The organism is Lagierella sp. (assembly GCF_029983815.1).
Lineage (GTDB): Bacteria > Bacillota > Clostridia > Tissierellales > Peptoniphilaceae > Mediannikoviicoccus.
Genome location: NZ_JASBYU010000011.1, coordinates 1 through 56,075 on the forward strand (window position 1 = coordinate 1; position 56,075 = coordinate 56,075).

Consider the following 56,075-nt stretch of genomic DNA (forward strand, 5'->3'; position numbering starts at 1 on the left):
TTAATTTGTAACCAACAACAAGTTTTTTATACTTGTTAAATCTATTATACGAGGAGGTAGGGAGATGTCACTTAAGCGATTAATCCAATCGTCCAACGACTTCGTCCTGACGACGGCTAAGGAAATATTGAAAGACAACAGTATTGACTATGTGGACGACAAAAATAATATGGAAGGATATTTAAATGTACTTGGAGCTCAAGTTGTTAATAACGACAGTATATTTGTAAAAGAGGAGGATTATGAAAAGGCTTCCCAACTTTTAAAACAGTTTATAGATTTTAAATTTGACGAAGACGAACCAGATATTATATTGGATGAGCCTTTGACTGAAGAGGAATTAATCGAGAATGAACTTTTAACCCATGGTGATGTGGAGAGGGAAAGAGCAAAGAGAAAGAAAGAAGTTGAGTAAAACATTTAAAGTATTAACAATTGTTGTGCTTTAGGTTATAATATTGATATAAACGTTGTAAGTGTTTTAAATATACAACCGTTTGCAAGATAAACTAGGAGGAAAATATGAAAAGAAAGTTTACCAAATTACTAGCCTTGATTTTAGGGGCTTCTATTTTTTTAACTGCATGTGGGAAAAAGGCAGGTAGTAACGGACAAGATGCCACAGGAGAAGTTGAATCCGAGGGCATTAAAGGGGAGATAACCGTCCAAGTGGAAAAGGATTGGAAGGAATACTATCAAAAGGCTGCAGATAAGGTTCTTGAAAAGAATCCTGATTCAAAGATAGAATTTAAAGAGATAGGATCCTTTGATCATCTGGATATCCTAAAGAGTACAGATGCTACTAATCCTGACTTTGCCGATGTGTTTGCTCTACCATTAGATAGATTTACAGACCTTGTAAGTCAAGATGTTCTAGGAGCTTTAAACGCACCAACTATGGCAAAGGAAATAGGGGGTTATGATAATTTCGATGAAAATTTAGGGGGATTTTTTAAGGATGGAGAAGATTATCTAGGATTTCCATACAATATCGAAACCCTTGTAACCTATGTTAATACTGAAAATGCCAAAGTAGAAGGGATTGACTACGAAAATCCTATAGAAATTAACGACATTAAAGATCCTGCAAATGTATTATTGCCATTCTTTGATGCTTGGTTTGGAGTTGCAGCTACGAACTCTGCAAAAGTTGAATTGTTAAAACAGGATGGAGATAAGTTTGAATCCGATATGGTAAAAGACTTTGACAAGCTTGATCCAGACCAACAAAAGATGTTCGAAGCACTTTATGAATATTGGAAGAAACACGATGAAGCCAACTCTCCAATATTTTCTGGAGAAGATGAAGGATGGGCATATATTGGTGACGAATTTACTACTGGTGGGAAAGGTGTAATAAGACTTGGTGGACCTTGGGAGATAAATGACAATGTGGAAAAAGCTGGAGAACAACTAGAAATCTATCCTATAAACCATATTACAATCAACCAAAAACCACTTACCCATTGGCAAGGTGGATGGGCTATGGCTATCAATGCAAGAATTGAAGAGGATGCAGATAAAAAGGCACTAGCGGAAAACTTTATTATGGAATTGGTAAGACCTGAGAATGCATCAGAACTATTTAAAGCAACAGGAAAGATATTGCCAAATGTTACAGCCGATGAGTATGATAAGACAGACCTTTCCGACTTGGATAAAAAGGTTATTAAAAATGTGATCGAGTCCTACGACATCTCTGAACCAAGACCTATATTTAAAGAGTATGGAGATGTTTGGGATACCTGGAAAAATGCAATTCTATCATGGAACAATGTTAAACCTGCAAGTGTTGAAGACGCTTATAAGGAACTACAAGCTTCATTTAAGTCCATGATGGAAAATATAAATAAATAACATATGATAACCGGGGGTTTCCCCGGTTAAAATATGAAATGAGGTAAAAGATTTGAGAAATCAAAAGAATCTATTAAAAGTATTGGCCGTATCGGTTTTAATAATAATAACTGCTTCCTTTGAAGCCTTTATTAAAGGAAAATCTAGGGATTTATTTATTTTATTTCAAAGGGCAACAGGAGGAAGTTTTGGAGATTATATAAATTTTACTATTTTGAATTATCTTTTGGATATTGTAGAACCGGTTATTATCAGTTTGTTTTTTGTAATTGCAATTAATAAACTTAAGATCACAAGATTGACAAAGTTTATTATGGCAGGCTTGGTTTTTATAAAGATCCTATTAAAGGTGTTTAAATTTGAGTTTACATCTCCATTTTTTTATTTATTAATACTTCTATACATTCTTCTTTTTGTTGAGATTCTAAAAATGCCTATTCATAGCGAGGTTGATTAAAGATGGAATATAAATTAAAAATTGTTGATAGTTTTGGAAATATCCACCAGAGAAAAAATCAATATATACTTGATAGAATTAAAAGTGGTGGTAAAGATATTTCAAAAAAAGATCACCCTTACAATATCAAACTTAAAGAATTTAAAAGGAAAGAAAACGAGTTTTTAAAAGGGTTAAGAACTAAACAGCCTGAATTTAAGACTAGGGATAATCATAGGATTAAAGATTTGAGAAAAAGGCTTTTAAATGCGAAGGCCAAAGAGAGTTTTTACATTGACTTTATTTCACTTACCTATGATGCCCAGCTTAAATATGAAATCTCAAAAGTTGAAATTCAGCAACTTCCTACCATTATAGAAAGCTATGAAAAGCTTGATGAAAAATTAGTAAATAGGGAGATTGAAATAAAAAGTCTTAAAGGAAAAGACAAAGAGGGCGTTGAAAATAAAATAAATGAACTTATCGACTTGGAGAAGAAAAAATATAATAAAAAGCTCCAGGAGATTAAGGACAATTACAAAAAAGGACTCATATCAAAAAAAGCAGAGAAAAATGAGATAAGAATAGCAAAGAGACGGTTAAAGGAAAATATTACACAGACAGAATTTTTAGATAGGGAAAAGTCTCTAAAGGAAGATATAAAGAACATTAAACATAGACTAAAAATCGATATTGACTCTAAATTAAATGTATTGGAGTCGGATATTTCAAATATTAGAAGATCTACTCCAATTGAAGTAGAACAAAAGAATCCAATAATAAGTTTTGCTACTTTTCTTCTTCCAGGGCTAGGACAACTAATAAATGGACAGAAGACAAAGGGAATTTTGTTTCTCTTGGGAAGTCTTTTTATCTATCTAATTGCCTTACCTTATTCCCTTGGATTCGGCAACTACCAAGGAGATGGAATAGCAGGACTTATTACCTTGGCAGAAGGTGGAAGAAGGTTGGACCGTTCAATAATGTTTATGATTGAAGGTATCATAGCGATTATCCTGGTCATATTTGCAGTTTTCATTTTCTTTATGTCCTTTAAAGATGTTTATAGGGTAGAAAAGGATAAAATAAAGGGAATTAGACCAAAAAATTGGTTTGAGTCAAAGGAAACTCTTTCCAACGAAGGATTTCCATACTTGGTGTCATCACCAGCTTACATTCTTACGATTTTTATAGTTTTAATACCTATAATAACTGCAATTTTAATCTCCTTTACAAACCTAGACCCAAATCACCAGTCTAAATTTAATTGGATTGGAATCGATAATTACAAGATATTGTTCCTAGGTAGAGGAGTAGCAGGACAGGCCTTTTGGCTAATCCTATTCTGGACTGTAATTTGGACCTTGGGAGCCACAACCTTGGCCATATTCATAGGGTTTGCCCTTGCCCTCTTGGCAAACCAAGATAGAATTAGAGGGAAGGGACTCTTTAGAACTATTTATTTACTGCCTTGGGCTGTTCCAGCTTTTATTACCATAATGTTCTTTTCACTTATGGTAGGAAGGCAAGGGCCTATAACTCAGCTTTTAAAAAATGTTTTTGGCATTTCAGTCGACATTAAGTCAAGTCCAAACTTGACGAGAACCTTCTTGATATTACTTCAAGGATGGCTGGGATCTGCATATATCTTCTTGTTATCTACAGGAGTACTTCAGGGAATTCCCAAGGATTTATATGAAAGCGCAGATATTGACGGAGCGACGAACTTCCAAAAGACCTGGAAGATTACAGTGCCCTTGGTGCTTTTTCAAACTGCTCCACTATTGATAAGTCAATACACTTTCAACTTTAACAATTTTTCTATTATATATCTGTTTAACCAAGGGGGTCCTTTTAACCCTAGCAAATACGGTAACTTAGCAGGTTCATCAGATATACTCATATCCTATATTTACAAGTTGACAATGGAATCTAACTATCAGGCTCTAGGAGCCGCCATAAGTATTTTGATTTCCCTTGTACTAATGGTATTTGCCTATATAGGATTTAGTAACACTAAGGCCTTTAAGGAGAGTTAAATGAAAAGTAAAGACAGAACAAAAAAACTTCATCTATCAGACAATCAACCCTTGGATACCATGGGTGTCATACTTTTGATATTGTCCTATCTTATTTTAATAACTTGGGCCATATTGATAATTTGGCCATTAGCAGTTATGATTATATCGAGTTTTAATGGAGGACAGGGAAAGTACATTTCCCTTGCAGGAAAATTTGAGTTTTCCTTAAAACATTTTAACTATCTATTTACAAAAACTTACTTTTTCAGATGGGTAAAAAACACAATAGTCATCGCCCTTTCAACGGCTATAATTACACTGATAATAGTTTCCTTTACAGGATATGCCTATTCGAGATATAGATTTAAAGGCAAGAAGATGAGCTTGATGGCTATTATGCTAATACAGACCATACCAGCATTTGCTGGAATTACAGCATATTATGCCATCCATTCCATAGTAAGTGGAATTGTTCCGGTGTTTTCAAGGACTATTATGTTGATACTGATTTACTCTGGTGGTGGAATTGCATCAAATACCTTTATTTTAAAGGGTTATATAGATTCCATATCAAAAGAGTTGGACGAGGCTGCAAAAATAGATGGTTGTTCCAACTTCCAAGTCTATAGACTTATAATAATGCCAATAGCAAGGCCGATGCTTGCAATAATAGCCCTATGGTCTTTTATAGGACCCTTTATGGACTATATGCTTCCTAAGATATTGTTGACAAACCCTGCGGAATACACCTTGGCAACAGGTCTTTATACTTTGATTAACGATGTAAGGACAATGAATGCATCAGCCTTTGCAGCGGGAGGATTATTGACGGCTATACCGATCATAATATTATTTATAAGTTTACAAAACCAATTGGTTTCAGGTTTGAGTAGTGGGTCAGTTAAAGGGTAGGAGGAAAGATGAGAGTTTTATTAAAGAATATTGGAAAAAAATATGAAGGTAGAGAAAAATTCACCATACGGAATATAGATCTAGAGATAAAAGACAAGGAGTTTTGTGTAATCCTTGGGCCTTCCGGATGCGGAAAATCAACTTTGCTTAGAATGATAGCAGGACTTACTTCCATAACGGAAGGGGAGTTATACTTTGACGATAAGCTTATGAATAGGGTCATGCCTAAGGACAGAGATATAGCAATGGTTTTTCAATCCTATGCCCTATATCCCCATTTGACGGTTTATGACAATATGGCCTTTTCTCTAAAGATGAAAAAGGAGAGAAAGGAAGTCATTCATGAAAGGGTTATGGAGGCTGCAAAGATTCTACAGATAGAGGAATATCTATATTCAAGGCCATCGGATATATCAGGAGGACAGAGACAAAGGGTTGCCCTAGGTAGAGCCATGGTAAGAAAACCCAATGTCTTTTTGATGGACGAACCATTGTCAAACTTGGATGCAAAATTGAGGGAACACATGAGGGTGGAACTGGTTAGACTTCACCATAACCTTGAAACCACTTCGATTTATGTAACCCATGACCAGACAGAGGCCATGACCATGGCGGATAAGATAATCCTATTAGATCAAGGTAAAATACAGCAGTTTGGTACTCCAAAGGAGTTTTATGATAAACCTAAAAATCTTTTTGTAGCAGGTTTTATTGGATCTCCTACCATGAACATCTTAAAGGGTAAAATGGTGGATGGAGAATTTATTTCCCAATCAGGTGAAATAGTCGTCAATCCCGATGAAGAGGATAGTAAGGCTTTAAAAGATTATGAAGGCAAAGAAGTGTTTTTAGGAATCAGGTCTGAGAGGTTTTTTGCTAGACAATCTGATGAAAATTCCTTTGAAGCAAAGATTGAAGTCATTGAAATGTTGGGTAAAGAAAAACTTCTTCATATATGCTTAAAAGATGGCCAGGACATGGTGGTTTCACAACCAGGGCATTTTAAATATGAAATAAATGAGCTTCATAACTTTACCTTTGATACCCAAGCATTACATTTCTTTGATTCACAGACCACTGAGAGGATTGAGTGATTAACAGCAAATTTTTTATAAGTTTACAGATACTTTTATAGTTAGGAAGGTAATATGCTAGAAGATAAATATAATTTTAAAAAGATTAACAAAAATCGAAGTTCCGGTGTGCTTCTTCACATATCTTCTCTACCAAACCGATATGGTTTTGGTAGCTTAGGAGAAGAAGCCATGGATTTTGTTAGAAAATTAAATAGAGCAGGACAGAGTTGGTGGCAGGTGCTACCGATTGGACCTACTGGATTTGGAGACTCACCTTATCAGTCCTTTTCTAGTTTTGCCGGAAATCCCTATATGATAAACCTGGATTATTTAAAGGATAAGGGACTTTTACAACAGGAGGATTTAGATTTAGTTGCCGAAAATTACGAAGAGGGCAATGTTGACTTTGGCACGCTATATCAAGAGAGGTTTTTAACTTTGAGAAAAGCCTATCAAAGCTTTGATATAGGATCTTTGGACTTTGAATCCTTTTGTAGAGAAAATAGCTTTTGGCTAAATGACTATGCTCTTTTTATGACAATAAAGGAAAAGTTTAATGGAAGGCCTTGGCAACAATGGGAGGATAAATATAAATATAGAGATGGGGAAGCCCTTGAAGAATTTGAAAAGGAAAATTTCCATGAGGTAAATTTTTATAGGTTTTTACAATATGAATTCTTTAATCAATGGGATAAAATAAGGGATTTTGCCCATGAGAATAAAATCAAGTTTATTGGAGACCTGCCTATTTATGTAGCTGAAGACAGCTGCGATTGTTGGGCAAACCCTGAACTATTTACTTTAGATGAAGATTTAAAGCCTACTTGGGTTGGAGGATGTCCTCCCGATGGATTTTCAGAAGATGGACAACTTTGGGGAAACCCTTGCTATGATTGGAAGGTCCATGAAGAATCTGAATTCAATTGGTGGATAGAGAGATTTAGATGGCTTTTCTCCATCTTCGACTGTATTAGAATTGATCACTTTAGAGGCTTTGAGTCCTATTGGAGAATACCCGCAGGAGATGAGACAGCAAGAAATGGATCGTGGGTTGACGGTCCTAAAATGAAATTATTTAATGTTTTAAAGGAACAGTTGGGAGAATTGCCGATTATTGCAGAAGATTTGGGATATATGACCAAGGAAGTCTATGAATTTAGAAAAGAAACGGGGTTTCCAGGTATGAAGATACTTCTCTTCGCATTCTCCCCTGATGCATCTTCAGATTACCTACCCCACAATATAGAAAAAGATTATGTCGTTTACGGTGGAACCCATGACTCTGATACTATAATGGGATGGATGTTGGAACATGATAAAAGAGAAGTTAACTTTGCTAAGAAATATCTAAATTTAACTGATGAAGAAGGTTTCAACTGGGGAATGATAAGAGGAGGGATGACCTCTGTAGCAGAGATGTCCATTTTTCAAATGCAGGATATCTTAGGACTTGATAATAATGCGAGAATGAATTATCCAGGGGAGGCCTCAGGAAACTGGACTTGGAGAATGAAGTTTGGTGAATTTGGAGAGGACTTGGTAGAAAGACTAAAGGAATACACAGAAATGTCTGGAAGATTTAATTAATTTCATAGGTTAATATTTTACAAAATTCAAATATAGCTAGATTAATAAGCTCAAAGACTTAGATTTTTACATGCTAAGTTTTTGAGCTCTTGTCATTTTAATATAATCTCTTTAAACATTACTAGATGAAGAGATATTTATCCTTTATGAACTAAGTCTTTTGAATCGGGAGACCTTAACAGATTTTTTTCTGTAGAATTTTTTAAACTGTGGTATATTGGATCCGATTCGAAAAATTCTGCAACTACTAAACTGCTAACAGAAACAATTACCAGGGGCAGAAGGGACATTGCTCCACCTGTCATTTCAAAGACAAGCACAACGGCTAGGATTGGTGCACGAACAACTGAAGCTAGGATTCCTGTCATTCCCAAAACGTGAAAGGCAGGTGCCAATTCTGGGAAATATGGATTTAATAGATAAGCATATATATTTCCTGTTAAGGCACCAAGTACAAGGATTGGTAAGAAAATTCCCCCTTGAGCTCCAGACCCGTAGCAAAAGCAGGTGTAGATGAGCTTTATAATCAACATAATTAACAAAATCTGCAATGAGTAGTTTTCCTTTGGTAAATTTTCAACCAAACCATGTCCCCCTCCTAATAGACTAGGCATAAGTATAAAGATTAAAGTCGCTCCTATAGCTGCAATCATGGGTTTAAATCTCTTTTTAATCTTAAGCTTGTTGAAAAAACTTAGGTTAAATAAGAGGCTCTTATTAAAAATCACTCCAATTACACCGGTTATAACTCCTAATAATAAAAATAGTAGTAAGGACTTTCCATTAAATTTAAATCTGGAGAGTTGAGAAAAAGAATTTTTATACCCAAAGACCTGTTTACTAATGAAATCTGCAGTTACACAGGCAATGATCATAATGACTAAAAGTCTTTGAGTTATCCTCTTATACATCTCCTCTATAGCGAAGAGTACACCGGAGAGGGGAGCGTTAAAGGCTGCTGCAATGCCCGCCCCAGCACCGGCTGCTACGAAAATTTTAGTCTCTGTGTCCTTCTTGGTCTTATTGGAAATCAATTTGCCACAGGAACCTCCTAGTTGAATACAAGGGCCTTCCATACCTAGGGAAAATCCTAAAAATGAACCAAGGGATCCTCCAATAAATTTAGCTACAATAACTTTAAGTGGATTCATACTAACTTTAGACTCTATTTCAAGTTGGATTTGAGGAATTCCACTTCCAGAGGATAGGGGTTCATATTCCAATAATCTACCGATAATATAACCTATCAGAAGAGCCGTTAAAAGAAAGATTAAATATGTACTCCATTTTTCTTCGTTAAAAATACTGTTTCGTAAATTTCCCAAAAAGGTTAGACAATAGCGATAGGCTACACAGACCAACCCAGCTAAAGTTCCTATCAAAAGTCCATAGAAACCTGTTATAATTGCTTTTTTCTTCATAATATCACCTAATATAATTTTAAACCAAAATCTTGAATTATTAAAGTCTCATTAAAAAATAAAGATACAATGATATATTTAAAGGGTATGTATAGTGGGAAAGGATGAATAGAACTGGATGAAATATAGAAATAGATATTGTAAGAAAGCTAAAAACACCTATCCCCTTCTAGTAAAATGTACAAATTGCAAAAATAAAATCTTTCTTTACCAGAAGGGAGGTAAAGGAAATTTAATCAAGATGAAGGTGGATAAGATAATATCATCTCAAAGTAGTATAGCAGAGCTTCCCAATAGGATAAATTGTCCCTTTTGTAATGCTCCAATTGCAAATCTTGCCCAGTACAAAGGTGAGGACTATTACTGGATAATACGGGGAAGTGTCATGGTAAGAAAAATTGATAAAAAGATTTAAACTTTTGAGGAGGGACTATGGATTATTTAGATAGATTAAAAAAAGGCGAAGAATTCTTCTGGGAAAATAAGTCAATCAAAAAGTCGGATGCTTCTACAATGAATTTAAACAAAGAAGTGGACTTCTCCTTGGTATTGGAAGCTGAAAAGAGACTTGAGAGATTTGCACCGTTTATAATGAAAGAGTTTCCAAAGACATATACAACCAATGGGATTATAGAATCCGAATTAACTAAAATCCCAGCTATGAAAAAACGATTAAGGGAAAAATATTGTAGCTCTATTTCAGGTGAATTGTATATCAAGGAGGATAATAATCTAGCTGTTGCTGGATCTATTAAAGCTAGAGGTGGAATATATGAAATTTTAAAATATACAGAGGAATTACTTATAGATAATAACCTACTTGACACTAAAATGAACTATGAAAGTATTTCATCAGACACTATAAAGAAATTCCTATCCCAATATACCATTCAAGTAGGCTCTACTGGAAATCTAGGACTTAGCATTGGAATAATATCTGCTGTTCTAGGATATAAGGTAATAGTCCATATGTCTAGGGATGCTGCGGATTGGAAGAAAAAGCTTTTAAGAAGTTATGGCATATTAGTCGTAGAATATGAAGGTGATTATGGTAAGGCGGTGGAAAAGGGTAGAAAGATGTCCCAGGAGAACCCATTTTCCTATTTTGTGGATGACGAAAATTCAAAGAATTTATTCTATGGATATGCTGTTGCAGCATTGAGACTAAAGAAACAGTTGAAGGAAAAACAAATAGAGGTAAATTCTAAAAATCCGCTATTTGTATATATCCCATGTGGAGTTGGTGGAGCTCCAGGGGGAGTGGCCTACGGATTAAAGGAGGTATTTAGGGAAAATGTTCATATCTTCTTTGTAGAACCTACTGGGGCACCTTGTATGCTACTGGGAATGGCGACGGGAAAGCATAGTGAAATCTGTGTTCAGGATATTGGATTAGATGGAATTACCCTTGCAGATGGATTGGCTGTGGGAAGACCTTCAGGTTTTGTAGGAAAGATAATGGAAGATGTACTTTCTGGTATCTTTACGATAGAAGACAAATACCTATTTGAATATATGAGAGACTTATTAGAAACTGAGAAAATCTTTATAGAGCCCTCAGCAGCATCTTGTTTTCAAGGAGTTGGAAGGCTTTACGATGTTGAAGAGTTTCAGAGATATTTGAAAAATATAGAAGGGCTTCAAGAAGAAAACATCAGTCATATTGTATGGTCCACAGGGGGATCCTTGGTTCCAGAGGCGCTTAAAAAGGAATATATAGACAAAGTTTTATAAAGTCGATTCTGTTAAGTTAAAGTAATAAATAAAAAGTTGAAAAAAGATAACAAAACACTTTACAACTACAATGCTTTGATGTATAATAAGGGTACCATCTTAAGATTTCTTCTATTCATATTTCTCTTAAATATAAGAGAGCAGAGAAGCTAGGCCTAAAACCTAGCTTTTTTGCATTTTTCCTATTTATTTTCCTGAATTTATGGTAACATTAGTTGAAGGAGAAAAAAATGAAGAGATTTTTTAAATTTACAATTCCCTCGATACTCTCCATGTGGGTATTTGCACTATATACCATGGTTGATGGTTACTTTGTTTCGAATTACGTAGGAGAAATCGAATTTTCTGCAGTAAATATTTCCATGCCAATAATCACTATTTTCTTTGCTGTAGGAATACTCTTTAGTATAGGAACACAGGCCACTGTAGGCATGAATCTTGGTAAGGGAGATATAAATAGAGCCAACTCGATTTTTTCAACTGCAATTATAAGTCTTATCTCAATAGGAATAGTGTTTTCTGGAATGCTTTTTCTTTTGTTAAATAGAGTTGTACTATTACTGGGAGTAACGGAAACTACAATTGATTTTGTAAAAGAATATTTAAGAACTATTATACCCTTCGGGGTGTTTTTTATGCTTAGTTATCAATTGGAAGTGCTTGTTAAGGTGGATGGTTCACCGCATATTTCAGCGTTGTCCGTTGGACTTGCAGCATTGACTAATATATGTCTTGACTATTTATTTATTGTAGTGTTTAAAATGGGAATATTTGGAGCGGCGTTAGCTACGGGAATCGCTCAAACTGTCAGTACTACAGCTTTTTTAATACATTTTTTTAAGAAGACAGGAAAATTAATGTTTATAAGCAAATTCGATTTTTCCATTTTAAAGACCACAATTCCCCTAGGAATAGGGGATGCTCTTTCGGAGATAGCCTTGGGATTTACAGTTTTTTTATTTAACACCAATTTACTTAAAGTATATGGCCAGGAGGCTTTAATAGCCTATACGGTCATTTCCTATATTTCTGTCTTTATTTCAGTTACCATGACTGGAGTAGCTCAAGGTTTGGCTCCGCTTTTTTCCTACGACTATGGACAGAGGGACTTCAAAAGAATTAAAGCCTTTGTAAAAAGGGGAGTGTTGGCTATTTTAGCCATAAGTGCATTTTTCATAGTAGTTGCATATCTCTTTTCAGAACCTATAGTAAATCTGTTTCTTGATGAAGGATCAAGTATCTTAAAAGATACCACAAGGGCTCTGTCAAGGTATGCATGGGCCTATCCTTTTGTAGGATTAAATGGACTTATGATAACTTTTTTTGCCAGCTTAGGAAAGGGGAGAATGGCGACGATTCTTTCGTTGTTGAGAACGCCAATTGCCATAAGCATTGCAATGTTCATTGTTAGAAAGTGGATGCCAAAATTTATGATATGGTATGTACTTGCCTTTGCAGAAGCCTTAGTTTTTCCAGTTGGACTTTATTTTTTGATTAAGTATATCGTACTTCCCCTAAGATATAGGAGGAAAAAGAGTCAAGGCCTAAAATTATAAAATTAAAATAGCCGAGCTTACATGAATTTGAAAGCTCGGTTATCTTATTCCTATTTTTCATTTTAAAAGCTTTATTTACTTTATCTTTATTCTATGGAATACCTTCTTACCCTTTTGAATTGTTATTTCTTCATTTTCAAAGTCTTCTAAAGTTATTTCCCTTTTAAAGTCTTCCACAGTCCTGCCGTTCAATTTAACTCCCTTTTGCATAACCAACCTTCTAGCTTCTCCATTTGATTTGGTCAACTCAAGTTTAGTAAGTAGATTTAAAATACCTAAACCATTTTCAAAGTCGTCTTTATCCATTTCAGTGGTAGGCATATTTTCATCGATGGCATTGTTTGAGAAAAGAGATTTTGAAGTTTCAAGGGCTTTTTTAGCCTCTTCTTCACCATGAACCAATTTTGTGATTTCATAAGCTAAAACTTCTTTAGCTTCATTTATCTTAGAACCTTCTAGGCTACCTAGTCTCTTACACTCATCAGTAGGCAGGAATGTAAGCATCAATAGGAATTTTTCTACATCTAAGTCGTCAACATTTCTCATGTATTGGAATAGTTCATATGGACTTGTCTTCTTTTCATCTAGCCATACAGCTCCCTTTTGAGACTTGCCCATCTTCACACCTTGAGCAGTAGTTAAAAGCTTAAAAGTCATAGCATAGACCTTGTCCTGTTCAAGTTTTCTAACTAGATCATAACCACCTAAGATATTTGACCATTGGTCTGAACCACCCATTTGTAGTTTCACACCATAATCTCTATACAGTTTTAAATAGTCGTAGGACTGCATTAGCATGTATGAGAATTCAAAAAAGGTTAAACCATCCTGCATTCTGTTTTTATAGGCGTCAAGTGTCAACATATGATTAACGTTGAAATGAACTCCAATCTCTCTCATAAAATCCAGGAAGTTTAGGTTTAAAAGCCAATCTGCATTATTTGCGATTATGGCTTTGTCGTTATCAAAATCTATGAATCTTTTAAATTGATTGTAGAAACAGTCGGCGTTATGTTTAATTTGTTCCTTGGTCATGATGGTTCTCATATCCGATCTACCAGATGGATCTCCTATCATGGTTGTTCCACCACCCAATAGGGCTACTGGCACATGGCCATGTCTTTGCATTCTCATCATTACCATAATCTGTATAAAATGGCCTATGGTCAATGAGTCTGCTGTTGCATCAAAACCTATATAAAACTTAACGGATTCCTTTCCAAGTAGTTCTCTCAATTCGTCTTCATAGGTTGCTTGCTCAAAGTAGCCTCTTTCAACTAATTCGTCAAATACATTATCGTGCTCAAGTTTATATTCAATCATGATATCCCTCCAAAATAAAAAATCTTCCATGATGAAAGGACGCTAAACCGTGGTACCACCTTTCTTCACTGGAAGTCTCAACGTAATATAAGCAATTACTGGCTTTTGACAAAGAATGTTGTAATTCCCTTAAGAACGTTACTAATTAAGGTACTGGTCATCCTGTAAGTCAATATTCAATTAACGGTATTATATCATAAACATGGAATAAATCAAGGAAGGAAAACTCCTTCCTAGACTTAAAGTTTTTTTATTTCATCTGAGAGCCTTTGAAGATGCTCCTTTAAAACTTCCGTTGGAAGGGCTATGTTAAATCTTTCATATCCGTTTCCTTCTTCTCCAAAGTTACTGCCTGGACTTGTAAATATTCTAGCCTTCTCATATAAAAACTTGTGTAGTTCTTCTTGATCAAGGCCCAAGGGCTTGAAGTTAACCCAAAGAATATAGGTGCCTTCAGGATTTGCAAATGGAAGGTTCAGCTTTTTAAAAAAGTCCTGGCATAGTTTAAAGTTTTCATCCAGTACCTTCAATAGTTCTACCAACCAGTCTTCTCCATCGGTATAGGCAATTTCACAAGCCTTATATCCTAAAATATTGATGGAGGTGGAACGCATTTTTACAAGCTCCTCCTTGAGGTTTTTTCTTAGCTCTTCATTAGAAACTATGGTATTAGAATTGTAAAGCCCTGCAATGTTAAAGGACTTTGATGGAGCGGTACATGTAATTGTAATATCTCTGATCTCTGGTGAAAGATTGGCCAAGATATGGTGTTTTTTTCCTGGTCGTATCAAATCCATCCAGATTTCATCGGAGATGATAGTGATATTATTTTCTAAACAGATTTTTCCAATTTTTAGAAGTTCCTCCTTTGTCCAAACTCTTCCTACAGGATTATGAGGTGAACAGAAGAGTAGTACCTTATTATTAGGATTGCTTGCTTCTTTTTCAAAGGCATCAAAGTCAATTTCATACCTTTCTTCACGATTTAGTAGTGGAATGTTGACTTCTTTAAAATTATTGGACTCTATGGCTCCTACCATAGGTGGGTAGATGGGTTTAAATACAATTACTCCATCTCCTTCTTTACAAAGGGATCTTAAGGCAGCTGTAAAGGCGTTTACAACTCCGGGACTTTGTACAATCCATTGGGACTCTATCTTAAAATCATGCCTTTTTAAAAACCATTTTTTTACTATTTCAAGATAGGACTTGTATGGTACTGTATATCCTAACACTGCATTGTCCAAAAAGTCCTTTAAACCTTCAACTATACATGGCGGAGTTTTAAACTCCATGTCTGCAACGGAAAGAGGTACTATATTGTCCTCAACTTTATCGCAACACTGATACATATATTCCCACTTTGCAGAGCCTTTATCTTTTCTAGATATTCTTGTAGTAAAATCGTAAGTCATATTTCCTCCAAAATAAGTTTTATTTGAGGCAATCAAATAATGATTGCTGTGTTGATTTCATTTTACCATAAAGCAAATAAAAGGTTAAAAAGTATAATAAAAATTGGGTATGATTTTTTAAAATTCCCTTAAGATGATAGAATATAGTTAATGAGAAAAACGAGAAAAAAATAAAGGATAAGGTATGATAGTAAAATTAAAAACACAAATTGACGAAGAAAATGTAAAGGATCTAATCTCTTGGTTTGAAGAAAATGAACTTTCAGTCATTCCAACAAAGGGAAAGAATTCTACAGTTTTATCTATTATAGGGGATACTAGATGGATTAACGAAACTGCAGTTAAGGCTTTTGATTGTGTAGACTCGGTTTTTAGAATTCAAGAGCCCTATAGAGAAGCCAATATAAAATATCATAAAAATCCTGCAGTTATTCAAGTGGGGGATGTAAAAATTGGTGGAGGAAATTTTGTAGTAATGGCTGGGCCATGTTCTGTTGAATCAAGAGAACAAGTTCTACAAGTGGCAGAAAAGGTTAAAGCTTCCGGTGCGGGAATCCTGCGAGGAGGAGCTTTTAAACCAAGGACTTCACCCTATTCCTTCCAAGGCATGGGAGAAGAGGGCATTAAATACCTACTAGAGGCCAAGGAGTTAACAGGGCTTCCAGTGGTATCCGAAATAATGGACATTGACGATTTACCCTATTTTGAAGACGTAGACATGCTACAAGTTGGAGCAAGAAATATGCAAAACTTTTCTCTATTAAAGAAGTTAGGTAAAGTGAATAAGCCTATTTTATTAAAGAGGGGACTTTCTGCAACCTATGAAGAGTGGCTAATGTCTGCTGAATATTTGATGTCATGGGGAAATGAACAGATAGTCCTTTGTGAAAGGGGAATTAGAACCTTTGAACATGGTGTAAGAAACACCTTGGATATTACAGCAGTTCCCTATTTGAGGCAGAGAACACAGCTTCCTATAATAATAGACCCATCCCACGCCTGTGGAGTTTGGGAAATGGTAGAACCCCTTTCCATAGCTGCTACTGCAATAGGAGCTGATGGTCTTATAGTTGAAGTTCACAATGAACCAGAAAAGGCTCTTTGCGATGGATCACAGTCTTTAAAACCAGGCAAATTCAATATGATGATGAAAAAATTGAACATTATAAAAGGTGCATTAAAGGAAATAGAAGAATTAGAAAATGAATAAAGAAATTAAAATTGCAGTTTCTGAAAGTTATAGCGTTAACGTGGGTAGGGACAATTTTGAATTGATACTCAAGTACCTGGATAAAAATGGTCATAGGTCAAAAGTGGCTATTATTACAGATGACAATGTAAAGAAACTGCATTTGAATAAGCTTACAACAATCTTCAGAGAAAATAAAGTGGATTATTTTGTATATTCCATTTTACCTGGAGAAAAATCTAAGAACCTAACAACTATTGCAGAGATAATGGACTTTCTTGCTTCAAACAAGATGTCCCGTTCGGATATGGTGATTGCCTTTGGAGGTGGAGTAGTTGGAGACATTGCAGGCTTTGCTGCTTCCATCTACCTTAGGGGGATAGACTATATTCAAATACCGACTACTCTGTTATCGGCTGTAGACTCCTCTGTGGGAGGTAAAACCGGTGTTGACTTAAAGAAGGGAAAGAATCTTGTAGGAACTTTTAAACAACCAAAGTCGGTTATATGCAATTTAAACACCTTCAATACCCTTTCTAAGGAAGAGTTTAACAATGGAATTTTTGAATGCATAAAATATGGGGTATTATTCGATGAAGATTATTTTAATATATTCTTGGAAGAGGATTTTGATTACGATTCTATTAAACTATCATTGGTTGTAGAAAAGGCCATAGAGTTTAAAGCAAAAGTGGTTATTGAAGATGAATTCGACTATGGCAAAAGGCGACTTTTAAACTTAGGACACACCTTTGGCCATGGAATAGAACAGGCATCAAATTATAATATTAAACATGGTTTTGCAGTGGGAAAGGGCATAGAGATAATCTCACAAATCAGTTATCAGCGAGGGAAGTTAAAAAATAAAGATCTCCAAAAGATACTTTTGGCAATAAAAAAGTACAATATGGCTGATTTTGTAAATTTTGGATTTAGCGAAGTTTTAGACTATGTATTGGTTGATAAGAAGATATTCAATGGAAAAATTACCATGATAATCCCGGAAAAAATTGGGAAGTGCTATTTAGAAGAGATGGATTTACAAGAAGTAAAGGAGCTTTATAGAAATTGGCAGAGAGAATTTTAATAAAACCTAGTATCCTAAAAGGTGAAGTCAATTCCATAACGTCAAAAACCTATGGTCATAGAATGATAATTTTAAGTGCCCTTTCAAAAGATGAGTCAACTTTGATTATAGGTGAATACAACGAAGATTTGTGTGCTACTTTAAATTGTATAAAAAATCTTGGAGCTAACTATCAAATTGATAAAGACGAACTTAGGGTTCTTCCTATAGAGTTAAGTCCAAAGGAAGTAAGTCTCAACTGTAAAGAGTCTGGGTCGACATTGCGCTTTATAATCCCCGTTGCGACGGCTTTATATGATAGAACCTTCATATCGGGGGAGAACAGTCTTAAAAAAAGACCTATTAAACCATTGCTGGAGGCACTTTCAAAAAGTGGAGTAAAATTTTCTAGCACCTCTTTACCTATAAAAACAGAAGGTAAGTTTGAAGGCGGGGAAATTGAACTTCCTGGAAATATTTCATCACAATTTGTTACAGGAATTTTACTTGCTTCTACCCTAATAGATAGGGATACTGAAATTACATTGACAAGTCCACTAGAATCAAAGGCGTATGTAGATGTAACCTTGGAAGTTTTAAAAGATTATGGTGTCAAGGTCATAGAGTTAGAAAATGGATATTATGTAGAGAAGAATCAAAGGCCTATGGCTCCAAAGGTTCAAAGGGTACAAGGAGATTGGTCCAATGGTGCAGCACTACTTGTTGCAGGGGCAATGGAAGGTGATGTGACAATTAGAGGGTTGAAGCTGGACAGTTCCCAGGGCGATAGAGTTATTTTAGATATATTAAAAAGTTTTGGGGCAGATTTAAAAATAGATAATAGCATACAGGTTAAGTCGCTTTTCAAAAAGCCCATTGAAATGGACATCAACGAATGTCCCGACCTCCTTCCGGTATTGGCAATCCTATCATGTAGTACAAAGGGAGTTTCTAAGTTTTTTAATGGAAGGAGACTTAGGCTTAAAGAGTCGGATAGATTAAAGAATTCTATGGATTTGATAAATAGGCTTGGAGGAAAGGCCATGGTCCTAGAAGATGATTTAATTGTCCACGGCATGGGAAGTTTAAATGGGGGAGTCGTTTCTAGTTATAACGACCATAGAATGGTTATGGCGGCAACAATTGCATCCACCATATCCCAAGGAGAAATTGTGATAGACGGATATAGGGCTATAGACAAATCCTATCCCAAATTCTTTGAAGATTTTAAAACTCTAGGAGGTAAATGTATTGAGCTCGATAATTGGTAATAGGTACAAAGTGTCAATATTTGGAGAATCCCATGGCAAATGTATCGGTGTGGTTATAGATGGAATGCCTCCAGGATTTGAAATTGATATGGAGGAACTTAAAAGATTTTTAGGCAGGAGATCTCCAGGGTCTTCCGACTTTACCACCCTTAGAAAAGAAAGAGACCTTCCAAAGTTTATGTCTGGACTATTGGATAACACAACGACGGGTTTTCCATTATGTGCAATAATTGAAAATGAAGATAAAAGATCAAAGGACTATGATAATTTAGAAAATTTGCCAAGGCCATCCCATGGTGATTATACAGCGTTTTTAAAATATAAAGGTTTTGCCGATTTAAGAGGAAGTGGCCATCTTTCTGGAAGGCTTACTGCTCCTCTTTGTATTGCGGGAGGTATAGCAAAACAAATCCTCAATAAAAAGGGCATTTATATTGGAGCCCATCTCTATGGAGTTGGAGATATAAGAGATAAAGGATATGACTTTGTCAATGTAGATAAAAATATCCTTGAAAGTACAAATAATTCCTCTTTTCCTACGATTTCAGAGGACAAGGGAAATTTGATGAAAGAGCTCATAGGTAAAGTCAAGAATGATAGTGACTCCATAGGTTCTATTATAGAAATAGGAGTAGTAGGAATGCCTAAAGCCATTGGCAAACCAATCTTCAATACGGTGGAGGGTAGACTTTCTCAGATGGCATTTTCCATACCGGCTGTCAAAGGCGTAGAGTTTGGAAAGGGGTTTGAAGCATCAACTATGAGAGGTTCAGAACATAACGACAACTACATGGTTGTAGAGGGAGAGGTACGAACTAGGAGTAACAATAGTTCGGGAATAGTTTCTGGAATTACAAATGGTATGCCAATTGTCTACAGGACTATTTTTAAACCTACAGCTTCCATAGGTAAAAGTCAGACTTCTGTAAATTTAGAGACCATGGAAGAAGAAGAGTTGCTTATTGAAGGCAGACATGACCCTTGTATAGGGGTTAGGGCAGTTGCTGTAATGGAGGCTGCTACTAGTGTGGTACTCTTAGATATGTTGATGGAAGAGGGATATTATGACTAGAGATATTTTTGGACTTATAGGTAAGACTTTAAAACATAGCTTTTCACCAAAGCTTCATAGCTATCTAGGAGATTATAAATATGAACTCTATGAACTGGAAAAAGATGAGTTGAAAGATCTTTTTAAAAGAAAGGATATTAAGGGAATCAACGTTACCATGCCCTACAAAGAAGAGGTAATGAAGTATTGTACCAGATTTTCGCCAGAAGTTTTGAAAATTGGATGTGTAAACACCATAATTTTTGAAGGTAAAGAAATAATAGGATATAATACGGACTACTTCGGAGCCTATGAGATGCTTCGAAAAATCGACTTAGAAATTAAAGATGGATTTGTGGCAATCCTAGGAGATGGTTCAACTTCAAAGACCCTTCGAAGCGTTGTGGAAGACATGGGGGCAGAGAAGATAATAAATGTATCTCGTAAAGGCGAAATTAAATTTCAGGATTTGAATAGATATCAAGAAGCAGAAGTCATTATAAATACAACACCAGTTGGAATGTACCCGGACAATTTACAATCCCTATTAAATTTAAAGGACTTTCCCAAGTTAAAAGCCGTTGGAGATGTGGTTTATAATCCTCTAAGGACCAAACTGATATTAGATGCTAAAAGACTTGGGATAAGGAATACAATAGGACTTAGAATGCTTGTTTATCAGGGGATAAAAGCATATGAACTATTTTTTAATCGTGAAGTAAAGGATTCAAAAAAAGAAGAAATCTATAATAAGGTCTACGGGGATGTATCCAATATTATCCTAGTGGGAATGCCTGGTTCTGGCAAGACCTCCCTAGGCAAGTCCATAGCTAAGGAAATGAATAGAAAATTTATAGACCTGGATAGGGAAATAGAGGATATAAATCATATGTCCGTTCCAGGAATCTTTTCAGAATATGGAGAAGAGGGTTTTAGGGAGCTAGAACATATTGCCTGCACCAAATTTGGAAAAGAAAATGGAGTGGTCATATCCACTGGTGGGGGAGTTGTTTTGGATAAACACAATTATAATCCCTTAAAACAAAATGGGGTAATAGTTCAAATAGAAAGACAGCTCAACAAATTGGCAACTAAAGGAAGACCTCTATCAAAGGGAGGTTATAAAGACCTGGTAAAACTTCAAATGAGTAGGAGAGAAAAGTATCAGGATTTTGCAGATTTTAAGGTTGTGAATATTTACCATCCAAAATGCGTGGAGGATATTATAAATGGATTTAAAAAAATTACTGGTAATTAATGGCCCCAATTTAAATATGTTGGGGAAAAGAGAACCTCATATCTATGGAGAGCGGACCTACCAAGACCTTTGTGAATTTATAGAGGACTACTGCAGAGAAAAAGATATATATGTGGAAATTTTTCAGTCAAATCATGAGGGAGACATAGTTGATGTAATTCAAAAGGCCTATGGAAGGTTTCAAGGTATAATTTTAAATCCTGCGGCCTATACCCATAGTTCTATTGCAATATTAGATGCATTACAGGCGGTTGGTTTGCCTACGGTGGAAGTGCATCTTTCAGATATTTTACAAAGAGAAGACTTTAGACAGATTTCATATATTAGAGATTACTGTTTAAAATCCGTAATTGGACTAGGCTTTGATGGATATATTGAAGCAATAGATTTTTTGCTGGAATATGATATAGAGAATAATAGTATCTAATCTGACATCGATTTAACTGTCAAATGCAATAAAAGTCGGTCACCCTTTAATCGAGTGACCGATTTTTAAAGTGCTTTATCCTTGAATTAACTGACTTGACCACTTTTTGTTCTATAAGGTCAATAGCTTGGAACTTCGATTAAAACTCCTTGTTTTACATCATCTACAAGTCCATCCTCTGTCAGGCGCAGTTGTCCAGTTATCTCCTGTTCATCAAGCTTTTTACCGTCCTTTAAGTACCCTAAATTAAATTTGTAATCATAGTATTCAAATTCATCGGAAGACTTTTCCGGCTTTACTTCGGTTAATTCTATATTGGACATTTTAATTTCCATACCATCTTGGTTTTTAGCAATTCCCAACCAGATAAGAGGATTTTGCCCAGAAAATCTATTGTAACCATCCTGGGTCATCAAAGGCTTAAACTTATCCTGTAGGTATTTTTCCAATTTATTTTCAGAATTTTTATCCTCAGGAACGCCTTCTCCAAGAACTTGAAAATTACTTTCGTCAAAGACATCGGTTTCCTCTGGTGAATAGACGGTTTTAATGAAGTTTTCTGCATCTTTTTTATGACTAGAGTTGGAACAACCGAAGAAAGTTCCGATTGTAAAAGTCAAAAGTACTATAATGAGAAAACTTCTAATCATTTTTTTAAACATATGATCATCCTTTCTTTTGAATCTTACATTATATTATACCCAATTAGAAAGAAAATGATAAAGTTTATTTTTTTGTGAAAAATAGATAAAATCCACCCGTAGGTTTTCTCTAAGGATGATTAATGATTATAAACCTTTATGGCCAATGTTGCTATGGAAGAGTTTTGCTTAAATCTAGCTTTTACTGAAAAAGTCATGGTCACAATTGTTACAGTGAACCTTTATTTTTCCCTTGCCTCTAGGAACTCTCATCTCTTTTTTACAATTTGGACATTTGAAATATTTGTATTTTTTAAAATTCAAAGCTTTACTTTTCTTTCTTTTAAAGAATCCCAAAAAACTATTTCGCAGTTTAAGATAGTCTTGATTTTCCTTAGCTCTTTGAACTCTATTTCGAGAAAGAATAATAAAATCAGAGTAGAATATGGTTGCCAATCCAAATACTCTTAAAAAATTATTCAACATGGATCTATCCTTTGTGATAAAAGAACAGAGGATTACTATAATTCCAAGGATAGAAAGAAATCTTGAAAATTGATTGACTCCATTTCTACCTTCCATAAATTTATTGATCCAATCTTTCATTTAAAAAACTCCTTTAACATATTTTTTGTAGACATCAAGTATATTATTTGCAAAGGCCTTTGCAGAACAGGTTTTTATTGCATGTTCTCTACAATTTTTAGACATCTCTTCCAATATGTCTTTATTATCTAAAAATTCATTTAATTGTTCCTTAAATTCTTCGAATTTCCTATATCTAAAACCGGTTTTGCACTGAAGGATTGGCTCCTTTAGACAGATATCGTCTCGGCATAGGACGGGTAACCCGTTAAAAAGTGCTTCAACATAGGTAAGACCTTGGGTCTCTGAAGTAGAAGCGGACACAAAGAGGTCTGCCATCTGATAATATATATTTATCTTTTCATTATCCACTAGCCCGGTAAAGATAACATAGTCCATACCTGAGGACTTGGTATATTCTTCCAATTCTCGTTTTTCTGGCCCATCTCCAACTATTACAAAGGAAATGTCCTTTCGTTTAATTCTATTTAAATATTCTAAAATTTCACCTATATTTTTTTCCTTGCCAACTCTTCCTACGAATAAAAGGACTTTGTTTTCTATTGGTATACCAATTTTTTCTCTTAATGCATCGGTTTCTTCGCTGGTATATACTTTTTCGAATTTTTCTTCTTCCAATCCAGTTGGAACTATGTGAATAGGTTTTGTCAGTCCATAATCTTGTATGATATTTTTGGTTTTAATCGTAGGAACGATAAAGGCTGTGGTCTTGTCGGAGATTGTCTTTGTAAATTTTTCTACCAACATTTTGCCAATTGTTTCGGATTTTGAAAAATAATGTGTATAATCTTCATATAGTGTATGATAGGTGTGAACATGGGGGATATGAAGTTTCTTTTTGATAATTCTAGCTATGTGAAAAGTGGTAAACTCACTTTGACTATGGATGATATCTGGGTGCCATTCTAAAATTTCATCTATTAGAGGGCTTTTCCAGGCAAGGGTAAATCTTGCATCGGGATAGAGTATTGAAATATCAAAGGACCCTAAATAGATTATATTTTCTTCTCTGTCTATATAGGATTCGGTAGATGGGGACAAAGTCAAAATCTTTACATCATGTCCCAGTTTTAATAATTCCTGTCTTAAGTTCTTTACTGACGTGACTACCCCGTTGGTAATGGCAGCGTAGGCATCAGTGGAAATCAAAATTTTCATTTATTCACCTCAAGAAGATTATAACACAGTAAAATTATTAAAAAAAATTTAAAAATGTGAAGAAAAAATTTGACTTTTCGACTAAACTCCTATATACTACTATGGTGTTAAAAATGATTGTCCCGGTCCTTTTTAACAATATTCACAAAATCGCCTAGTGGCCAAGGGTGCGATTCATAAAAGCTTGGTGGGAAAACAATCGCTATTTGACGGCGATGTCTAAATGGTCAAAAATATTGTAAAAGAGGAAGGAAGACAGATGAAAAGCTATAATGTAAGAGCTAAAGACATACAAAGAAAATGGTATGTTGTAGACGCTACAGACAAAGTTCTTGGAAGATTTGCAAGTGAAATTGCAGCAATTCTAAGAGGAAAAAATAAGCCTACATTCACTCCTAACCTTGACACCGGTGACTATGTAATAGTCATAAACGCTGACAAGATTAGAGTTACAGGAAACAAGAACAAAAAGAAAATTTACAAGAAACATACAGGATACCCTGGTGGACTTAGAACAGTTACATTTGATGAACTTATTGAAAGAAAACCAGAAAGAGCTATTGAATTAGCCGTTAAAGGTATGTTGCCAAAGAACAAATTGGGCAGAGCTATGTACAAGAAATTGAAGGTATATGCTGGAGAAGATCATGGACATGAAGCTCAAAAACCTGAAACTTTAGATATTTAGGATAGGAGGGAAATAGATGGCTGATGTACAATATTTAGGAACCGGAAGAAGAAAAACCTCCGTTGCTAGAGTTAGATTGGTTCCAGGTAACGGAAAATTTATGGTTAACAAGAAACCTATAGATGAATATTTTAACTATGAGACATTGAAAGTTATCGCTAGAGAACCTCTTTCATTAACTGAAAACCTTGAAGGTTATGATGTTTTTGTAAATGTTAAAGGTGGCGGTTACACAGGACAAGCAGGAGCTATTCGTCACGGTATTGCTAGAGCTCTTCTTCAAGTTGATGAAGAACTAAGACCTACTTTAAAGAGAGCAGGATTCTTAACTAGAGACCCTAGAAAAGTTGAACGTAAAAAATACGGTAGAAAGAAAGCTCGTAAGAGTCCACAATTCTCAAAGAGATAAGAATATTATTACAAGCCTTGGATTTTTTCCTTGGCTTTTTTTATTCTGTAAACTGCAAGCTGAAAATATGATTGGGTTTAGTAATTTAAATAAAACAGGAAAAGAGGGTGTGACGGGGTTAGCATCACACCCTCTCGAAAGGGTATAGTGTATTGAAGTAACACTTGTACATGATTCGATATTAATAGGATAGTTTTAATATCTATTAAATCATACAATAAAATCTGAAAAGATGCAAGTCTTTTATAAAATTTTATTTATTCTAATCTATGGTAAAATTGATTATATGGAATATTCCTAGAGCCATTGTACTTTTGGCTTGTGGAACTGCTATGGAGGAAATATGAATATTACAGTGATTGGCTGTGGAAGATGGGGATCTTTTATAGCCTGGTATTTGGACAAGATTGGAAAGAATGTAACCCTATATGGTAGAGAGAATTCTTCTAATTTTAAGAGATTTTGTGAAACTAGAAAAAATGATTACATTGAATTACCCAAAAGTTTGAAACTATCTTCTGATTTAAAGGATGTTTTAGCTTCTGAAATAATTGTAATTTCCGTTGGAGCCCAAAGTTTTAGGTCTTTACTACATGAATTGGAAGAGTTTGATATAAGGGATAAAAAGATTGTACTATGCATGAAGGGAATCGAGATAGACAGTAGAAAGAGATTGAGTGAAGTTGCAGAAGAGATTTTACATCCTTCAAATTCTATTGCTGTTTGGATTGGGCCTGGTCATGTTCAAGAGTTTTATCGAGGGGTTCCAAACTGTATGGTAATAGACTCTAAGGATGAGGATTTAAAAAAATATCTTGTAGACGAATTTTCATCGTCTCTGATACGTTTTTATTATGGTACGGATTTAATTGGCAACGAACTAGGCGCTGCCACTAAGAATGTAATAGGTATTGCTGCAGGAGCCTTGGACGGTTTGGGGCTTAGCTCCTTGAAGGGGGCGTTGATGAGCAGGGGAACAAGGGAGGTTTCCAGGCTTATAGAAGCCATGGGAGGCAATCCCTTTTCTGCCTATGGCCTTTGTCATCTAGGTGACTACGAGGCGACGGTGTTTTCGGAATTTTCACATAATAGAAAATTTGGAGAGTCCCTGGTTACAAATCAAAAGTTTAATAGCCTTGCAGAGGGCTACTATACAGCTAAGGCCATTGTGAGACTAAAGGAAGAGTATGACGTAGATATGCCTATTACCCAAGCGGTATACAATGTTTGTTATGAGGGCAAAGACCCTCGCAAGGAACTGGAGAACTTATTTTTAAGATCCTTAAAAGATGAATTTACACAGGAGAGATAAAATGACACAAAAATTTTTGCCGATAATTTTAGGAACAGATATCAATTCCTATGGAGTAGCTAGGTCTTTTCATGAGGCCTACGGAATAAAATCCATAGCCTTAGGAATGAAGCATCTGCCCTTTACTGCCGATTCTTCAATTGTAGAGGTAATTACCTTTGACAATTTTGATGACAATGAAGTATTTAAAAGGGAGATGGAAAAATTTGGAAAAGAGCGAAGGGATGAAAATTTACTATTGGTCTCTTGTTCCGACGGATATACCTCTCTTGTTACTGAAAATTCAGATATGCTTAAGAATTACTACAAGTTCAACTATATCTCAAAGGATTTACAACGAAAGTTAGAGAATAAAAAAGATTTCTATGAAATCTGTGAAGAGTACGATTTGAACTATCCTGAAACCTATATAGTATCTAAAGAAAATAAAGATAGTTTTGAGATCCCATTTGAATATCCAGTTGCGGTAAAGGCCAATGACAGCATCGAGTTTTTGCATCTAAAATTTCCAGGTAAGAAAAAAGCCTATAAGGCAAATAACGAAAACGAGCTAAATCAAATAATTCAAGATGTATATAGAGCTGGATATACAGGGGAGATGATCCTACAGGATTTTATTCCCGGGGACCATTCCACCGTGGGAGTTTTAAATGCCTATGTAAATACAAAGGGAGAAGTCAAGATGATGTGCTTTGGCAAATGTCTTTTGGACGAATGTCTTCCCGAGGGTATAGGAAATTATAACGCCTTAGTGACTGAAGACAATCCAGAACTTTATCAGATGGTAAAGAATTTCCTAGAGATGATAGACTATAGGGGGTTTGCAAACTTTGACTTTAAATACGATAGAAGAGACGGGAAGCATAAAGTCTTTGAGATAAATATCAGACAGGGAAGGTCAAGTTATTATATGACTGCTGGAGGTTGTAATTTTGTTACATTTTTAGTTGATGATCTAATAGACAATGTAGACAAGCCGCTTTATAAACATACAGAGGAGGGGCTTTGGCTATATGTAGACCCATTTGTGCTAAAAAACTATTGTAATAAAGATGACCTACCAAGGGCAAAAAAGCTTCTTAAAAGAGGGTTTAAATTTACCCAGTGGTATGAGAAGGACAGGAATTTTAAAAGATTTTTAAATTATTGGAGAAGAAGGCTTGCCACAATAAAATACTATCCGAAGTTTCAACCGGAAAGAGAAGAAATATAGAGCACTTTTGCAAGTGCTCTTATTTTATACATATAATTCTTTATATCTATCCTCAGTTGAACGCAAATACCTTTCAACTGAAATAACTTTTCCGTTTTTAGAATGTACCTGCCTTATGGCCTTGTCCAATTCTTCATCTAAAATTAAATAACAGTCATTTCCTTTTTTATAATTCAAAAGGGCATCGGTTTTTAACTTAAAGTACTTAACCGAGAAGGAAAGAAGATTTTCCCTTTGGATTTTACCATTTACTAAAAATAGAATTTCATTCGTGGTCTTGTCAACCTCTGACAGGGTATGGGATGACAGAATGATAAGTTTTCCCTTGGACTTTAAATACTGTAAATATTCCCTAAGGAGGATTATGGAGCTTGGGTCCAATCCCGTTACAGGCTCATCCATAATATATAAGTCATAATCTCCTATAAAGAAATAGGTCAAAAGAAGTTTTTGACGCATACCAAGGGAATAGGTTGACACCTTTCTTTTCATAAATTTACTTACATCAAAGATATCCAATGCTTCCTTAAACTCCTTATCTTTTACATTCATCATTCCCTTTGCCAGTTCCAAATGGTCTAGACCAGTTAAATTATCATAGAGCATATTTAGACTTCTCGCATAGGATAGTTTTTTGAATACCTTGAAGTCCCTAGGGTCTATTCCGCATATTTTAACATTTCCCGAATCTTTTTTTACAAAGTTTGCTATTATATCCATTAAAGTTGTCTTTCCTGTTCCATTTGGGCCCACCAGGGCGTAGATGTTCGGTTTTTCAAGATTGAGTTTTAAGTTGTCTAAGACCACTTTATTTCCATAACTCTTGTTTAAGTTTTCTATTTTTATCATATGTTCCTCCTGCTAAAAATGCTTATTCCAATAGTGAAAAACACAATGCTTTCCAATAACATTACAATTAATCCACTATAGAAGCTAACGACATTTGCACTGTTTATAAAGTTCATTCCACCATTTGAAACCAACATAGGATCAAAGTAGGTGAAGGGATTTATAAGACAAAGTTCTCCTAAAAATCCTTTATTCGCAATGGCGATTCCCACAATAGAAATTACAATTGCAAGGATATGAGAGTTTTTGTAACCCGTTGAAGAGATCATAAAAATAAAATTCGTCAAAGTTATACAAAAGAGAATTGCTGAAACAATCACCTTTGGTAACATGCTAATTGCAGATACATTTACACCACTATAGCTATTTGTGCCTGAAATTGGATTATAGGTTATAACAGGATATAGTGGTTCTCCAATTCCGCCCCTTAACAGACCTATCATAAATAAAATTAGAAGAGCAAGTAGCATAAAACCTATTGCTAAAACTAAACTCGTTACTAATTTCGACAAGTATATACTTTTCTTGGATTTACCCGATGAAAATAATAGGGTAGGTCTGCCGTTTTTAAAATCATTACAAATCTTTAAGGAAAATATAAAAGGAAGTACCACAACCAATAGAGTAATAAAACCTATGCTTTCCGCTTTTATAAATTCTCCTACTAAACCCTTAGCTTCAAAGATTTTATATTGTAAATTGTTCAAATAAAGACCAATCGGTTCTCTATGAGTATATAGATTATTGTAATCGCCGGTTTCATTCAAGAGGTCATCGGGCTTAATTTTATGGGTTAAAAAGTATCTTATTCTATCGATATTGTAGTTTTTGTATGTTTCAATGTTAATATCGTCACTGATTTGAACAAGGTCTCCTTCGATGCTGTATTTTAGATAGTTTTTTAGATAGGAAGTTGGGTCTTTATCCTTGTTCATATAACTTTTTTTAAGGTCCTTTAGTAATTCAAGGGTTTTTTCTGGGTTATTTATCATGTCATCTGGATTGATATCCTTGGATTCATCCCTAATATCCTCTTGAAACATCAGCAGATTGTTCAAAGCCTGAAGGGAGTTTTCTCTTATGCTTTGTGGATTTGTGTTAAAGGAAAGGGAAATCATACCACATAGTACAAGCGACGCAAAACCAACCAATCTCAAAATATTACTTCTTTTGAGTTTAACTATTTCTAAAGTTTTAAGACCATACACCTTTTCAGAATCGTATTCTCTACTGGTACTTAGCTTTGGATCTCTCTTAAATCTAAATAAAAAATTTAAATAGAAGAAAAAAATGCTCAAAGCAATAAGTAGGATCAGGTTTATAGGTCTGTTAATTACCTTCAAAGTGTTGAATGAAAAGTAAAGTTCGAGGCCAATAAACTTTTGATTTAGAAAAATTAATAAAGCTATCACTAAGGTTGTTAAAGCGGATGCCAATATAAAATTCAAAAATTTTCTTAAAGTCTTATACCCAAGATACATAACTAAAAATGTTAAGGTGCTAAGGATTAATAGCTGCAAAAAGACAAGTAAGTAGCTATTATGATATAAGCCAAAGTTGGAATCGTAATTCTCAATACTGAAGAAACTACCCTTAATAACTGGGATGCTAAGTAGCTCCCTTAAACTTCCAAAGGGGTTTCTTCTTATTATTGAAAGGACTAAGGACCCTAGAGCAAAGGATAGTGTTGCAAGGGTAGGTATTAATGTTATCCACAGTATTTCCATTAAACTCATATTGGGGAAATCAAAGGAGGCTTCATCCACTTTAAAGTCCCTATGATTTAACTCGGTAATAAACACAGCAATAAGCAGTACAATAAAAATAAAGACTGGACTAAATATAAAACTCCAGGTGCTTTCGAATAAACCTAAAAAAGTCTCCCTTGTAGGTTTTATGTCTATATTATGTTCTCTATGATACTTGTAAACTGACATAAAATCAGAAATAGAAATCTTTTCATCTGAAAAGTAGGAATGAAAAAATCTCTTGTCCAATTTACCAGAAAAAACTTTTTCCATATCTCTTAAATCTTCGTAGTTTTTTAGAGCTTGGTCCATGGTTTCATAGTACTTATCGTCCTCCATAGAAAATGTTTCTCCAAGGACAAGTTCAAACTGAAAATAAAGATCCGTGGCTTTTTCTATGTAAAGCTCAAATTCTTTTTTTAGATTTTCATCGGAAATTTCTTTTGCAATAGCTCTGCTACCAGTGATGTGGTAAGGTAGCTTTTCAAGGGATTCCTCTAAAAATTTAATGGACTTTATGTTGGTGTCTTTTTGGTTAATGCTATACCCCATGGACAAGAGGGCGAGTAAAAGACAGATGTAGATCCAAATTTTGTTCTTGTAGATTTTTTTAAGTGAAAACATAATAACTCCTAATAATAATTTAGATATTGAGGGGAGAATTTTATCTATCTTCCACCAGGGCCTATTCCGCCACCTGAAGACTTATGAACGTTTCCAGAAAAACTCCAATAGATATAATCGCCTTCTACATAAGAATATCTAGAAGCTCTCTTTAAATAACCTGTAAATCCATTTGAATTATAAGGTATTTGAGAAGGAACCCTAGTTCCTCGTTTAAATTTCCTTGTTACGCTTACATATTTTATCTCTACAGCGTTTATACTGCCTCTATCAATATTTGTGGAACCGTAAGAAGTACTTGCAACAGGTAAGCTTGTTAAAAGCAATAATGTCGATAATACTACAAACGATTTCTTCAAAGGTTTATACATATTGTCCTCCTATATTTAAATATCTTTTTCTCCCTCAATATCTTAAAAAAATATTACCATATTAAAATAAAAAAATCAAACAATTTTTTAAAAAACTAATGAAAACTAGTGTTAAATTTTATTTAGAGAAAATTGAAATGCAATAATCTCAAAAAAATCATCTAAATGTGTTGACTTATGGGTAATTGTCTCTTATAATATTAGAGGTCAAGGAAGTAAGTTGACAGACAAGAGGTTATAAATGGAAAAATTAGTCGAGGTAGGAATACTATTTGACTACTATGGAGAGTTGCTTTCTAATAAGCAAAGGTCCATGGTGGACAAGTATTATAATGAAGATCTATCTTTAACTGAAATTGGCGATATCTATGGAGTCACTAAACAAGCGGTCTCTGAAAATATTAAGAGAGCTGAAAAGAGATTGTACGCTTTTGAAAAAAAGCTTAATCTAATGAAAAGATCCCAAAGGACTTTAGAGTTGTTAGATTATATTAAGTCGGATTTACAGGGCTGTGCAAATTTGGAAAGTGATTGCGCCAAAGAGATTTTACGTAAGATAGATGAATTTATCAAGGAGGATATGGGAGAACTATGATATTTGAAAATTTATCAGATAAGTTGCAAAATGCCCTGTCCAAACTGACGGGAAAGGGAAAGATTTCTGAAAAAGACTTAGATTTAGCCATGAGAGAGGTAAGGCTTGCTCTTTTGGAAGCAGATGTAAACTATAAAGTCGTAAAGGACTTTGTAAAAACCGTTAAGGAAAGGGCCATCGGTTCAGATGTTATGGAGTCTTTAACTCCTGGTCAACAGGTAATTAAGATTGTTAATGAGGAACTTACTGCTCTTATGGGAGAGGAAGAATCTAAGATTGTCTTTTCTTCTAAACCGCCTACTATCATAATGCTTTGTGGTCTTCAAGGTGCCGGGAAGACGACCCACGGGGGAAAGCTTGCCCTTCACTTTAAAAAGCAAGGCAAAAGGCCTCTTCTTGTAGCTGGAGATATTTATAGACCGGCTGCTATTAAGCAGCTTGAAGTTGTAGGTAAGTCCATAGACATTCCGGTATTTTCTATGGGAGATAAGGTAAGCCCTGTTGAAATTGCTAAAAACGGTGTGAATCACGCTATTTCAAATGGGATGGACCTGGTAATCATAGATACGGCGGGTAGGCTTCACATTGACGAAGAACTTATGAGAGAACTTCAAGATATTAAAAGTGAAGTAAATCCAGATGAAATTTTACTTGTAGTCGATGCCATGACCGGTCAAGACGCGGTGAATGTAGCAAAGACTTTTAATGAACAACTCGATATTACCGGTACCATCTTAACTAAGTTAGATGGTGATGCAAGAGGTGGGGCAGCTCTTTCCATTAGAAGGGTTGCGCAAAAGCCTATTAAGTTTATTGGTGTAGGAGAGAAGTTGGACCAACTTGAACCCTTTTATCCTTCGAGAATGGCTTCTAGAATCCTTGGAATGGGGGATGTGTTATCTCTTATTGAAAAGGCTGAAAAGGCTATTGATGAAAAGAAGGCAAGGGAGTTGGAGGAGAAGATTCGATCTTCAAAATATTCTTTTAACGACTTCTTGGATCAGTTAGAGCAGATAAGAAACATGGGACCTTTGGAAGAGCTTTTAGGCATGATTCCCGGTGTCAATTCCAAGGCGTTAAAGGGGCTTTCCCTTGACGGTAAGGAGATTGGTAAGGTTGAAGCCATGATAAAGTCCATGACTTTAGAAGAAAGGGAAAATCCTGAAATTATCGATTCTTCTAGAAGAAAGAGAATAGCAAGAGGTTCTGGTGTTACTGTGTCTGAATTGAACAAGCTGTTAAAGCAGTTTAAAGAGACCAGAAAAATGATGAAACAATTTGGAAACATGGGTAAAGGTATGAAAAAGAGAGGTAAAATGAAATTTCCTTTCTTTAGATAAAATTGGAGGTATTTAGATGGCAGTTAAAATAAGATTAAAGAGAATGGGATCAAAGAAGAATCCTTTTTACAGAATTGTGGTAGCAGATATTAGATCACCTAGAAATGGTAAGTTTATTGAAGAGATTGGTTATTACAATCCATTAACTGAACCTAAGTTGGTAAAGGTTGATGCTGATAAGGCAAACCAATGGATAAAAAATGGTGCAAAACCAACCGATACTGTAAATAGACTTTTCAAAGAAAATGGTGTTTATGAAGACAGTAAGGAAAAAGAGACTAAGGAAGTTAAGGAAGAATCTTCACAAGAGGTAACTGAGTAATCCTTTAGGGGGTATTATGTTAGAATTAGTTGAACTAATTGCCAAGGAGCTTGTGACTAAGCCGGAAGAGGTACAAGTTTCAAGCAGGCAAGAAGGAAACACCTTTGTAATAGAGATTAGAGCCAATAAGGACGATCTCGGAAGAATTATTGGAAAAGAAGGACGTATAGCTAAGGCTATAAGGACGGTAGTTAAAGCTTCTGCTATTAAAGATGGAATCAAGGTAGCAGTTGACATTCTTCAATAGTATGAATTTGATAAAAGTAGGTTATATAACTAATACTCACGGTATTAAAGGTGATATTAAAATCTACCCGTTAACTGAATATCCGGATCGTTTTGAAGAGGATGTGGATTTTTATATTGATGAAAAGATAAGGGTTAACATAACTAAAGTCAGATATAATAGAGGTTTGGTCTATGTAAGCCTGAAGGGTTATGACAATATAAATCAAGTTTTAGGGTTTAAGGATAAATATATCTATGTTAAGGAAGAAGATGCTGTGGCTTTGCCTGAAGACAACTATTTCATCTCGGATCTTGTGGGAATGGAAGTTGTTGATAGAGGGAAAGTTGTGGGTCATGTTGAGGAAGTTTTACTCAATTCTACTAATGACATCTATAGATGTGTAGCTAAGGACGGAAGGGAATTTATGATTCCTGCTGTTAAAGCTTTCATCAAGGAGATCGATGTTAAAAATAAAAAACTTCATGTGGAATTGATTGAAGGAATGTTGTAATGAAATTTAATATATTGACTCTCTTTCCAGATTTTTTCGATGTTTTGAAAGATTACGGTGTCATTGGAAGGGGAATAGACAAGGGTTTAATAGAGATAAATACCGTTAATATTAGAGATTTTTCTACTGATAAACACAAAAGGGTGGACGATGAACTCTTTGGTGGAGGAGCGGGAATGCTTATGACTGCTCAACCCCTATATGACAGTTTACAGTCTGTTAAGAAAAGTGGAGTTCCAAGGATTTACCTTTCGCCCCAAGGACGGGTTTTGGATCAAGATCTATGTAATGAATTGTCTAATCTACCTGAGATTACTTTACTATGTGGTCATTATGAAGGGATAGATTCAAGGATTACCGATGAATTTGTGGATATGGAAATTTCCATTGGTGACTATTGTCTGTCCGGAGGGGAAATAGGAGCTTTGGTACTTGTAGATTCTATTTCTAGACTTGTAAAGGGAGTCTTGGGAAATGAAGAAAGTCCCTTGACGGATTCTCATTACAATCATTTATTACAACACAATGTATATACAAGACCTAGAGATTTTATGGGTCTAAAAGTACCACAAGTACTATTTAGTGGTAATCATAAACTTATTGAAGAGTGGAAAGAAAAGTCAGCGTTAGACAATACTAGAAAAAAAAGACCTGATTTATATGAAAAATATTTAAGGAAGCAGGATCCTAATAAGGGATTTTAGGAGGTTATAATGGATATAATTAAACAAATAGAAGATGAGCAATTGAGAAAAGAAAATTTTGATTTCCGTGTTGGGGACACTATAGTTCTTGATTACAGAATCAAAGAGGGTGGAAAAGAAAGAATTCAAAAGTTTGAAGGAACAGTTATCAAGATTCAAGGAAGTGGAGTTAGAAAGACTTTCACTGTGAGAAGAGTAGCTTATGGTACAGGTATTGAAAGAACTTTCTATGTGCATTCTCCAAGAATTGAATCCCTTAAGGTAATTAGAAGGGGTAGAGCTAGAAGATCAAGACTATTCTACTTAAGAGATAGAGTAGGTAAATCTGCTAAGGTAAAAGAAAAGAAAAACTAAGACTTAATGTCTTGTAAATTTCAAGCACTCAAATTTTTTGAGTGCTTAATTAGTATAAAAAAGCATTCCCAAACATTCTTATATGAAAAAGGTTTGGGTTAAGTTGGGAGGTAAAATGTCAAATCTAAATATAAACTGGTATCCCGGACATATGAAAAAAACCATTGACACCATAAAGGCCTCGCTAAAGTTGGTGGATGTGGTTTTGGAAATTGTAGATGCTAGAATTCCCATTGCTTCGAGAAATCCTCTCTTAGATGATATTTTAGGAAATAAACCTAGGGTAGTACTACTCAATAAGATGGATTTAGGAAATGTTGAGACCAATGAAAAATGGGTAAGTTATTTTCGCTCAAAGGGATACGAAAGTATATTAATAGACTCGGTTCAAGGTATTAATTTAAAGAAAATAGAAGCCATATCGAGAAAACTTCTTCAGGATAAGTTCAAGAAACTGGAGGAGAAAAATCTAACTTCAAAGCGAGTACGAGCCATGATTGTAGGAATTCCAAATGTGGGAAAATCGACTTTGATCAATAGAATAGCCGGTAGAAAATCTGCCAAAGTTGGAAATAAGCCAGGTGTGACTAAACAGAATCAGTGGATAAAGTCTGGGAAAGACTTTGAACTCTTGGATACTCCAGGGGTTTTGTGGCCGAAGTTTGAGAATGAAAAAATAGGTTTGGATTTGGCTTTTACTGGGGCTATTAAGGATGAGATAATGGACTCTGAAACCCTAGCCTTTAAATTGATTGAAAGATTAAATGACATGGACAAGAAAATCTTGGAAGTTAGGTACCAAATTGAAACCGAAGGAAAGGAAACTCTAGAAATCATGGAGGACATTGCAAAGAAGAGGGGATGTCTTCTAAAGGGTGGAAACTCTGATTACGAGAAGGTAGCAAAGATTGTCTTGGATGAGTTTAGAAAAGGTGTATTAGGTAGAATTAGTTTAGAAAGTCCAGAGGATTTTAATGATTGATAGTTATGAAAAACTCTTTAAGGATAAGCTAGTCTGTGGTGTAGACGAGGTTGGAAGAGGACCTTTAGCAGGCCCTGTTGTTGCCTGTGCTGTGATTATGGGTAAAGATAATCTGATAGAAGGGGTTAAGGACTCTAAGAAGCTCTCTGCAAAAAAGAGGGAGATTTTAAATAAAGAGATTGTCCAGAAGGCCTTGGCTATTGGAATCGGCGTGGTAGACGAAAGGGTTATAGACCAAATCAATATTAAACAGGCAACACGCCTTGCGATGAAAATAGCAGTTGAAGAGTTAAAGGACAAAAAGAAGAACTTGATAAGACCGGATATTGTGGCTGTGGATGCGGAGGTTATCGATACGGATTTAGAACAGGTCTCCATAGTACGAGGAGACGACTTGATTTACGAAATATCCTGTGCTTCTATTGTCGCTAAGGTTTTAAGGGATTCGTATTTTATAGATTTTGAAAAGACTTATCCTGGATATGATTTTGTAAACAACAAAGGATATGGTACTAAAAAGCATAGGGAAGCTCTACTGGCTTTAGGGCCTACTCCTATTCACAGGATGAGTTTTTTAAAGAAAATATTAGGGGAACAAAAGTGATAACTAAAGATATCGGCAACATTGGAGAGGACTTAGCGAAAAACTATTTAGAGGATAAGGGCTATATACTGATTGAGAGAAATTACTCATGGGGACTAGGGGAAATCGACTTGATTATGTTACATGATGATATAATAGTCTTTGTTGAAGTTAAGCTTAGGAAAAATGATCTGTATGGAAGGCCAAGGGATTTTGTTACCCCAAACAAGCAAAAGAAGATAATGATTACTGCGGAAAATTATATATTAAAAAATGGATTGGAAAACTACCAACCTAGATTTGACGTGGTAGAAATTTTAATGGATAATAAATATATTGAACATATTGAAAATGCTTTTCCTTAAGGAGGAAATATGTTTTATGCTTCGATTATAACTGTTTCAGATAAGGGTTCCAAGGGTGAGAGGACTGACGAAAGTGGAATGCTTATTTCTGAGATACTTAAAGAAAATGGATATCATATAAATAATTATTGTATAGTTCCCGATGAGATTGAGGAGATTAAAAGGGTGTTGATAGACTCCTGTGACAACAAGAAATCTGACTTGGTTCTAACGACAGGGGGTACGGGATTTTCTCCAAGGGATAATACGCCGGAAGCTACTATGGAAGTGATGACAAAAAATGCACCGGGAATTGCTGAGGCTATAAGATCTTATTCCATGGGTATAACTAAAAGGGCAATGTTATCTAGGGGAGCTTCTGTAATTAGAAATCAGTCCCTTATTATTAATTTGCCCGGTAGTCCCAAGGCTGTTAGAGAGGCTTTGGAATATATTTTGGCGGATTTAGACCATGGGCTTAAGATACTTAAATCCATGGAAGGGGAATGTGGAAAAAAATAATAACTTATAATAATTGTACCTTAGGTATTAAGATGATATAATAAAACTAGATTCAAAAAAACGGGAGGAATGTTTATGATTTCAGCTGGAGATTTTAGAAAGGGAACAACTTTTGAAATGGACGGTGACGTTTGGCAAATAGTTGACTTTCAACACGTAAAACCGGGGAAAGGAGCAGCTTTTGTCAGAGCGAAAATTAGATCCGTCATGACCGGCGCCAATAAAGACACTACCTTTAACCCGTCAGAAAAATTCCAGGAAGCCAGAATTGAAACTAAGGAAATGCAATATCTTTACAATGATGGCAACCTATACTATTTTATGGATTCAGAAACATATGAACAGATTCCTATTGAAAAGGATGCAGTGGAGGAAGCCATTATGTACATTAAGGAAAATGACAATGCCACTATAAAATTCTATCAAGGGAAGCCTTTTAATGTTGCGCCTCCTAACTTCGTAGAGTTAGTTGTAACTGAAACTGAACCAGGAGTTAGAGGAGATACTGCAACAGGAGCAAATAAACCTGCTACTGTTGAGACAGGAGCAACTGTACAAGTGCCTTTATTCATCAACGAAGGTGATGTTATAAAGATAGATACAAGAAGCAACGAGTACTTATCAAGAGTATAGGAGGGTAAAATATGAGAGATCTATATGAAAAAATTGCTTATTTGAGAGGATTAGCTGAAGGAATTTCAGTAGATGAAGAATCAAAAGAAGGCAAATTATTGGTAGGGATTATTGATGTCCTAGAGGATTTGACTGCTGAGGTTGAAGACTTATCTTATGATTTTGAGGATGTGGAAGAGTATTTAACCTTCCTAGATGACGATCTATCAGATGTTGAAGATTCTATTTTCGACTTTGATGATGACGATATCTATTTTGACGACGATGACTATGATTACGAAGAGTATCTAGACGAAGATGATTTCGAGGATTTTGAAGAAACAGAAGAAGAGTAAGATCTATTCGAGGTATTTATCTCGATAGGTAAGTAAGGGGGTCTCCTACGGAAATGTAGGAGACTTTTACATTAGATAGCTGAAAGTTTATAGGGTATAAAACTAGTTGTCAAAACTAGATAAGATTTACTTAAAACCTCCTGACTGCCATGTAAAAATATTCGAAGGAATAGATCAAAAATTGCTTTGAAAAATTGACAATTACAAGGTTTTATGGTAAATTAATTTGGTATGGAAATTATCCATAAATAGAATATGGAGGTGTGCAATGAGAGATTCTGTAATTTTGGAATGTACTGAATGCAAAAACAGAAACTATACTACTTCAAAGAATAAGAAGAACACTACAGAAAGAATTGAAATTAGCAAATATTGCAAGTTCTGTAAGAAACATACTCCGCATAAGGAAACAAGATAGTTATAGTATTGGAGGGTTTAAATGGCTCAAAAAAATACCGGTAAAAAGACATTTACCAGGGGTGTTATGGCTGAGTGGAAAAAGATTATATGGCCTACACCAAAAGAAGTTTTAAATTATGCTATAGTCGTTGTTTTGGTTTCATTGGCAGTAGCATTGATAGTTTTTGGTCTAGATTCAGTTTTCCATTTTCTTTTTAGTTTATTCACAAAGTAAGAACTAGTTAAAGAAGGGGGATGCTGGCAATGACCGATGAAAACAAGACCTTTAGCGACAGAGAAAAGGATGCTAAATGGTATGTTGTACACACTTATTCTGGACATGAGAATAAGGTTAAGGTAAATATTGAAAAAATGGTAGAAAACAGAGGACATGTAGATGATATCTTCGAGGTAATGGTACCTACAGAAGAGTATGTGTCCACAGTTGGCGGCGTTTCAAAGACGAAAGAGAGAAAGCTCTTCCCAGGATATGTTTTCGTTAAGATGATAATCAATGATGTTTCTTGGTATCTAGTTAGAAATACCAGGGGTGTAACGGGATTTGTAGGCCCCGGTTCAAAACCTGTGCCTTTAACGGAAAGAGAAATGAGAGCTTTTGGTGTCGGTTCTGCTCCTGTAGTGGATATCGATGTTGAAGTTGGCGACAATATAAGAATTGTTTCCGGTGCTTTCAAAGATGTTATAGGTTCCGTTGAGGAAGTAAATACTGAGAAGAAAAAGGTTAAGGCCTTTGTGTCTATCTTCGGAAGGGATACTTCTGTTGAGGTGGACTTTTCAGATATTGAAAAAATATAATTTGAATATTATGATTTAATCGTTCGTTATAGATTCCAGTGGGAGGGAGTTACCCGCCATAACCACATTAGTTATTTAGGAGGACTAAAATGGCAAAAAAAGTTCAAGCAATTGTAAAATTACAAATTCCAGCCGGAAAGGCAACACCGGCTCCACCGGTAGGTACTGCTCTAGGACCTCACGGTGTAAATATAATGCAGTTTACAAAGGAGTTTAATGCAAAGACTCAAGATCAAATGGGCATGATTATTCCTGTTGTTTTAACTGTATACCAAGACAGATCATTTACTTTTATCACTAAGACTCCACCAGTACCTGTTCTTATTAAAAAAGAATTGGGCTTAGACAAGGCTTCAGGAGTTCCAAATAAGGAAAAAGTAGGAAAGTTAACTAAGGATCAAGTTGCTAAAATAGCTGAGATAAAAATGCCTGACTTAAATGCTGCATCTTTAGAATCTGCAATGAGAATGGTTGCAGGAACAGCAAGAAGTATGGGTATCACCGTAGAAGATTAGTGGGAGAAAGAATTCGTTATTACCACGAGGAGGTTTAATATGGCAAAAAGAGGTAAAAAATACCAAGAAAGTGCACAATTAGTCGATAAGACAAAATTATATGATATTTCAGAAGGAATAGATTTAGTGTTGGAAACTGCAAAAGCAAAGTTTGATGAAACTGTAGAGCTTCATGTTAAGCTTGGAGTTGACTCAAGACATGCAGACCAACAAGTTAGAGGAGCGTTAGTTCTTCCTCATGGAACTGGTAAAGAAGTTAAGGTTCTAGTTTTTGCAAAGGGAGCTAAGGTTGAAGAAGCTGAAGCTGCTGGAGCTGACTTTGTAGGCGGCGAAGAATTAGCCGACAAGATTAAAAATGAAAACTGGTTTGACTTTGACGTTGCTGTTGCAACACCTGATATGATGGGGGTAGTAGGTAAGATAGGTAGAATATTAGGACCTAAAGGACTTATGCCAAACCCTAAGTCAGGAACAGTTACTTTTGATGTAGAAGATGCCGTTAAGGACATCAAGGCAGGTAAGGTTGAATATAGAGTGGATAAAGCTAATATCATTCATACTCCAATAGGAAAAGTTTCCTTTGGAACTGAAAAGATTCAAGAGAACTTAGAAGCTATAATGTCTGCTATTATAAAGGCTAAGCCAGCTTCATCTAAAGGAAAATATTTAAGAACTGTTTCTATTTCATCTACAATGGGACCTGGAATTTCATTAAATCCAACAAAGTTTGTTGATAAGACTAAATAGATAGTATTACCCCTTTACATTCGATTATCAAGACGTTAATTTCAGGATTAACTTTAATTGTATCGAAGGTGAAGGGGTGTTTTTTTAATCAATCAAAGTACTAATACTTGAACTTTGTAAAATTAAAACTTGTTTTATTAAAGTATCAAGTGGAAGTGGTAATGAATTACATATTATTGCTACTAATGGGAAGTTTATATAGTATAATATAAAGTAAAGGGGACTATATGTTTATTACTTTTGAGGGTCCAGATGGATGTGGTAAATCTACTGTACTAGCTAAGGTTTATGACAGGTTAAGAGAAAAGAAAATTCCAGTTATTAAGACTAGGGAGCCAGGAGGAACTGAAATTTCCGAAAAGTTAAGGGATATTATTTTGGATGTAAATAATGTAAGTCTTACAGATACAACGGAAAGTTTACTATATGCGGCATCTAGAAGTCAGCACGTGGAAGAACTTATTGTGCCCAATTTAGAAAAAGGCAATATGGTTTTGTGCGATAGATTTGTAATATCCAGTTTGGTTTACCAAGGCTATGCCAGGGATTTAGGAGTTGAAAAGATAGAGGAGCTCAATTTATTTGCTACTCAAGGGGTTAAACCAGATATTGTTTTGTTTTTCGAAGTCTCTGAGGAAAATCTTTTTAAACGAAAGAAAAACAGAAATACCACCGACAGATTGGAAGAAGAGGAAGAATTCTTTCACAAAAAAGTGTTTAAAGGGTATAATTACATTAAAGAGCGTTATAAATCTGAGGATAACTTCTTTATAATCGATGGAAATAGATCTATTGAGGAAGTGGTTTCGGATTGTTTTTCGGTGATATTAAAAAGCTATAGGAGGAAGATATGAAATTAATCGTGGCAATTGTACAAGATCAAGATCTATATTTACTTAGAGAGGACTTGTCAAAAAGAGATTTTAGAATGACAAAGTTATCATCTTCTGGAGGTTTTCTTAAGATAGGTAACTCAACATTATTAATTGGTGTAGAGGATGAAAGATTAGACGAATGTTTGAAGATAATCGATGATGATTGTAAATCTAGAAAAGCAGACTCTTCACTACTTAATATATCTGCACCAGCTGATTCCTACATTCCTTATCCAGTAGAAGTGACCATTGGTGGGGCTACGGTATTTGTTCTGGATGTGGACGATTATTTTAGGTTTTAGGTGATTTAATGAAATTGATGATTGCTGTTGTAGAGGATGATATAGCCCATGATATTATTAAGATGTTGGCTATAGACAAGATAAGATGTACCAAATTAGCTTCTACAGGAGGAGTTTTAAGAAAGGGAAATACAACCTTATTAATAGGTTATGAAGATGAAAGCAAGGAAAAAATCTTAAGGATTATGGATGGTATGAGTAAAAACAGGCTTAGGGACCCTGATGACGACAAGTCCTACAATGTAAATCTATTTACTTTTGACTTGGAAAAGATGAAAAGGGTTTAATTGTGTTAGATAGAATTTTAAATAGACAAATTGAAACATCTAATTTGACTCATGCGTATCTTTTTCAATCCTATGATGATGAGCTGCTGGAAAGTCAGACCTTAAAATTTTTGAAGATTATCTTAAAGGATGATTCAAAAGAAGATTCAATAGAAGAGTATTACAATCCGGACCTATTAAAGATCAACCCGGAGGGTACGGCTATTAGGATTGATTCTATCAGAGAGGCAATAAGATTTTTACAAACTCCACCCACTGTAAATGAGCATAAGATAATACTTATTCGCAAGGGTGAGAAGTTTAATAAAGAGTCGGCAAATGCTTTATTGAAAGTGCTTGAAGAGCCTCCAAAATATGGAATTATCATAATAGAGACAAATAATGAAATGTCCATAATACAGACTATCTATTCTAGATGTCAAATAATAAATTTTTTTCCAGATAAACAGGATAAACTTAATCCCTGGAAAGAGATAAATGAAATTTTACTTAGATGTTTTAAAAGGGATTTGTTGGTAATTTTCGACAAAAGAGATTACCTTGGTGGCTTAAAGGATGACGTGGATAAGCTATACAACTATTTTTACTGTTTTTTCTACGATCTTTATCTTTATGGCACTGAACCTAAAAAAGAGGATGCATTATTTATACCGGACAATTACAATATATACAGGAATACAGAGGTTTTCTCTAGAGAGGATATCTATTTAATTCTAGAAAAAATTTCTGAGATATGGAACAACTTTAAAACAAATACAAATTTTCAGCTTTCTTATGAGGAGCTTTTATTATATATAATGGAGGAACAAAATGGTTAAGGTCGTTGGAGTAAGGTTTAAAAGGGCTGGTAAAGTCTATTATTTCGACCCTAACGGTTATGAAATACAGGTAGGAAATCCTGTGATTGTCGAAACGGCTAGAGGGATTGAATACGGACACTGTGTAATCGGAATTAGGGAGATCTCTGATGATGAAATAGTTAGGGATTTAAAACCGGTTTTAAGAATCGCAGACGAAACTGATAAATTTATAAATAGAGAAAATATCAAAAAGGCCAAGGATGCCATGGATATTTGCATAGAAAAGGTCAAAGAGCACAAATTGGATATGAAGTTAGTAGATTGTGAATACACCTTTGACAACAATAAAGTCATTTTTTATTTTACCTCTGATGATAGGGTTGACTTTAGGGAATTGGTTAGAGACTTGGCTTCCATCTTTAGGATGCGTATAGAGTTAAGACAAATTGGTGTTAGAGATCATGCAAAAATAGTAAGTGGATTAGCTGCCTGTGGACAGGAATGCTGTTGTGGTAGATTTTTATCTGAATTTGCACCGGTTTCTATTAAGATGGCAAAGGATCAATCCATATCTTTAAATCCAACTAAAATTTCAGGCATGTGTGGTCGATTGATGTGTTGTTTGAAATACGAACAAGAGGGATATGAAGAAAAGTTAAAGAGAATGCCAAGGGTTGGTGCGATTGTCTCTACTAATCTTGGTAAGGGAGAGGTCGTTGCCACAGACACCTTGACGGAGTTTTTAAAGGTTAAGATTAAAACAGATGAAGAGACAGAGGAGATACTACCTTTTCATTTAGATGAGATAAAATTTAAGGTAAATAAGTTTTCTAAGGAGAATAATGATTAATGACCTTGATTTTATTATAAATTCGTGTAATAATTAGATTAACATGAGAGGAAGGAGTGAAAATAATGGCACGTGTAATTACTGACGCATGTATAGCTTGCGGATCATGTAAACCAGAATGTCCTGTAGATTGTATTTCTGAAGGAGATATCTACGTAATCGACGCTGACGCATGTATCGACTGTGGAGCTTGTGAAGATGTTTGTCCAACTAATGCTATTGAAGCTCAATAATAGTTGTACATAAAGGAGATTGAACTGGAGCCTTTGGGCTCCTTTTTGAATTATAGATCTCAACTTATAAATTATTGATGCAGGATTTGGAGGAATGATGGGAAGAAGTAATGTGTTATTGGTAAACGACTGGCCAGGCTATAGTCGAGTTGCCCTATCTGCCATGACACCGATAATGTACTATATGGGGTATAGTGTATTAAGTTTACCAACCATGGTTATATCTAATACCCTGGACTATGGAAAGTTTAGTATATTAGATTCTACAGATTATATACAAGAAGCTTTAAAGGTTTGGGAGAGTTTGGGTTTTGATATTTCTGCTATGGGAATAGGTTTTGTGACTAATAATAAGCAAATTGAACTATGTGAAAATATATTACATAAAAACTACACAAATAAACCCTATGTAATGGTGGACCCGATAATGGGGGACAACGGAGAACTCTACAACGGTATTGAAGTGGATAGGATTGAAATAATGAGGGAATTGATGTCCTTTGCGGATCTTTCCATTCCAAATATTACGGAAAGTTATCTCCTATTGGAAGAGAGGTTCAATTGCATTGATGTAAATTCTAAGGGAGAGCTTAAAGATTTGATCGATGGCATTAGAAGTCTAGGATCAAAATCTGTAATTATTACATCGGTATGCGATCCTAATGGCAATTTTTATATAGCAGGGTACGACAGGACTTTAGATGAGTATTTTAAATTGCCCTATGATAGAATTCCTGTTAATTATCCTGGAACGGGGGATATTTTTTCTGCAATTGTGTTAAGTTTTGTATTAAAGGGATATTCATTAAAAGATTCTTCGAAATTTGCAGGGGATTTTATAAGATATGCAATAACAGAGTCTGAGAAAAGGGAATGTATCGATAGGACAGAAGGACTAAATATTGAAAGGCATCTTCATGTTTTAAAAAATGACTAGTCAAATACTTTTAAAATTGAACTTTAATTATTGTTAAGCACTCTGTATAGGGTGCTTATATTTTTGTATATATAGATTTATATATTGAAGCACAGACAGCCTGTTAAAGTTTTATAGACAAGAAGTTTATTAAATGTTCAAAAGTGTAATATAATGAGGTAGGGTGATAGGGTGTTAGAAAAGAATTATATTCTAGGTACGAATTTACATATATATTCAGATAGGGATAAATTTTCCTTTGGTATCGATGCAATTTTATTGTCCTCTTTTTGTAAAGTAAAAACGAAGGACATAGTTCTTGAAATAGGTGGCGGAACGGGAATTATTTCCCTGAGGGTTTTTGATCTTTATTCGCCTTCAAAAATACACTGTGTTGAAATTCAAAAGGATAATTTCGAAATTTTGCTTAAGAATATTAAATCCAATAATTTGGAACAAAGAATTCATCCTTTAAATAAAGATATTAATGACTGTTACGATATTTTTGAAGAAAATAGTCTGGATGTAATTGTAACAAATCCTCCCTATTTTAAATATGGCTGTGGTATAGAGAATGAAAATGAAAACAAGTTGATTTCCAGATATGAAAAATATCTTAAACTGGAGGATATATTCAAGTTCTCAAAGAGCAAATTGAAGGAATTAGGCAAATTATTCATGGTAAATAGGCCGCAGCGATTGGTAGACCTATTTTATTATGGCAGGAAATATAGGATAGAACCAAAGCGAATAGTTCCTGTACTATCTAGAAGAGAAGAAAAGCCTCAATTTGTTTTGGTTGAATTTGTTAAGAATGCCGGTGAATTCTTCACCTATGAAAAGCCTCTAATTATCTACGAAGATGGAGGATATAGAAAGGAAATAATTGATTTATATGATGGAAAGTAAGCTATATATTATTCCCACTCCCATAGGGAATCTAAAGGATATAACTTTAAGAGCTTTGGAGGTTTTAAAAGAATCTGATGTAATCTACTGTGAAGATAGCAGAAATACTATAAAACTGCTTAATCACTATAATATCAAAGGAAATTTAATCTCCTATCATGAGCATAATGAAAATAGCAGAATTGACGAAATTTTGGAAAATTTAAGAGAAAACAAGGTGCTTTCTCTGGTTTCCGATGCAGGAATGCCAGGAATATCAGACCCTGGTCATGTAATAATAAAAAAGCTAATAGAAGAAAAAATGCCCTTTGAAGTCTTACCTGGTCCTTCTGCGACTATTACAGCTTTAGTATTGTCGGGTCTAGACAATGAGAAGTTTTCCTTTCTTGGATTTTTTCCTAGAAAAAATAAGGATAGGAATGAATTTCTTGAGGATCTTAAAAATAGACCTGAAACGGTTATTATATATGAATCTGTTCATAGAATTGTAGATACTTTAAAAAACTTGTCTAGCAATTTTCCCAATAGACAGGTAGCGGTCATTAGGGAGATGACAAAGATTTATGAAGAAGTCATAAGGGGAAGTCTACAGGAAGTCTACGACATATATAGAGAAAAGGAAAATGTCAAAGGTGAATTTGTAATAGTTTTAGACAGTTATGAAGTTGAGGAAAAGCTTGATATAAAAAAATTATTGGAAATTGAACTAGAAAAGGGTTTAACAAAGAAGTCTGCAATCAGTGAGGTTTCAAAAAAATATGGACTGCGTAAGAATGAAGTCTATCAAATTAGTTTGGAAATAGGTGATGGACTTGAAGAGTGAAATGGTTGAGAAGATAAAGATTCTAAATGAAAAATTAAAAAACAAATATTCCCTTCTCGACTCTTTAAGTGTAGAGGACAAGAAGGCTATCCTATCTAAGTTTGGATATTTTGATAAATTAAATCCTTTGAACACAGAGGAATTGGAAAAATTGGAAAAATCTGGAGGAGTATTTGCGGTGGACGGTTCCACAAATAAGTATGGAGGAGCATTTCCCCACTATATTCAGGTTTTTAGAGGGATGGCAATAAAAAATAATATTGATTCTATCGAAAAGGTGGAGGTTTACTGTCCACTATTGGAAGATATAAATATATATGAAGAACGAAACACTTTGGAAAGAATACTTGCTAAAATTGAAGTGATAGCAGCCTTAGAATCCTTGAAGGAGAAGCCATCTATAATAATCATGGACGGATCCTTAATTCGCTATGAAATACTCTGTAGAGATTATTGGACTAGGTTAAAGGAAGAGGCTTTAAAGAAAGGTATATTGTTAATAGGTATAATTGAGGACATTAAAACAGATATTGTCTTTAAAAATATAAAAGAGGACTATGATACGGACTTTTTTTATGATAGGGAGTTCTTGTTTAATTCTTTGGAATTTAGGGAATGTTTCATCCCAAATAAAAAGGATAAGGGTAAGGACAACTATGGATTTAGATCTGTGTTCTTACGGTCCTCTTTGCAACCTAATATAATAGCAGTAGATATTTTGGAAGAACAGTTTGGCAGCGTGGATTTGGCTTTAAAGTTGATTCTTTCAATTACCCATAAGAAGGGAAGGGGTATTCCCTTTATATTGGACATGGTGGATTTAAAAGCTAGGATAACCAATAAGAAGATTAAGGACTTATGTGAAACCTATATAGGTAAAAATAGGTTTGAGTTATTGTTCCACTCGCAAAGGGACAAGAGGGAGATGTAATGGATATAAAAATAATTGGTATGACGGATCAACAGGAGGCCTATGTTGGCTCTAATGATAGAAAGTTTAGAATCAATGAATTTCTTATGATCGAGGATAGCTTTGGGGATATACTGGGGGAAGTTGTAGAAGTTCACAGTTACAATAGGTATATCACCGTGCCCAAAGAAGGTGGTGTCTTGGATTCGGACTTAATCGACAACCTTGTGGCCCTTGGTTTTAACTTAGAGGAAGATACGATCTATGTAGGAAAGATTAGACTTTTAGAAGAGAGTACCTATGCTATTGAAACGGGATCTTCTTGCAGGGTTCCCTCCTTTGATGAGGTAAAAAAATACTTCATGTCCTCTTCATTGGACAAAGGTATGAATGTTGGTGTTATTAGAAATACCGACGATATCTTTCAAACTGGTCCAGAAAAACTTAAAAATATATGCTATACCCTGGAAGATGGAGAATTTAGGGAACAAAGGGAACTACCCTATATTTTAAATCTTTATGGGATGCATCACTATCCCCATATAGGGATTTTTGGAGGATCAGGTTCTGGAAAATCCTACGGGCTAAGGGTTCTTATAGAAGAGCTCATGAATAAGGACGTCCCTGGAATAATTTTAGACCCCCATTATGAAATGGATTTTACTTTAAGAAGTAAAAAAGATTATGGACCTGACTATAATAATAAATTCTCCAAATTTGTCATTGGAGAAAACACTGGTGTTGACTTTACTAAGATATCTACAAGGGAACTCAAGGCTTTAATCAGTACTTCCTCTAGACTTACTGAAGGAATGGAGTCTGTTATTGAAGTCCTTCACAAATACAATGACTCGGTACTCAGCTTTTCCAATAGACTAAACTATCTGATAGAGGCACAAAAGATAGGATCGCCTGAGAGAATAAGACAAATGGCGGCGGAAGTTTCGGGAGATGAAAAGAAAAGATACGAGATCATGTTTCAAATCTATAATAAATACAATGACAAATGTCCTCCTAGTTCCGTTCAGGGGGTAAGTTGGAGATTTAATAGGCTCAATAATTTAGGAATTTTTGAACATGACTCCAAACTTGTTTTCGATTGTCTAAAAATGGGTAAAATTGCTGTGATACAAGGTTCGGTTAAGATTATACAGGTATATTCTACCTATATTATAAGTAGTCTCTATGACCTAAGAAGAAGCTATAAAGACAGTATTATTAAAAATGAAACAATGGATTACTTTCCTCCTTTTTTTGTAATTACCGATGAAGCTCATAATTTTGCACCTCAGAGTTTCGATGGGAACGGGGATTTGAGCTCTAAGTATATTTTAAGGGAAATTGCCCAAGAAGGAAGGAAATATGGAGTGTTTTTAATACTGGCTACTCAAAGGCCATCCCTTCTAGACAATACCATTACGGCACAATTAAATACAAAGTTTATTTATAGAACTACAAGGTCCACTGACATTCAAACCATTAAGGAGGAGACGGATCTTTCAGTTGAACAGACCAATAGACTTCCCTATCTAAAGACTGGGGATGTATTTTTGTCGGAATCCGCTATAGGTAGGACTATGTATGTTAGGATAAGAGCCTCCCATACCCTTACTCCCCATGGTGAAAACCCCTTTGAGGAGTTGGTCAATAGACAAGATGAGGATGTTTCTGCTATTATAAATATGTTAAAGAATTATTTACCTATTAATGAACTGGACATAATGGATACTTGTAAGGAGATTCAAGAAGATGAGGGAGTGGTCTACTCTGTAGAACAGTTTACCAATCTTTTGGAGGATTTCGTTACAAAGGGATATTTGAATAAAGAAAAGGGATTGTTGGTGAAATATATTTTAAATGAATAAGACATTTGAACAGGAATTTAACCTATATGGTTTTGATAAAAAATCAGGAAAAATAGATTTGACTAAAATCTTTGATATAATTTGTGAAACTGCAGTAAGTCATTCCCATAGGGACGATACTGACTTTTTTGACGATATTTTTTGGGTGGTCTATAGATGGGACATGTCTATATTAAAAGAGCTTAAAATTAGGACAAAGGTTAGGGTAAGGACTGAAATTGTAGGAGTAAGAAAGTTTTTTGCCCTAAGGGACTTTACGGTCTATGACGAAGAGGGACAGGAGTGTATAAAAGTTAAATCCGAATGGATTCTTCTTTCCAAATCGAGACGTAGTCCTGTAAGGATACCTAAATCCTATATCGAGGGCTATGATATAAAAGAGGTTAAAAATCTTTTAGTGGATTTGAAAATTCCAGAAGACTTAAAGTTTACCTATAATTTTAAAAGACCTATGGGTCAACTTGATATTGATGTAAATAATCATGTTAACAATGTGGTATACACTGAACTGATGTTAAACACCTTAGATCCTGATATTAAAGTTAAAGAGATTTCCATAATTTACAAGAAGGAAAGTTTTTCTAAACAAGTTCTCAATGCAAAGAGGACAGATATAGTGGAAGTTGACAAGGGAAAGTACATTTATATTTGTATATATGATGAGAAAGAAAATTTAAAAACAGTAGGAAGAGTAATTGTAGGAGAATAATATGAAGAAAAAAATTTCGTTTTTGATGGCATTTGTTTTGTTTTTTGGAATGATTATCCCGACTAAAACCTTGGGAAATCAAGGAGTTATTACTGATGAGTTACTTCAGAAACTGGATACTGAAAAAGTTGTGGATGTCTTGATTACTTTTAAGGATGAAAAGAATACACAAACCTCTGTTGACTTGTCTGGAAGTAAGGGATCTCAAATAAATCAAAGAAAACAATTTATTCAAGAACTTAAAGAAAATTCAAATCTTTCCCAGAAGGAGACTTTGGATATCTTAGAAAAAAATGCTGAAAAAGTAGAAGTAGTCGAGCCTTTCTACATTACAAACTCCATAAGGATAAAAGGGGATAGTGACCTGATAAAAGAAATATTATCACAGGACAATATCTTGGAAGTTGTTGAAAATGGAGAAGTTGAACTGCAAGATATAGAAAACAACTCATCTCTATCAGCAAATGATAAGGACTGGGATTTAAAGAATACCAATGTCTTGGATGTGCGAAACAAATACAAACTCTTTGGTACAGATATAGTTATAGGTTTTTTAGATAGTGGTGTTGACTTGGAAGGCGCCGACTATAAAAATTCTGAACTTTACGAAAACTGGAGAGGGCATGTGGAAGGTGCATCAACTTCCTGGTATGATGTCTTTAAGGAGTCAGATAAACCAACCTCTGGAGACAATGGACATGGAACAGCTGTAGTTTCCATGGCTGTAGGTAAAAATATTGGAGCAGCACCAAAGGCTACATGGATTGCCGCTAGAGCATTTAAGTCAAAGACCACTACCAATAGCAATATTCTTAAAGCGGCTCAATGGTTTCTAGCTCCAGGGGGAAGAGCCGACTTAGCGCCAAATATAATAAACAATTCCTGGGGAAAGAACACTTTGGAAAGATGGTTTGACCCGATGATCGAAGCTTGGATAAATGCAGGTATAATTCCAGTGTTTGCTTCAGGAAATTTAGAGAGTAATAATAGATTAGGATCTATCGACTACCCTGCATCAAATTTAAATGTCATTGCAGTGGGAGCAGTTGATAGGGATAATAAATTGGCTTATTTTTCGAAACTAGGACCTTCACCATTGGACCCTACAAAATCCAATATCAAACCTGAGATAGTTGCTCCGGGATATAATGTATATGCTTCAGATTCGAAGAATAGTTATTCTTTATGGAAGGGAACATCATTAGCTGCGCCTAATGTTTCTGGAATTATCGCATTAATCTTACAGGGCAATAGAAATTTAAATAACGCTCAAGTAAAGAATATTTTAACCATGACGGCAAAACCTCTTACTGGACCAGGTTTTTCCGCTAGTCCTAATATGGGTTATGGATATGGCCTAGTAGATGCAGCAAAGGCTGTGGAATTAGGGCTTAATTATGATGAATATTCAAGTCTTAAGAGAATTAAGGGACAAAACAGATCTGAAACATCCTTAGAGATAAGTAATAATTTCTACAAGACTTCAGATTATGTTTATATCACTAATCAAAGTTCCTTTGCAGATGGGCTTAGTATGGGTTCTTTAACGCAGAAGGAAAATGGACCGCTATTACTGGTTCCCAACGCTAGATTATCCCAAAACGCAAAGAGCGCTTTAAAGAGACTTCAACCAAAGAAGATAATCATCATTGGAGGACAGTCAACTATTGGGAAGGACTTAGAACAGGAATTAAAGAGCTATGCTCAGGTAGAAAGGGTTTATGGAAAGAGCAGAATTGAAACTTCATTGGAGATTGCAAGAAGAGCTGACTTAAAGAACAAAAAAGAAGTTTTTTTAGTAAATGGATTTAACGAGGCAGACTCTATAAATATCGTGTCCGTATCTGCAAGGGATGGAATTCCGGTGTTGTTTTCAACTAAGGATAAAATTAATAACTCTATGATAAACTTTCTAAAGGCCTACAAAATTGAAAAAGTGACCATAGTAGGTGGGGATTCTACAGTGTCCAAATCCGTTGAGAATCAACTAACTGCTGCAGGAATAGACAGTATTTCTAGAATTAGTGGCAAGGACAGGTTTTTGACTGGGGCAAAGGTAAATCAAAAATACTATACCAACTATAGTCCAATGTTTTTTGCAAATGGATATAACGTAGCTGATGCACTGTCTATAGGGCCAGTAGTTGGGAAATTGAAAGCTCCACTACAGATAATACCTCAAGATTATTTGACTGTGGAATTAGAAGATTTTTATAAGAACAAGGATATATCAGATTTTTATGTACTTGGTGGCAGTAGTTCAATTACCGCTAGAAATATGTACAATCTGTATAAGTTGACAAATTAAGAGGGTAAAATGACTAGGGAAATTTTAGGAGAAGAACAGTTTCATATAAAGCTTAGAAAAGGAGATATCGGAGAGTATGTCTTACTTCCAGGAGATCCAAAGAGGTCTAAACTTATAGCACAGTACTTTGAAAATCCAGTTTTAGTAGCAGATAATAGAGAATACTGCATTTACAATGGATTTTTAGATGGCGTAAAGGTTACCGTCTGTTCCACGGGTATAGGCGGACCTTCTACTGCAATTGCCGTTGAAGAACTTGTCAATATTGGGGCAAAGACCCTGATTAGAGTTGGCACCTGCGGTGGAATGGACCTGGATGTAAAGTCTGGGGATGTGGTAATTGCAACAGGGGCCATTAGGATGGATGGAACCTCCAGGGAGTATGCTCCGATAGAATATCCTGCAGTATCGGATTTTGATATTTGTGATTCTTTAGTTAGAGCTAGTAAGCTTTTAGATTTTTCCTATCATGTGGGAGTGGTTCAAAGTAAGGACTCCTTTTATGGACAGCACAGTCCTGAGACCAAGCCGGTTTCTAGTGAATTGGAAAATAAATGGAAGGCTTGGTTAAGGCTAGGTTGTCTTGCTTCTGAAATGGAATCTTCAACCCTTTTTATTGTTTCATCCTATAGGAAAGTTAAAGCTGGTGGTGTATTTGTCTGTATAAATAATCAGGAAAGACAGAAACAGGGCCTTGAAAACAGCTTATACGAGGATGTTGACAGAGCGATTAAGGTTGGAATTGAGGCTATAAAGATTCAGATAGAGAAGGATAAGAAGTGTGATTAGTTGTCACACTTTTTATAATTGTAAGAAATTTGTAATTTTTACAAAGGAAATTTATGATAAGATAATTAGAGGTGAAATATGAAAAAAGGATTGAAATGGGTTTTAGCCACCATTTTAGTAATTGCATTGATGTTAGGATCCTTTATCATGGGGAATAGAATGGCTATATCTTCAGGAGATAAGGTGATTTTAAATAGAAATGATTATGAGGTGTTTGCAAAAGCCGAAGAGATGAAATCTGTAATTGACAGGTACTTTTTATTTGATGTGGATAAGAAAGAACTTAAAAATGGGGTTTACAAAGGACTGTTCAAAGGTTTAGACGACCCTTATTCTGAATACTTGACAAAGGAAGAGTTCGATTCTTTTATGGAGAGTACCAGTGGAGAATATAAGGGAATAGGTATTTTTATTACCGTCACCGAGGACAATTTGATAAAGGTTGTATCTCCAATTAAGGATTCTCCTGCATTTAAGGCTGGAATTAAGCCTGATGATATTATCTACTCTGTAAATGGTGAGGTTTATCCTGGAGATAGATTAAATGAAGCAACTGCAATTATGAAGGGAAAAGTAGGAGACAAGGTTAAACTTGTCATCAAAAGAAAAAAATCTGATGATAACTATGAGAATATAGATATGGAAATCACAGTGGACAATATTAATCTTGTTACTGTGGACTCCAAAGTTCTTGAGGGATTAGGGTATATCCATATATCTCAGTTTGGAGAAAAGACCTTTGATGAATTCAAAGAAAATTATGAAGGCCTAAAGAAAAAAGACGTAAAAGGTATTATTTTGGATTTAAGGAACAACCCTGGCGGGTTAAAGGACACCTGCGTTAAGATTGCAGACTATCTTCTACCAGAAGGTCCGATTGTAAAGACGGTGGACAAAAACAAGAAAGAAGAAGTGGATATGTCCGATGCTAAGGAAGAAAACTTACCAATGGTTGTACTGATAAATGGTGGATCTGCTTCAGCTTCTGAAATATTGGCAGGGGCAATCAAGGACTATGAAAAGGCAACAATTGTTGGAACGAATAGCTTTGGAAAGGGAATTGTTCAAACCATTGCTCCAGCAAAGAACTTTGGAGTCGATGATGACGGTGCTATTAAACTTACAATTCAGGAATATTTTACTCCTAAGGATAAGAAGATTCATAAAATAGGGGTTAAGCCAGATGTACAGGTTGAACTTTCAGAGGATATAATCAATTTTGGTCCGGAATTTTTAGATACGGATAGTCAATTAAAGGAGGCTATCAAGATTTTAGAGAAAAAGTAATAGGAGTTGATTAGGTGAACAAAATAAAAGGGCTTCTTTTAAGTTTATCACTACTTTTATTAGCTTTGGTTGTGGGAATTTTTATAAGGGAACAAAAGGCATATTCTGCCATCACTTCCGAGATAAAGGACTCTCAAATCGAGGATAAAAAAGAAGCAAAGAATAAAGAAAATAATAAAAAGGAAACAAATCCAACAGAAGTTACCGATACAGCAAGCGATAAGTTTAAAGAAGAAACATTCGATGCAGGGGAAGTAAGAGCAATAACCAAGGGAGAAAAAGAATATACTGGAGAAAAGGTGGTTTTTTTAACCTTTGACGACGGTCCAGATGGTAGTTCTTCTCCAAGGATATTGGATATACTGGATTCCAATAACGTACCTGCCACATTCTTTTTGCAAGGACAGTATATCAATGAAGACACAAAGGATATTTTTAAAAGGATGTATGATGAGGGTCATTGTGTAGCTGCCCATAGTTTTGGACATGATTATGGATATCTTTATCCAGGAAGAGTTGGAAATGCTGCTAATATAATTTCTGATTTCAATAAGATTCAAGAAAGGGCTAAAGAATATTTGGGTAAGGACTTTTCTTTTAAAACCTGGAGATATCCAGGAGGACATATGTCCTGGCAAAATCTTGAATCAGCTGATGAACAACTTAAAGCTCAAGGTGTAGAGTGGATAGACTGGAACAATATGACTGGAGATGCAGAACCGGCGTCTAGAAGGCCTACTACGGCACAAGGCATGGTAAATATGGTAAAACAACTTACGGAAGGTTCCTCTTCAAATATGCAAGTTATATTGATGCATGACAATAGATCAAAGGAACTTACTATTCAAGCATTACCTGAAATCATAGCATATTATAAGGACTTGGGATATAAGTTTGGAAAATTTAAATAGATAAAAAGTGATTTTCTTAAAGGAAAACTTCGATACAACAGGCACTCAACAATTTGGGTGCTTTTTTGTTTTTTTGATTGGTAGAAATGGACTGTTATACTAGAATCCGATTAAAATAAGATGAAATCTCCGATCATTTTTTGGTATAATA

Annotated in this window: 63 protein-coding genes; 54 read left to right on the forward strand and 9 right to left on the reverse strand. The window is 35.0% G+C overall.

What is annotated here, in order from left to right:
* Positions 1-64: 64 nt before the first annotated feature.
* The 7 genes from Q1K37_RS05540 (at position 65) to malQ (ending at position 7,889) form a co-directional block, all read left to right on the forward strand.
* Positions 65-415, forward strand: a complete 351-nt coding sequence (locus Q1K37_RS05540; RefSeq protein ID WP_300410314.1) for a DUF2007 domain-containing protein — start codon at positions 65-67, stop codon at positions 413-415.
* 107 nt (positions 416-522) lie between these two features.
* Entirely contained in the window at positions 523-1,857 is a 1,335-nt protein-coding gene (locus tag Q1K37_RS05545; protein WP_300410316.1) for an extracellular solute-binding protein, read from the forward strand.
* A gap of 52 nt (positions 1,858-1,909) precedes the next feature.
* Entirely contained in the window at positions 1,910-2,314 is a 405-nt protein-coding gene (locus Q1K37_RS05550) for a hypothetical protein (protein ID WP_300410317.1), read from the forward strand.
* Positions 2,315-2,316: 2 nt separating this feature from the next.
* The gene (locus tag Q1K37_RS05555; protein ID WP_300410318.1) at positions 2,317-4,332 is read left to right on the forward strand and encodes a sugar ABC transporter permease; all 2,016 of its coding nucleotides are present in this window, start codon (positions 2,317-2,319) and stop codon (positions 4,330-4,332) included.
* A complete protein-coding gene (locus Q1K37_RS05560) occupies positions 4,333-5,226 on the forward strand; it encodes a sugar ABC transporter permease (protein WP_300410320.1) in 894 nt (297 codons plus the stop codon).
* A gap of 8 nt (positions 5,227-5,234) precedes the next feature.
* Entirely contained in the window at positions 5,235-6,320 is a 1,086-nt protein-coding gene (gene ugpC / locus Q1K37_RS05565; RefSeq protein ID WP_300410322.1) for a sn-glycerol-3-phosphate ABC transporter ATP-binding protein UgpC, read from the forward strand.
* A gap of 54 nt (positions 6,321-6,374) precedes the next feature.
* Positions 6,375-7,889, forward strand: coding sequence for a 4-alpha-glucanotransferase (malQ, locus tag Q1K37_RS05570; protein WP_300410324.1), 1,515 nt, complete (start codon positions 6,375-6,377; stop codon positions 7,887-7,889).
* Between the two features lie 137 nt (positions 7,890-8,026).
* Here malQ and Q1K37_RS05575 read toward each other — a convergent pair whose 3' ends face one another.
* Positions 8,027-9,310: a ClC family H(+)/Cl(-) exchange transporter gene (locus Q1K37_RS05575; protein ID WP_300410325.1), complete on the reverse strand. Its 1,284-nt coding sequence runs from the start codon at positions 9,308-9,310 to the stop codon at positions 8,027-8,029.
* Between the two features lie 118 nt (positions 9,311-9,428).
* On the opposite strand from Q1K37_RS05575, the gene Q1K37_RS05580 reads away from it, so the two are divergent.
* From Q1K37_RS05580 to Q1K37_RS05590, 3 genes are all read left to right on the forward strand, one after another.
* Positions 9,429-9,725 (forward strand): hypothetical protein, encoded by a 297-nt coding sequence (locus tag Q1K37_RS05580; protein WP_300410326.1) that lies wholly within the window; start codon positions 9,429-9,431, stop codon positions 9,723-9,725.
* 17 nt (positions 9,726-9,742) lie between these two features.
* Positions 9,743-11,044 carry a D-serine ammonia-lyase gene (locus Q1K37_RS05585; protein WP_300410328.1) on the forward strand — a complete coding sequence of 434 codons (1,302 nt, stop codon included), beginning with the start codon at positions 9,743-9,745 and terminating at the stop codon, positions 11,042-11,044.
* Positions 11,045-11,274: 230 nt separating this feature from the next.
* Positions 11,275-12,600 (forward strand): MATE family efflux transporter, encoded by a 1,326-nt coding sequence (locus tag Q1K37_RS05590; RefSeq protein ID WP_300410330.1) that lies wholly within the window; start codon positions 11,275-11,277, stop codon positions 12,598-12,600.
* A 75-nt stretch (positions 12,601-12,675) separates the two neighbouring features.
* Here the strand turns inward: Q1K37_RS05590 and tyrS are convergent, their stop codons facing one another.
* Complete coding sequence (gene tyrS, locus Q1K37_RS05595) at positions 12,676-13,923, reverse strand: tyrosine--tRNA ligase (RefSeq protein ID WP_300410331.1); 1,248 nt, start codon at positions 13,921-13,923, stop codon at positions 12,676-12,678.
* Positions 13,924-14,162: 239 nt separating this feature from the next.
* Positions 14,163-15,338 (reverse strand): MalY/PatB family protein, encoded by a 1,176-nt coding sequence (locus tag Q1K37_RS05600; RefSeq protein ID WP_300410333.1) that lies wholly within the window; start codon positions 15,336-15,338, stop codon positions 14,163-14,165.
* Between the two features lie 184 nt (positions 15,339-15,522).
* Here Q1K37_RS05600 and aroF point away from each other — a divergent pair, with 184 nt between their 5' ends.
* The 6 genes from aroF to aroQ are packed head-to-tail and all read left to right on the forward strand — an operon-like array spanning position 15,523 to position 21,600.
* Positions 15,523-16,548, forward strand: coding sequence for a 3-deoxy-7-phosphoheptulonate synthase (gene aroF / locus Q1K37_RS05605; RefSeq protein WP_300410334.1), 1,026 nt, complete (start codon positions 15,523-15,525; stop codon positions 16,546-16,548).
* Positions 16,541-17,614, forward strand: a complete 1,074-nt coding sequence (gene aroB / locus Q1K37_RS05610) for a 3-dehydroquinate synthase (protein ID WP_300410336.1) — start codon at positions 16,541-16,543, stop codon at positions 17,612-17,614. The genes aroF and aroB overlap by 8 nt, the downstream gene beginning before the upstream one ends.
* Complete coding sequence (gene aroA, locus Q1K37_RS05615; RefSeq protein WP_300410337.1) at positions 17,596-18,864, forward strand: 3-phosphoshikimate 1-carboxyvinyltransferase; 1,269 nt, start codon at positions 17,596-17,598, stop codon at positions 18,862-18,864. Before aroB ends, aroA begins: the two co-directional genes overlap by 19 nt.
* Positions 18,845-19,936 carry a chorismate synthase gene (gene aroC, locus Q1K37_RS05620; RefSeq protein WP_300410338.1) on the forward strand — a complete coding sequence of 364 codons (1,092 nt, stop codon included), beginning with the start codon at positions 18,845-18,847 and terminating at the stop codon, positions 19,934-19,936. Before aroA ends, aroC begins: the two co-directional genes overlap by 20 nt.
* Positions 19,929-21,173 (forward strand): shikimate kinase, encoded by a 1,245-nt coding sequence (locus Q1K37_RS05625; RefSeq protein ID WP_300410341.1) that lies wholly within the window; start codon positions 19,929-19,931, stop codon positions 21,171-21,173. Before aroC ends, Q1K37_RS05625 begins: the two co-directional genes overlap by 8 nt.
* The gene (gene aroQ, locus Q1K37_RS05630; protein ID WP_300410343.1) at positions 21,145-21,600 is read left to right on the forward strand and encodes a type II 3-dehydroquinate dehydratase; all 456 of its coding nucleotides are present in this window, start codon (positions 21,145-21,147) and stop codon (positions 21,598-21,600) included. The genes Q1K37_RS05625 and aroQ overlap by 29 nt, the downstream gene beginning before the upstream one ends.
* A gap of 119 nt (positions 21,601-21,719) precedes the next feature.
* Here aroQ and Q1K37_RS05635 read toward each other — a convergent pair whose 3' ends face one another.
* The 3 genes from Q1K37_RS05635 to Q1K37_RS05645 all read right to left on the reverse strand — a co-directional run bounded on the left by Q1K37_RS05635 (position 21,720) and on the right by Q1K37_RS05645 (position 24,005).
* Positions 21,720-22,262, reverse strand: coding sequence for a hypothetical protein (locus Q1K37_RS05635; protein WP_300410345.1), 543 nt, complete (start codon positions 22,260-22,262; stop codon positions 21,720-21,722).
* A gap of 174 nt (positions 22,263-22,436) precedes the next feature.
* Positions 22,437-22,847 carry a hypothetical protein gene (locus tag Q1K37_RS05640; RefSeq protein WP_300410346.1) on the reverse strand — a complete coding sequence of 137 codons (411 nt, stop codon included), beginning with the start codon at positions 22,845-22,847 and terminating at the stop codon, positions 22,437-22,439.
* Positions 22,848-24,005, reverse strand: a complete 1,158-nt coding sequence (locus Q1K37_RS05645) for a glycosyltransferase (RefSeq protein WP_300410347.1) — start codon at positions 24,003-24,005, stop codon at positions 22,848-22,850. It lies immediately after the preceding gene.
* Positions 24,006-24,264: 259 nt separating this feature from the next.
* Between Q1K37_RS05645 and rplM the strand changes: the two genes are divergently transcribed.
* The 4 genes from rplM (at position 24,265) to Q1K37_RS05665 (ending at position 27,627) form a co-directional block, all read left to right on the forward strand.
* Positions 24,265-24,693: a 50S ribosomal protein L13 gene (rplM, locus tag Q1K37_RS05650; protein WP_300410414.1), complete on the forward strand. Its 429-nt coding sequence runs from the start codon at positions 24,265-24,267 to the stop codon at positions 24,691-24,693.
* A 16-nt stretch (positions 24,694-24,709) separates the two neighbouring features.
* Positions 24,710-25,102 carry a 30S ribosomal protein S9 gene (gene rpsI / locus Q1K37_RS05655; protein WP_300410349.1) on the forward strand — a complete coding sequence of 131 codons (393 nt, stop codon included), beginning with the start codon at positions 24,710-24,712 and terminating at the stop codon, positions 25,100-25,102.
* 343 nt (positions 25,103-25,445) lie between these two features.
* Positions 25,446-26,414, forward strand: coding sequence for an NAD(P)H-dependent glycerol-3-phosphate dehydrogenase (locus Q1K37_RS05660; RefSeq protein WP_300410351.1), 969 nt, complete (start codon positions 25,446-25,448; stop codon positions 26,412-26,414).
* A 1-nt stretch (position 26,415) separates the two neighbouring features.
* Positions 26,416-27,627 carry a carboxylate--amine ligase gene (locus Q1K37_RS05665; protein WP_300410353.1) on the forward strand — a complete coding sequence of 404 codons (1,212 nt, stop codon included), beginning with the start codon at positions 26,416-26,418 and terminating at the stop codon, positions 27,625-27,627.
* A gap of 24 nt (positions 27,628-27,651) precedes the next feature.
* On the opposite strand, the gene Q1K37_RS05670 is transcribed toward Q1K37_RS05665, so the two are convergent.
* Genes Q1K37_RS05670 through Q1K37_RS05680 form a run of 3 tightly spaced genes read right to left on the reverse strand, consistent with a single transcriptional unit; the run spans position 27,652 to position 31,219 of the window.
* Positions 27,652-28,476 carry an ABC transporter ATP-binding protein gene (locus Q1K37_RS05670; protein WP_300410354.1) on the reverse strand — a complete coding sequence of 275 codons (825 nt, stop codon included), beginning with the start codon at positions 28,474-28,476 and terminating at the stop codon, positions 27,652-27,654.
* Complete coding sequence (locus Q1K37_RS05675) at positions 28,473-30,848, reverse strand: ABC transporter permease subunit (protein ID WP_300410356.1); 2,376 nt, start codon at positions 30,846-30,848, stop codon at positions 28,473-28,475. Before Q1K37_RS05675 ends, Q1K37_RS05670 begins: the two co-directional genes overlap by 4 nt.
* Before the next feature lie 44 nt (positions 30,849-30,892).
* Positions 30,893-31,219, reverse strand: coding sequence for a hypothetical protein (locus tag Q1K37_RS05680; RefSeq protein WP_300410358.1), 327 nt, complete (start codon positions 31,217-31,219; stop codon positions 30,893-30,895).
* A gap of 241 nt (positions 31,220-31,460) precedes the next feature.
* On the opposite strand from Q1K37_RS05680, the gene ylxM reads away from it, so the two are divergent.
* The 34 genes from ylxM (at position 31,461) to Q1K37_RS05850 (ending at position 55,924) form a co-directional block, all read left to right on the forward strand.
* A complete protein-coding gene (ylxM, locus tag Q1K37_RS05685) occupies positions 31,461-31,814 on the forward strand; it encodes a YlxM family DNA-binding protein (RefSeq protein ID WP_300410360.1) in 354 nt (117 codons plus the stop codon).
* A complete protein-coding gene (gene ffh / locus Q1K37_RS05690) occupies positions 31,811-33,154 on the forward strand; it encodes a signal recognition particle protein (protein ID WP_300410362.1) in 1,344 nt (447 codons plus the stop codon). Before ylxM ends, ffh begins: the two co-directional genes overlap by 4 nt.
* 16 nt (positions 33,155-33,170) lie before the next feature.
* Positions 33,171-33,476, forward strand: coding sequence for a 30S ribosomal protein S16 (rpsP, locus tag Q1K37_RS05695; protein ID WP_300410364.1), 306 nt, complete (start codon positions 33,171-33,173; stop codon positions 33,474-33,476).
* Positions 33,477-33,492: 16 nt separating this feature from the next.
* Positions 33,493-33,723: a KH domain-containing protein gene (locus Q1K37_RS05700; protein ID WP_300410365.1), complete on the forward strand. Its 231-nt coding sequence runs from the start codon at positions 33,493-33,495 to the stop codon at positions 33,721-33,723.
* Position 33,724: 1 nt separating this feature from the next.
* Entirely contained in the window at positions 33,725-34,216 is a 492-nt protein-coding gene (gene rimM, locus Q1K37_RS05705; RefSeq protein WP_300410366.1) for a ribosome maturation factor RimM, read from the forward strand.
* Complete coding sequence (gene trmD / locus Q1K37_RS05710; RefSeq protein ID WP_300410368.1) at positions 34,216-34,920, forward strand: tRNA (guanosine(37)-N1)-methyltransferase TrmD; 705 nt, start codon at positions 34,216-34,218, stop codon at positions 34,918-34,920. Before rimM ends, trmD begins: the two co-directional genes overlap by 1 nt.
* Before the next feature lie 9 nt (positions 34,921-34,929).
* Complete coding sequence (gene rplS / locus Q1K37_RS05715; RefSeq protein WP_300410369.1) at positions 34,930-35,274, forward strand: 50S ribosomal protein L19; 345 nt, start codon at positions 34,930-34,932, stop codon at positions 35,272-35,274.
* A gap of 115 nt (positions 35,275-35,389) precedes the next feature.
* Entirely contained in the window at positions 35,390-36,256 is an 867-nt protein-coding gene (gene ylqF, locus Q1K37_RS05720; RefSeq protein WP_300410371.1) for a ribosome biogenesis GTPase YlqF, read from the forward strand.
* Positions 36,249-36,860, forward strand: coding sequence for a ribonuclease HII (locus tag Q1K37_RS05725; RefSeq protein WP_300410373.1), 612 nt, complete (start codon positions 36,249-36,251; stop codon positions 36,858-36,860). Before ylqF ends, Q1K37_RS05725 begins: the two co-directional genes overlap by 8 nt.
* Positions 36,857-37,204, forward strand: a complete 348-nt coding sequence (locus Q1K37_RS05730; protein ID WP_300410374.1) for a YraN family protein — start codon at positions 36,857-36,859, stop codon at positions 37,202-37,204. Before Q1K37_RS05725 ends, Q1K37_RS05730 begins: the two co-directional genes overlap by 4 nt.
* 9 nt (positions 37,205-37,213) lie before the next feature.
* On the forward strand, positions 37,214-37,705 hold the full coding sequence (locus Q1K37_RS05735; RefSeq protein ID WP_300410376.1) for a MogA/MoaB family molybdenum cofactor biosynthesis protein: 492 nt from the start codon (positions 37,214-37,216) through the stop codon (positions 37,703-37,705).
* Between the two features lie 75 nt (positions 37,706-37,780).
* Positions 37,781-38,338, forward strand: a complete 558-nt coding sequence (efp, locus tag Q1K37_RS05740) for an elongation factor P (protein WP_300410378.1) — start codon at positions 37,781-37,783, stop codon at positions 38,336-38,338.
* A gap of 11 nt (positions 38,339-38,349) precedes the next feature.
* On the forward strand, positions 38,350-38,673 hold the full coding sequence (locus tag Q1K37_RS05745; RefSeq protein ID WP_300410380.1) for a CD1247 N-terminal domain-containing protein: 324 nt from the start codon (positions 38,350-38,352) through the stop codon (positions 38,671-38,673).
* Between the two features lie 268 nt (positions 38,674-38,941).
* Positions 38,942-39,091, forward strand: a complete 150-nt coding sequence (gene rpmG, locus Q1K37_RS05750; RefSeq protein ID WP_300410381.1) for a 50S ribosomal protein L33 — start codon at positions 38,942-38,944, stop codon at positions 39,089-39,091.
* Positions 39,092-39,112: 21 nt separating this feature from the next.
* Complete coding sequence (gene secE / locus Q1K37_RS05755) at positions 39,113-39,307, forward strand: preprotein translocase subunit SecE (protein ID WP_300410383.1); 195 nt, start codon at positions 39,113-39,115, stop codon at positions 39,305-39,307.
* Between the two features lie 29 nt (positions 39,308-39,336).
* Complete coding sequence (gene nusG, locus Q1K37_RS05760; RefSeq protein WP_300410385.1) at positions 39,337-39,888, forward strand: transcription termination/antitermination protein NusG; 552 nt, start codon at positions 39,337-39,339, stop codon at positions 39,886-39,888.
* A gap of 89 nt (positions 39,889-39,977) precedes the next feature.
* On the forward strand, positions 39,978-40,403 hold the full coding sequence (gene rplK, locus Q1K37_RS05765) for a 50S ribosomal protein L11 (protein ID WP_300410387.1): 426 nt from the start codon (positions 39,978-39,980) through the stop codon (positions 40,401-40,403).
* Between the two features lie 39 nt (positions 40,404-40,442).
* A complete protein-coding gene (gene rplA / locus Q1K37_RS05770) occupies positions 40,443-41,150 on the forward strand; it encodes a 50S ribosomal protein L1 (RefSeq protein ID WP_300410389.1) in 708 nt (235 codons plus the stop codon).
* Positions 41,151-41,377: 227 nt separating this feature from the next.
* Positions 41,378-42,004 (forward strand): dTMP kinase, encoded by a 627-nt coding sequence (gene tmk / locus Q1K37_RS05775; protein ID WP_300410391.1) that lies wholly within the window; start codon positions 41,378-41,380, stop codon positions 42,002-42,004.
* Positions 42,001-42,327: a cyclic-di-AMP receptor gene (locus Q1K37_RS05780; protein WP_300410393.1), complete on the forward strand. Its 327-nt coding sequence runs from the start codon at positions 42,001-42,003 to the stop codon at positions 42,325-42,327. Before tmk ends, Q1K37_RS05780 begins: the two co-directional genes overlap by 4 nt.
* 8 nt (positions 42,328-42,335) lie before the next feature.
* Positions 42,336-42,614 carry a cyclic-di-AMP receptor gene (locus Q1K37_RS05785; protein ID WP_300410394.1) on the forward strand — a complete coding sequence of 93 codons (279 nt, stop codon included), beginning with the start codon at positions 42,336-42,338 and terminating at the stop codon, positions 42,612-42,614.
* Positions 42,615-42,616: 2 nt separating this feature from the next.
* Positions 42,617-43,432 carry a hypothetical protein gene (locus Q1K37_RS05790; protein WP_300410395.1) on the forward strand — a complete coding sequence of 272 codons (816 nt, stop codon included), beginning with the start codon at positions 42,617-42,619 and terminating at the stop codon, positions 43,430-43,432.
* Entirely contained in the window at positions 43,425-44,264 is an 840-nt protein-coding gene (locus Q1K37_RS05795) for a stage 0 sporulation family protein (protein ID WP_300410396.1), read from the forward strand. Before Q1K37_RS05790 ends, Q1K37_RS05795 begins: the two co-directional genes overlap by 8 nt.
* A gap of 65 nt (positions 44,265-44,329) precedes the next feature.
* Positions 44,330-44,497 carry a 4Fe-4S binding protein gene (locus Q1K37_RS05800; RefSeq protein WP_300410398.1) on the forward strand — a complete coding sequence of 56 codons (168 nt, stop codon included), beginning with the start codon at positions 44,330-44,332 and terminating at the stop codon, positions 44,495-44,497.
* Positions 44,498-44,594: 97 nt separating this feature from the next.
* The gene (locus Q1K37_RS05805; protein ID WP_300410399.1) at positions 44,595-45,434 is read left to right on the forward strand and encodes a bifunctional hydroxymethylpyrimidine kinase/phosphomethylpyrimidine kinase; all 840 of its coding nucleotides are present in this window, start codon (positions 44,595-44,597) and stop codon (positions 45,432-45,434) included.
* Positions 45,435-45,605: 171 nt separating this feature from the next.
* Positions 45,606-46,322: a tRNA1(Val) (adenine(37)-N6)-methyltransferase gene (locus Q1K37_RS05810; RefSeq protein ID WP_300410401.1), complete on the forward strand. Its 717-nt coding sequence runs from the start codon at positions 45,606-45,608 to the stop codon at positions 46,320-46,322.
* Complete coding sequence (gene rsmI / locus Q1K37_RS05815; protein WP_300410402.1) at positions 46,309-47,145, forward strand: 16S rRNA (cytidine(1402)-2'-O)-methyltransferase; 837 nt, start codon at positions 46,309-46,311, stop codon at positions 47,143-47,145. Before Q1K37_RS05810 ends, rsmI begins: the two co-directional genes overlap by 14 nt.
* Positions 47,135-48,076: a DNA double-strand break repair nuclease NurA gene (locus tag Q1K37_RS05820; protein ID WP_300410404.1), complete on the forward strand. Its 942-nt coding sequence runs from the start codon at positions 47,135-47,137 to the stop codon at positions 48,074-48,076. Before rsmI ends, Q1K37_RS05820 begins: the two co-directional genes overlap by 11 nt.
* A complete protein-coding gene (locus Q1K37_RS05825) occupies positions 48,076-49,920 on the forward strand; it encodes an ATP-binding protein (protein WP_300410406.1) in 1,845 nt (614 codons plus the stop codon). Before Q1K37_RS05820 ends, Q1K37_RS05825 begins: the two co-directional genes overlap by 1 nt.
* Entirely contained in the window at positions 49,913-50,629 is a 717-nt protein-coding gene (locus Q1K37_RS05830; protein WP_300410407.1) for an acyl-ACP thioesterase domain-containing protein, read from the forward strand. The genes Q1K37_RS05825 and Q1K37_RS05830 overlap by 8 nt, the downstream gene beginning before the upstream one ends.
* A 1-nt stretch (position 50,630) precedes the next feature.
* Positions 50,631-52,937 (forward strand): S8 family serine peptidase, encoded by a 2,307-nt coding sequence (locus Q1K37_RS05835; RefSeq protein ID WP_300410409.1) that lies wholly within the window; start codon positions 50,631-50,633, stop codon positions 52,935-52,937.
* 9 nt (positions 52,938-52,946) lie between these two features.
* Positions 52,947-53,726 carry a uridine phosphorylase gene (gene udp, locus Q1K37_RS05840; RefSeq protein WP_300410410.1) on the forward strand — a complete coding sequence of 260 codons (780 nt, stop codon included), beginning with the start codon at positions 52,947-52,949 and terminating at the stop codon, positions 53,724-53,726.
* Positions 53,727-53,804: 78 nt separating this feature from the next.
* Positions 53,805-55,013 carry a S41 family peptidase gene (locus tag Q1K37_RS05845; RefSeq protein ID WP_300410411.1) on the forward strand — a complete coding sequence of 403 codons (1,209 nt, stop codon included), beginning with the start codon at positions 53,805-53,807 and terminating at the stop codon, positions 55,011-55,013.
* A 14-nt stretch (positions 55,014-55,027) separates the two neighbouring features.
* Complete coding sequence (locus Q1K37_RS05850; RefSeq protein WP_300410413.1) at positions 55,028-55,924, forward strand: polysaccharide deacetylase family protein; 897 nt, start codon at positions 55,028-55,030, stop codon at positions 55,922-55,924.
* The last annotated feature ends 151 nt before the right edge of the window (positions 55,925-56,075 follow it).

What these genes read in the sequence shown, in the direction of transcription:
- Q1K37_RS05625 (WP_300410341.1), top strand. Translation starts at nt 19,929, where the DNA reads ATGACTAGAGATATTTTTGGACTTATAGGTAAGACTTTAAAACATAGC.
- Q1K37_RS05780 (WP_300410393.1), top strand. Translation starts at nt 42,001, where the DNA reads ATGAAATTAATCGTGGCAATTGTACAAGATCAAGATCTATATTTACTT.
- Q1K37_RS05805 (WP_300410399.1), top strand. Translation starts at nt 44,595, where the DNA reads ATGGGAAGAAGTAATGTGTTATTGGTAAACGACTGGCCAGGCTATAGT.
- Q1K37_RS05795 (WP_300410396.1), top strand. Translation starts at nt 43,425, where the DNA reads ATGGTTAAGGTCGTTGGAGTAAGGTTTAAAAGGGCTGGTAAAGTCTAT.
- Q1K37_RS05830 (WP_300410407.1), top strand. Translation starts at nt 49,913, where the DNA reads ATGAATAAGACATTTGAACAGGAATTTAACCTATATGGTTTTGATAAA.
- Q1K37_RS05580 (WP_300410326.1), top strand. Translation starts at nt 9,429, where the DNA reads ATGAAATATAGAAATAGATATTGTAAGAAAGCTAAAAACACCTATCCC.
- Q1K37_RS05835 (WP_300410409.1), top strand. Translation starts at nt 50,631, where the DNA reads ATGAAGAAAAAAATTTCGTTTTTGATGGCATTTGTTTTGTTTTTTGGA.
- trmD (WP_300410368.1), top strand. Translation starts at nt 34,216, where the DNA reads ATGAAATTTAATATATTGACTCTCTTTCCAGATTTTTTCGATGTTTTG.
- efp (WP_300410378.1), top strand. Translation starts at nt 37,781, where the DNA reads ATGATTTCAGCTGGAGATTTTAGAAAGGGAACAACTTTTGAAATGGAC.
- Q1K37_RS05700 (WP_300410365.1), top strand. Translation starts at nt 33,493, where the DNA reads ATGTTAGAATTAGTTGAACTAATTGCCAAGGAGCTTGTGACTAAGCCG.
- Q1K37_RS05585 (WP_300410328.1), top strand. Translation starts at nt 9,743, where the DNA reads ATGGATTATTTAGATAGATTAAAAAAAGGCGAAGAATTCTTCTGGGAA.
- rplS (WP_300410369.1), top strand. Translation starts at nt 34,930, where the DNA reads ATGGATATAATTAAACAAATAGAAGATGAGCAATTGAGAAAAGAAAAT.
- aroB (WP_300410336.1), top strand. Translation starts at nt 16,541, where the DNA reads ATGAATAAAGAAATTAAAATTGCAGTTTCTGAAAGTTATAGCGTTAAC.
- Q1K37_RS05545 (WP_300410316.1), top strand. Translation starts at nt 523, where the DNA reads ATGAAAAGAAAGTTTACCAAATTACTAGCCTTGATTTTAGGGGCTTCT.
- rplM (WP_300410414.1), top strand. Translation starts at nt 24,265, where the DNA reads ATGAAAAGCTATAATGTAAGAGCTAAAGACATACAAAGAAAATGGTAT.
- rplA (WP_300410389.1), top strand. Translation starts at nt 40,443, where the DNA reads ATGGCAAAAAGAGGTAAAAAATACCAAGAAAGTGCACAATTAGTCGAT.
- Q1K37_RS05670 (WP_300410354.1), bottom strand. Translation starts at nt 28,476, where the DNA reads ATGATAAAAATAGAAAACTTAAACAAGAGTTATGGAAATAAAGTGGTC.
- Q1K37_RS05735 (WP_300410376.1), top strand. Translation starts at nt 37,214, where the DNA reads ATGTTTTATGCTTCGATTATAACTGTTTCAGATAAGGGTTCCAAGGGT.
- udp (WP_300410410.1), top strand. Translation starts at nt 52,947, where the DNA reads ATGACTAGGGAAATTTTAGGAGAAGAACAGTTTCATATAAAGCTTAGA.
- Q1K37_RS05660 (WP_300410351.1), top strand. Translation starts at nt 25,446, where the DNA reads ATGAATATTACAGTGATTGGCTGTGGAAGATGGGGATCTTTTATAGCC.
- Q1K37_RS05785 (WP_300410394.1), top strand. Translation starts at nt 42,336, where the DNA reads ATGAAATTGATGATTGCTGTTGTAGAGGATGATATAGCCCATGATATT.
- nusG (WP_300410385.1), top strand. Translation starts at nt 39,337, where the DNA reads ATGACCGATGAAAACAAGACCTTTAGCGACAGAGAAAAGGATGCTAAA.
- rsmI (WP_300410402.1), top strand. Translation starts at nt 46,309, where the DNA reads ATGATGGAAAGTAAGCTATATATTATTCCCACTCCCATAGGGAATCTA.
- aroF (WP_300410334.1), top strand. Translation starts at nt 15,523, where the DNA reads ATGATAGTAAAATTAAAAACACAAATTGACGAAGAAAATGTAAAGGAT.
- Q1K37_RS05635 (WP_300410345.1), bottom strand. Translation starts at nt 22,262, where the DNA reads ATGTTTAAAAAAATGATTAGAAGTTTTCTCATTATAGTACTTTTGACT.
- Q1K37_RS05845 (WP_300410411.1), top strand. Translation starts at nt 53,805, where the DNA reads ATGAAAAAAGGATTGAAATGGGTTTTAGCCACCATTTTAGTAATTGCA.
- secE (WP_300410383.1), top strand. Translation starts at nt 39,113, where the DNA reads ATGGCTCAAAAAAATACCGGTAAAAAGACATTTACCAGGGGTGTTATG.
- Q1K37_RS05665 (WP_300410353.1), top strand. Translation starts at nt 26,416, where the DNA reads ATGACACAAAAATTTTTGCCGATAATTTTAGGAACAGATATCAATTCC.
- Q1K37_RS05600 (WP_300410333.1), bottom strand. Translation starts at nt 15,338, where the DNA reads ATGACTTACGATTTTACTACAAGAATATCTAGAAAAGATAAAGGCTCT.
- malQ (WP_300410324.1), top strand. Translation starts at nt 6,375, where the DNA reads ATGCTAGAAGATAAATATAATTTTAAAAAGATTAACAAAAATCGAAGT.
- rpsI (WP_300410349.1), top strand. Translation starts at nt 24,710, where the DNA reads ATGGCTGATGTACAATATTTAGGAACCGGAAGAAGAAAAACCTCCGTT.
- Q1K37_RS05645 (WP_300410347.1), bottom strand. Translation starts at nt 24,005, where the DNA reads ATGAAAATTTTGATTTCCACTGATGCCTACGCTGCCATTACCAACGGG.
- rimM (WP_300410366.1), top strand. Translation starts at nt 33,725, where the DNA reads ATGAATTTGATAAAAGTAGGTTATATAACTAATACTCACGGTATTAAA.
- Q1K37_RS05725 (WP_300410373.1), top strand. Translation starts at nt 36,249, where the DNA reads ATGATTGATAGTTATGAAAAACTCTTTAAGGATAAGCTAGTCTGTGGT.
- Q1K37_RS05540 (WP_300410314.1), top strand. Translation starts at nt 65, where the DNA reads ATGTCACTTAAGCGATTAATCCAATCGTCCAACGACTTCGTCCTGACG.
- ugpC (WP_300410322.1), top strand. Translation starts at nt 5,235, where the DNA reads ATGAGAGTTTTATTAAAGAATATTGGAAAAAAATATGAAGGTAGAGAA.
- Q1K37_RS05590 (WP_300410330.1), top strand. Translation starts at nt 11,275, where the DNA reads ATGAAGAGATTTTTTAAATTTACAATTCCCTCGATACTCTCCATGTGG.
- Q1K37_RS05640 (WP_300410346.1), bottom strand. Translation starts at nt 22,847, where the DNA reads ATGAAAGATTGGATCAATAAATTTATGGAAGGTAGAAATGGAGTCAAT.
- ffh (WP_300410362.1), top strand. Translation starts at nt 31,811, where the DNA reads ATGATATTTGAAAATTTATCAGATAAGTTGCAAAATGCCCTGTCCAAA.
- aroQ (WP_300410343.1), top strand. Translation starts at nt 21,145, where the DNA reads ATGGATTTAAAAAAATTACTGGTAATTAATGGCCCCAATTTAAATATG.
- Q1K37_RS05560 (WP_300410320.1), top strand. Translation starts at nt 4,333, where the DNA reads ATGAAAAGTAAAGACAGAACAAAAAAACTTCATCTATCAGACAATCAA.
- Q1K37_RS05800 (WP_300410398.1), top strand. Translation starts at nt 44,330, where the DNA reads ATGGCACGTGTAATTACTGACGCATGTATAGCTTGCGGATCATGTAAA.
- Q1K37_RS05575 (WP_300410325.1), bottom strand. Translation starts at nt 9,310, where the DNA reads ATGAAGAAAAAAGCAATTATAACAGGTTTCTATGGACTTTTGATAGGA.
- ylxM (WP_300410360.1), top strand. Translation starts at nt 31,461, where the DNA reads ATGGAAAAATTAGTCGAGGTAGGAATACTATTTGACTACTATGGAGAG.
- rpsP (WP_300410364.1), top strand. Translation starts at nt 33,171, where the DNA reads ATGGCAGTTAAAATAAGATTAAAGAGAATGGGATCAAAGAAGAATCCT.
- rpmG (WP_300410381.1), top strand. Translation starts at nt 38,942, where the DNA reads ATGAGAGATTCTGTAATTTTGGAATGTACTGAATGCAAAAACAGAAAC.
- tyrS (WP_300410331.1), bottom strand. Translation starts at nt 13,923, where the DNA reads ATGATTGAATATAAACTTGAGCACGATAATGTATTTGACGAATTAGTT.
- tmk (WP_300410391.1), top strand. Translation starts at nt 41,378, where the DNA reads ATGTTTATTACTTTTGAGGGTCCAGATGGATGTGGTAAATCTACTGTA.
- Q1K37_RS05680 (WP_300410358.1), bottom strand. Translation starts at nt 31,219, where the DNA reads ATGTATAAACCTTTGAAGAAATCGTTTGTAGTATTATCGACATTATTG.
- ylqF (WP_300410371.1), top strand. Translation starts at nt 35,390, where the DNA reads ATGTCAAATCTAAATATAAACTGGTATCCCGGACATATGAAAAAAACC.
- Q1K37_RS05675 (WP_300410356.1), bottom strand. Translation starts at nt 30,848, where the DNA reads ATGTTTTCACTTAAAAAAATCTACAAGAACAAAATTTGGATCTACATC.
- Q1K37_RS05825 (WP_300410406.1), top strand. Translation starts at nt 48,076, where the DNA reads ATGGATATAAAAATAATTGGTATGACGGATCAACAGGAGGCCTATGTT.
- Q1K37_RS05745 (WP_300410380.1), top strand. Translation starts at nt 38,350, where the DNA reads ATGAGAGATCTATATGAAAAAATTGCTTATTTGAGAGGATTAGCTGAA.
- rplK (WP_300410387.1), top strand. Translation starts at nt 39,978, where the DNA reads ATGGCAAAAAAAGTTCAAGCAATTGTAAAATTACAAATTCCAGCCGGA.
- Q1K37_RS05555 (WP_300410318.1), top strand. Translation starts at nt 2,317, where the DNA reads ATGGAATATAAATTAAAAATTGTTGATAGTTTTGGAAATATCCACCAG.